The sequence below is a fragment of the Ovoidimarina sediminis genome, from assembly GCF_032586175.1.
Classification (GTDB): Bacteria; Pseudomonadota; Alphaproteobacteria; order Rhodobacterales; family Rhodobacteraceae; genus Ovoidimarina; species Ovoidimarina sediminis.
The window spans coordinates 222,162-277,159 of the sequence record NZ_JAWHTE010000003.1 but is presented as its reverse complement, the minus strand read 5'-3'; the positions used below and the strand labels follow the sequence as shown (position 1 = coordinate 277,159).

Genomic DNA, 54,998 nt, shown 5'->3' with positions numbered 1-54,998 from the left:
GGCAGCGCGGCAAGGGCTGCGTCCGCCGATCCGTGTTCGGCCATCAGGCGATGAAAGGTGGTTGGGCCGACCCGTCTGGATCGCAAGAGACGAAGCCAGGACCGCTTCTCTTCCACGGTGAGGGGTGGGGTGAGGGGGGGTGGTGAAGGGGAAAATTCCTTAGCCATCCTGCCTCCGTCTCTTGCAAGACCATAAATGGACCGAGTCGGTTAATGCGGAGTTAAGGATAACAAGTTCCCAACCCCACTAAATATGGGGGGGGTTCGCACCGGTCCGGCGCAGCCGGCAAAACGTCCAGTGGACGTTTTGAGGTGCGAACGGGCGCAGCCCCGGGTCCGGCGCAGCCGGCAAAACGTCCAGTGGACGTTTTGAGGTGCGAACGGGCGCAGCCCCTAGGTCCGGCGCAGCCGGCGCGCGGCGGGCCCTAGCCCCGCCCATCCCTTTCGAACGTAAGGTAATGCGGCACACGCCCCTCCCTCAGCGCCTTCTGTTCATAGCGGGTCGACAGCCAGTCGTCCCACGGCTCCCGCCAGTCTCGTGGGTTCCCCGCCGTCCAGCGGAACCCGGCTTTCGGCACTTCTTCGAGCGTCTGGCGCACATAGTCGGGAATGTCCGTCGCCACACGCAGCACGGCCCCGGGGGCCATCACCCGCGCCAGGGGCTCCAGGTGCTCCGGCGTCACGAAGCGCCGCCGGTGATGTCGCTTCTTGGGCCAGGGGTCGGGATAAAGAAGAAAAGCCCGCGCCACCGACGCCTCCGGCAGCACGTCGAAAAGATCACGCGCATCGCCGGGATGGATGCGCAGGTTTTCCACCCCCGCCTCGCGGATCTTGCCCAGAAGCATCGCGACGCCGTTGATGAAGGGCTCACATCCGATGAAACCAGCATCGGGGTTCCGTTCGGCCTGGTGCACAAGGTGCTCGCCCCCGCCGAACCCGATTTCAAGCCAGAGGGGCCGGTCCCCGAACAGTGCCTCGAGATCAAGCGGCCGCCGTTCCGGGTTCTCTTCCCATTCGACGGGGCCTGGCGACAGCGCCGCAAGGTCTTCCTCGAGATAGCGTTGCTGCGCCGGGCGAAGCGTCTTGCCGTGGCGGCGGCCATAGAAATTCCGCCAGGGCGCGCCTTTGGGATGGGTCTCTGTCATGGGCCCGGGCATGTGCCGGGGCGGTCGCCCGAGGTCAAGGGCCCCGCTCAGTCATAGCGCAGCGCCGTGGCCTTCCCCCGGAAGATGAAATAGGCGAGCACGGTGTACCCGATGATCACCGGGACCACCGCGCAGGCGCCCACCAGGATGATCAGAAGGCTCTCGGGCGCCGCCGCTGCTTCATAGATCGTCAGCCGTTCGGGCACCACGTAGGGATAGAAGCTATAGGCCATCCCCACATAAGCCAGTGCGAAAAGTCCCGTCGACACCGCGAAGGGCAGCCAGTTCAACCGGTCGCCATAGAACGGCATCCGCCGCAGCATCACGAAAAGCCACAGGACAAGGGCGCCAGAGATCAGCGGCAGAGGCAGGATATAGAAGATCTCCGGCACGCTGAACCACTTCCCGAAGATCCGGGGCGACACGAAGGGCGTCGCGAGTGATACCGCCCCGATCCCCAACATCACGCTCCAAAGGCCGCCCTTCGACCAGTCGATGGCCTTGCCCTGCAACACGCCCTCGGTCTTGTGGATCAGCCACACCGCTCCGATGAAGCTGTAGCCGATGGTCAGAAGAAGCGCCGTGAGCGCGGCGAAGCCATAGGTCGCGGGCGTCTGTTCAAGCCCCATGATGTAAAGGCCCAGCATGAAGCCCTGGGCCAGCGCGGTCACGATCGACCCGGTGAAGAACGCCGCGTTCCAAAGCTTCCGCTGCCCGCTGCGCGCCTTGGCGCGAAACTCGAACGCCACGCCCCTCAGGATCAGGCCCACGAGCATGATGAAGACGGGCAGGTAAAGCGAGGACAGGATCACCCCGTGCGCCGTCGGAAAGGCCACCAGAAGAAGGCCCACGGCCAGGACCAGCCATGTTTCGTTCGCGTCCCAGAACGGGCCGATGGAACCGATCATCTTCTCCTTCTCGCCGTCGTCGGCCAGCGGAAACAGGATGCCGACGCCAAGGTCGAACCCGTCGAGGATCACATAGATCAGGATAGACAGGCCCATGAGCGAGGCGAAGGCCCAGGGCAGCCATTCGGCGGGATTGGTGAAATCGGGCAGCATCGCGGTCACTCCGCCGGCACGGCGCCGGGCGCGGGGCGCGCGCCGCGCGGTTGCACGTCATCGCCCCGCGCCGCCTTCGTCGCCAGATAGGCGATCACGCTGACATAGGCGATCAGAAGGCCCGCATAGATAGCAAGATAGGCGATCAGCGTGCCCAGAACCATCGGGGCCGGCACCTCTGCCACCGCCATCTCGGTCGTCATCACGCCCTGTACGAGCCAGGGTTGCCGTCCGATTTCGGTCGTGTACCAGCCCGCCAGCGTCGCCACCCAGCCAGAGAAGGCCATCGGTACCAGCGCCCAAAGGATGGGTTTCGGCAGGCCTTCGACCGCCAGCCAGTGGCCCGCGATCCGCCCCACGTGCAGATAGCGCCGCCGCCACATGAACCAGACCGACGCCCAGCTGAGCAGAAGCATCGTCATGCCGGTGCCCACCATCACCCGGAACGACCAGAAGACAGGCGTGACGGGCGGGTGCAGGGCTGTCCCGTCTTCGGCCAAGAAGTCGTTCAGCCCCGGCACGACGCCATCCATCTTGTGTTTCAGGATCAGCGAGGCGCCGTTGGGAATGCCGATTTCGAACCGGTTCTCCCGCGCCGCCTCGACGGGCAGTGCGAACAGAAGCAGCGGCACGTTGCCCTGCGTCTCCCAGTTTCCTTCCATCGCGGCGACCTTCGCGGGCTGATGCTCCAGCGTGTTCAGCCCGTGCATGTCGCCCACCAGAATCTGCACCGGCATCAGAAGCCCGCCGATCACGACGCCTGTCTTCAGCATCGCCCGCACCTCGCGCGACCGGTCGCCCAGGATCCAGCGGAAGGCGGAAACACCGGCGACGAGGAACCCGACGGTCAGGAAGCTCGCGATCATCATGTGCGCGAAGCGGTAGGGCATCGACGGGTTGAAGATGATCGCCCACCAGTCGGTCGCGAAGGCCACGCCATCGACCATCTCGAAGCCTTGCGGAGTGTGCATCCAGCTGTTCAGCACGATGATCCAGAAGGCCGACATCGTGGTGCCGAAGGCAACAAGCCCCGTGGCCAGCATGTGCAGCCATCCGGGCACCCGCGCGATACCGAACAGCATGATGCCGATGAACACCGCCTCCAGGAAGAACGCCGTCAGCACCTCATAGGCCAGAAGCGGCCCGGCGATGTTGCCCACCGTCTCCATGAAGCCCGGCCAGTTGGTGCCGAACTGAAACGACATGGTGATGCCCGACACCACGCCCATGGCGAAGCTCAGCGCAAACACCTTCACCCAGAAGCGATAGGCCGCCATCCACTTCTCGTCACCGGTCTGCGTGAACCGGAGCCGGAAGAAGAACAGCACCCAGCCGAGCGCGATCGTGATCGTCGGAAACAGGATGTGGAAAGAGATGTTGGCCGCAAACTGGATGCGGCTCAGAAGCAGGGTATCGAGGGCGTCCATGGGGATTACGTCCTTAGTGTCCTTTGGCCAGGGCGGGCAGGGCGCCGCCGGCCTTTTCGATCAGGCCGGAAATCCGGCTGCCGAGGGTCAGAAGCTTGACGAGTCTGACGGTCTCCAGACGTTCCATGTCGTCATAGAAACCGGTCATCATTTCGATCAGCTCCCGCAGCTCCGAGATCCGGGCCTCGGCATAGGTGTCGCCGCCCGAGGCCGTCATCTCCAACTCGCGCAGCTTCGTCAGCGTGGGGTCGATCTCGCGCTTCTTCCGCTCCGCGATCAGTGTGCGCACGATCTCCCAAAGATCTTCAGGAGTGGTGAAGTAATCCCGCCGGTCATCGGGAATATGCTTCAGCCGCACGAGGTTCCAGGATTGAAGCTCCTTCAGCCCCATCGACGTATTCGACCGGCTGATGTTCAGGGCCTTTGTGATCGTCTCGGCATTGAGCGGTGCTTCGGACAGGAACAGAAGGGCATAGATCTGCCCGACCGTCCGGTTGATGCCCCAACGGCTTCCCATCTCTCCGAAGTGAAGGATGAATTCCTGCTGTAGCGGTGTTGGTCTCACGCGTCTGGTTCCGTCTTCCACAGATTTCAAAAGTTTCTGAAATCGACGTAACCCTGCGCCCTTAGGTGTCAAAGCACTGCGACATTTCGCGCCTGAACGGCGGGTCTGCCCTGCGATCGAGGCGCTGAACGCCCTTTTCCATTGCGGTTTGCGCCTGCCAACGCATAGCCTCGGATGAAACTCTGGCCGTGGAAAAGAAGGTGGCATCAGGTTGCACAACTGGGACGATCTGAGATTCTGCCTCGCCCTGTTCCGCTGCGGCACGATGACCGACGCGGCCCGGGTTCTCGACACCAATGTCGCCACGGTTTCCCGCCGGATCGCACGGATGACCGAGGGGCTGGGCCAGACACTCTTCGTGAAGGAGGGCCAGCACTGGGTGCCCACGGCCTTCGGTTCCCAGGTCGCGGCGCTTGCCGAGACGACCGAAAACGAAATCATCCGCAGCATCTCGGGGCGCGCGCCCGGTGCGCCGCCGGACACCCAGCTTCGGATCAGCTGCGCCCTCCAGGTCCTGCAATCGGGTGTTCTCGAGGGCCTGTCGGATTTCATGGCCGCAAACCCCTCGGCCCGGCTGCGCATCCTGATCATCAAGCAAAGCCTGGCGATGAACGAATGCGATTTGCGGATCGGGTTCGAGGTGCCGTCGGAAGGCCGCCTCGTCCGCCGCGCGCTGATGCAGATGGAAATCGTGACCGTGCGCCACGTCTCCCATCCCCTGCCGATCGAAGACTGGCTGCAGATCAACTATTCCGAACTCGACTATCTGCCGAGCGAGCGGCTCCGCGCGCTTCTCGGCCGGCCGCCAAAGGTGGAACTCGAGGGGCTGAACATCGCCATGGATGCGCTCAGGGCTGCGCCGCTTCTGGCGGCCGTGCCACGTGCCTATCTCAACCTCAATCCCGAGCTTGTGGAGGTTCCACTGAACCTCGATCCGATCAGCCTCGATGTCTGGCTCAGCTATCACGATGCACGGCGGCGGGATCCGATCGTGCGCCTCGCGATCGAATTCCTGCAAGAGGCATTCCGCAAGCCCGCGATCCAGGGTCCGGTCGCAGCCATCGGCGAATGATTGCATTTTTGCAATCACGCATTTGCAAAAATTTCGTCATAGCGTCCTTTGAATATGTGGCTGTTTTCCCGATAGTTCTGTTCGTGCGGGGATGACGTTTCCATCCTGTTATGATCTGCGACGCAGCCCTCCGCCGCCGGCTCGGCAACGGGTCGGATAGGGGGAGATGAAGGCAGCGGCAGCACCGGCAAAACGCGGCACCGTGCGCCACCTGCACGGACGCGGAACAGGTGCGAAAAGCGGGTCACGGGACGAGGGACCTTAGAGGAACGCTCCTCGCATGTGCGGCGCGCACCCCACACCGCGTCGTGTCCGGGTTTCCCGGATAGCGCGGGTCGCCTTCGAGGGCAGGCGGCCCGCGCAACTTTTCCGAGCGCCCGTTTTCCACACTGGTCATGGCCGCGCCTCGCCGCTAGAACGCACGGACGTTTCAATCCGGAGGTCCGATGCCGCTCAATCCGCAACCCGGTATCCTCGACATCGAGCTCTACGTCGGCGGGGCGAGCACCCTTCAGGGCCGCCGCGACGTGGTAAAGCTGTCGTCGAACGAAAACCCCTACGGCCCGCCGCCCGCCGCCATCGCGGCGATGAAGGATGCGGCCCGGTTGATGCATCTTTATCCGTCTAGCGATCATGCCGCCCTCCGGGCCGCCCTGGGCCGGGTCAACGGGATAGATCCCGACCGGATCATCTGTGGCGCGGGCTCGGACGAAATCATCTCCTTCCTCGCCTATGCCTATGCGGGACCAGGGACCGAGGTCGTGCACACGCGCCACGGTTTCGCGCTCTACCGCATCGCGGCGCTGGCCGCCGGGGCGACGCCGGTCGAGGTGCCCGAGGCCAACCGTCATGTCGATATCGACGCGGTGCTCGCCGCGATCACGCCCAGAACGCGGCTCGTCTTCATCACGAACCCCGGCAACCCGACGACCAACCGGATCGCCGAGGCCGATCTCGTCCGGCTTGCCGATGGCATGCCCGATCATGCGATCCTCGTTCTCGACGGGGCCTATGCGGAATTCGCCGACGGCTATGACGGCGGCGCGGCGCTTGCGGTCGAGCGGGTGAATGTGCTGATGATGCGCACCTTTTCAAAGCTTTACGGCCTGGGCGGCCTGCGCGTCGGCTGGGCCTATGCAGATCGCGGCATCATCGACGTACTGAACAGGATTCGCGGCCCCTTCAACCTCGGTGCGCCGCAACTCGCTGCTGCCGAGGCGGCACTGGGCGACACGGCGCACACCGAAAAGACGCTGAGGGAAAACGCCCGCCTCCGCACCTGGCTCAGGGATCAGCTTCTCTCGCTCGGGATCGCCTGTGACGAAAGCCATGCGAATTTCGTCCTGGCCCGGTTCGCCAGCGCCGAGGCCGCGCAGGCCGCCGATGCCGCGCTCAAGGCCGACGGGATCATCGTGCGCTACGTCGCCAGCTACAAGCTGCCCGAAGCGCTCCGCATCACCGTGGGCGACGAGGCGGCTTGCCGCCGTGTCATCGCTGCGCTGCGCGCCATGACAGGGGTCGCCGCGTGAGCCGGATCTACGACAGGGTCGCGCTGATCGGGCTCGGGCTCATCGCCTCCTCGATGGCCCATGCGATGCGCGCAGGCGGGCTCGCGGGCGAGATCGTGGGCACCGCGCGCTCGGCGGAAACCCGCGCTGTGGCCCGGGAACTGGGCTTCTGCGACCGGGTAACGGAAACGGCGGCAGAGGCGGTGCGCGACGCCGATCTCGTGGTGCTCGCCACACCCGTTGGCGTCATGGGCGCCGTCGCGGCCGAGATCGCGCCGCATCTCAAACCCGGCGCGGTCGTGACCGATGTCGGCTCCGTCAAGCGCGCCGTGATCGATGCGGTGGGGCCGGAGTTGCCCGATACCGTCACCTTCATCCCGGGCCACCCGCTCGCCGGCACCGAACATTCCGGCCCGCGCTCCGGCTTCGCCACTCTCTTCCGCAAGCGCTGGACAATCCTGCTGCCGCCCGACGATGCGGATGAAACCGACGTGGCCCGCCTTCGCGCCCTCTGGGAGGGCATGGGGGCCTACGTCGATTACATGGCGCCCGATCACCACGATCTCGTCCTCGCGGTGACAAGCCACGCGCCGCACCTCATCGCCTATACGATGGTGGGCGTGGCGGATGATCTCCGCCGTGTGACAGACAGCGAGGTGATCAAATATTCCGCCGCGGGCTTTCGCGACTTCACCCGCATCGCGGCCTCCGACCCGACGATGTGGCGCGATGTCTTCCTGTCGAACCGCGAGGCGACGCTCGAAATCCTCGGCCGCTTTACGGAGGAGCTCTTCGCCCTCCAGCGTGCGATCCGCACCGGGGACGGCGATCACCTCCACGCCTATTTCACGCGCACCCGGGCGATCCGGCGCGGGATCATCGAGGCGGGGCAGGATACCGAGGCCCCCGATTTCGGACGCGGCAGCGCGTCATGAAGTGGGCGGCGCTCCTCCTTATGGTCCTCGCGGCCTCCTGCGGGCGTGGCGGCGGCGATGATCTCACGACGCGGGATGCGACCTGCGGCATTCCGGGGCTCGTGGCCGTGCCGCGCGCGCCGATCGTGGAAGGCGCCTGCGGGATGGAAGGGCCGGTGGTGGTGACGAGGGTTGCCGGGGTCGATCTCTCCCGCCCATCGATCATGACCTGCCAGACCGCGTCGGCTCTCGATACCTGGGTCCGCGAGGGCGCACGCCCCGCCATCGGCCGCCGGGGCGGAGGGCTCGCAGAGCTGTCGGTCGCGGCCCACTACGCCTGCCGCACCCGCAACAGCCAGCCCGGCGCGCGGCTTTCGGAACACGCCAGGGGCAAGGCGATCGACATCTCCGGCCTCGTGATGGCCGATGGCAGCCGGGTCACCGTCACTGACGGCTGGTCGAAGGATCGGGACGGCGCGCTTCTCCGCCGCCTCCACCGCGCCGCCTGCGGCCCCTTCGGCACCGTCCTGGGGCCGGAGGCCGACCGCCACCACCAGACCCACCTGCATTTCGATGTGGCGTCCCATCGCGGCGGCCCCTACTGCCGCTGACCTCGGGCCAGTTGAGTATTTCCGCCAAAATGAAGGGGCCCGGCAAGTCCCTTCATGTGGCTGGAAACATCCCGGGGGGCCTCGCGGCACGCGAGGCGGGGGCAACGCCCCCTCAGCCGTAGCGGGCGAAGAACCGCCGCAGGATTTCGGGCGGTGTTCCGGCATCCGCCGCCATGGCCTGATCGGTCAGACGGCGGGCGTCCTCGGGGGGGAAATAGCCACGGTCGCGATAGATGCGTATCCGGTCCGCGAAGACCTGGCCATCGGCCTCGGGGTGGAACTGGGTGGCATAGACGTTCCGGCCGTACCGGATCATCTGGTAGGGGCAGGGGGCCGAACTGACGAGATGCACCGCCCCCTCGGGCAGCGCCTGGGTGGCCTCCTTGTGCCCGACCAGTGCCGTGAAGACCCGCGGCAATCCGCGCAGCAGAGGGTCGTCGGCGCCATCCCCAGTCAGCGTCACCTCGACAGACCCCACCGGTTCGCCGAAACGCGACTTGTCCACGGGCGCGCCGAGGTGATGGGCCAGGATCGAGATCCCGTAGCAGCAGCCCATGAACGGGATGTCGCGCGCGCAGATCTCGCCCATGAGCGACAGGATCGCGGCCTCGGCCCGTGCCTCGTCGGCAGGCTTCGTCACCGGATCGTCGCTGACGCAACCTGGCCCGCCGCCCACGACCACACCGGCATAATCCGACAGGTCGAGCCCATCGGGCAGGGGATCGCGCTCCACCCTGATCCTGTGGCTCTGCGCCTCCGGCAATCCGCCCTTCTCCAGCATGGCGCGATACTCGCCATCCGCGGCCTCGTCTTCCGGCCTCAGTTGCAGGATCAGGAAGGGCTTCGTCATACCGCGTCGAGCGCCTGCTTCAGATCCGCGATCAGATCGCCCGGATCCTCGATCCCGATCGACAGCCGCACAAGCCCCGGCCCGATCCCCAGCGCCGCGCGCTGGTCTTCCGTCAGCCGCTGATGCGTCGTCGTCGCCGGGTGGGTGACGATCGACTTCGCGTCGCCGAGGTTGTTCGAGATCGTCACGATCCTCAGCGCGTTGAGGAAGCGGAAGGCCGCCGCCTGCCCGCCCTTCAGATCGAGCGACAGAACCGTCCCGCCCGCCCCCATCTGCGCCATGGCAAGCCCGTGCTGGGGGTGGCCCGGAAGGCCCGGGAAGATCACCTGCGACAGGCGCGGATCGCCTTCAAGCGCTTCGGCCACCGCCTGCGCGCCCGCGGCCTGCGCACGGACCCGAAGGTCGAGCGTTTCAAGCCCCTTCAGCAGAACCCAGGCCGTGAACGGGCTCATCGCCCCGCCGGTATGCTTGAGGTAAGGCTCCGCCGTCTTTCGGATGAACTGCCGGCTGCCCAGAACGACGCCGCCCAGAACGCGGCCCTGCCCGTCGATATGCTTCGTCGCGGAATAGACGACGACATCGGCGCCTTGCTCGATCGCGCGGCTGAAGACGGGGGTTGCGAAGACATTGTCGACGATCACCGTCGCGCCCACGCCGTGGGCAAGATCCGACACCGCCTTCAGGTCGATCACCTCAAGCGTCGGATTCGACAGTGTTTCCAGGAACACCGCCTTCGTGTCCGGCCGCAGCGCGGCCTTCCAGGCGGCAAGATCGGTGCCGTCGACGAAGGTCACTTCGACGCCGAAACGCGTCAGCACCTCCTCGAGGATGTAGAGGCAGGATCCGAACAGCGCCCGTGCCGACACCACGTGATCGCCCGCCTTCAGCATCGAGAACAGCGCGGCGTTGACCGCGGCCATGCCCGAGGCGGTGGCGAAGGCGTCCTCCGCGCCTTCCAGCGCCGCGATCCGCTCCTCGAACATCCGCACCGTGGGGTTGCCGTAGCGGGCATAGATGAACTCGTCCTCGCCCGCCTCGATAAACCGCGCCTCCGCGGCCTCCGCACTGTCATAGACGAAGCCCTGGGTAAGATAGATCGCCTCGGCGACCTCTCCGTACTGGCTGCGCCGGATCCCCGAATGCACAAGCTTCGTGCGCGTGTTCCAATCTTCAGACATGGGGTGTCCCTTCCAACAAAAAGCCCCCACCGCGAGCGTCGGGGGCTTTTCGTCCCAGACCTCTTTAGCGGAATATTTTATGTGGCCCGCAATCCGGTGAACAAATCGCCACGGAAACGGGGGATACTCCGCCGCCCCGTTTCGGTCAAGCTTCGTGATCGCGCGCGTTTGCAATCCCGCTAGCGCGGGATAGGTACAGGGTATGACAAAGCCCATAGATCTTTTTTACTGGCCCACGCCCAACGGATGGAAGATCACCATCGCGCTGGAGGAGATGGGCCTGCCCTACACCGTGCATCTCATCGATATCGGGAAGGGCGATCAGTTTGAGCCTGACTTTCTGAAGATCGCGCCCAACAACCGGATGCCCGCGATCACCGATCCCGACGGGCCCGACGGCGCGCCGATCTCGATCTTCGAAAGCGGCGCGATCCTGCAATATCTCGCGCGGAAGACCGGCCAGTTCTGCGGCCGGACGGAACGCGAACGGATCGCCGTCGACCAGTGGCTGATGTGGCAGATGGGCGGGGTCGGGCCAATGGCCGGGCAGGCGCATCATTTCCTCAAATACGCCCCCAGGATGGAACCGCCCCAGGTGCTGCCCTATGCGCAGGACCGCTACCGCAACGAGGTGGCGCGGCTCTATGGCGTGCTCGACCGGCAACTTGCGGAAAACCGCTTCGTCGCGGGCGATTTCTATTCGATCGCCGACATGGCGATCTGGGGCTGGTGCATCGGCTGGGAAGGGCAGGAACAGACACTCGAGGACAAGCCGCATTTCGCCCGCTGGCTGGACGAGGTGGGCGCCCGGCCCGCCGTGATCGCCGGGCGTGCCGTGGCCGACGACCTGCGCAACCGGAAGAAGACGCGGGAAGAAGAGCTGAAATCCCAGGAGGTGATGTTCGGCTTCCGGCGCTGAGCTCGCGCTCAACCTGCGCTAGGGCTTTCTTAACCAGTTTCCCGCTAGTCGTGCCCCGGGGGGTTCCGCCCCGGGACGACGGCCATGTTCAAACATCGGGCGCCGCGGCGCGCCGTCAGACGGGATTTCAGGCTCGAGACGCCGGCAGGCGCGCTGCCGGCGGTGATGCGCAACGTCTCTGCGACCGGCATGCTGGTCGAGGCAGAAGGGTTCTTCAGCCCGGGCGACCGGGTGTCCTTCGGCCTTATGGGGCAGCGCATCGCCGCGCGTGTGGTCTCCGTCCACCGCGGCTGTGTGTCGATCGCGTTTCTGAAGCATCTGTCGGAACGGGAAATCCGGATGCTCGTTCAGGGCTGAGGCGCCGGCACGTCGGCCTGATAGATCCGGCGCTGCCGCTCCAGCACCTCGAGCATCCGGGGGATCTCCCCGGGGTCGAGCCGCCCGTGACCTTCAAGGAAACCCGCGATATCGCGGCCGGAATAACGCCCGATCAGCCTGCCGTCCCGCAGGAACAGATCGAAATGGGCAAGGTCGTTGGCGCTGCCGTGGCAGATGCTGCATTTGCGGTGAAACAGCCGGTCCGACAGGCCGATCTCGCGCAGGAATGGCACGATCACGGCAATCTCTTCCGGGTCCAGGCGGCCGTGGCCATCTTCGAGAAGGCTCTGAACCGCATCGCCCGTGGCGCGCCCTCTCTGCGTGCCGTCGACGAATTCGAGGTTCTCTTCCACGAAGGCTCCGGCATGGGGCGCGTGGCATCGGGCGCAGGCCGTCTCATAGATCGTATGGGGGTTGAGGTTCTGTGCGACCCCCGCGACGGGGATGAGGAAGAGAAAGACCATCAGGGACAGGACAGGCAACCGGGGCATGGCGCTTCGCTCCGAACCGGCAACTGGACGGGCAGATATCGATGCCAGTCTACATCCGTTCCCGCGGAGGCGCCTTGATGTCGCGCAATCGGGGGCGCTGCCCCCGCCGCCCTGCGGTCGGCCCCCCGGGATATTTGCGGCCACATGAAGCGGAGGTGCTGTCAATCGCAGTCCGCGTAATCCGATGCCCGGCAGCGTTCCGCCCGCGCCTTTGCCCGCGCGATATCCTCGGCGACCATGAAGCCTGAGAGGACGTCTGAAGAGGTCGCTCCCGCCGTACTCCCGTTCTCGCTTGCGATGGCGAGCCACATCAGCGCGGTTTCGAAATCCTTCGCCACACCGGTGCCATAGGCGTATTTCTCGCCCAGAAGGTATTGCGCATCCGGGTCACCCAGCCGCGCCACCGCACCATAGAGGCGCGCGGCTTCCGTCTGATCCACGGCCACGCCATCGCCGGTGTCGAACATGATCGCCATGTTGTAGAGCGCCGCGGTATTGCCCTGCGCCCCCGCCTTCCGGTACCAGCGCAGCGCCGCGTCGTTATCCTCGGGCACGCCATGCCCGATATCGAAGATCCAGCCCATCTGGTATTGCGCGGCATCGTCGCCCTGCAGGGCCGCCTCGCGATACCAGCGCCGCGCTTCCTCCGGGTCTGCGTCCGTGCCTTCCCCATGATCGTACATCAGCGCGAGGTTGAACTGCGCATCCGCATCCCCCTGTAGCGCAGCCTCGCGATACCAGCGCAGGGCTTCCGCATCGTCGACGGGCCCGCCTTCGCCCTCGTCATGCATGAGCGCCAGGTTATACTGCGCCCCCACATGCCCCGCTTCGGCAGCCACGCGGTAAATCCGGCGCGCTTCGGCATCATCGACAGGCCCGCCCTCGCCGGTGTCGTGCATGATCGCGAGGTTGTACTGCGCCCCCGCATCACCCTGTTCTGCGGCCGCGAGATACCAGCCCCGCGCCTCCGCGTCGTTCTCCGTCACACCAAGCCCGTGGGCGTAGTGATAGCCCATCGCGAACTGTGCCTCGGCAAGGCCCTGCTCGGCGGCGGCACGGTACCAGCGCACCGCGTTCGCGTCGCTTTGCGGAATGCCCTCACCCCTGGCATACATGTTTCCGGTTTCGTACTGCGCCGTGGCGTAGCCCTGATCCGCCGCGCTCCAGGTCAGTTCAAAGGCGCGCGAAAGATCGCGCTCCACGCCCTCGCCATGATAGTAAAGCGCCCCGAGATTGGATTGCGCGACCGGATCGCCCTGTTCCGCGGCCATGCGATACCAGCGCGCCGCCTCCGCATCGTCCTCCGCCACGCCTTCGCCCGTGGCGTAGAAGACGCCAAGGTTGTTCTGCGCCGCCGCATTGCCCTGCTCCGCGGCGCGCCGGTACCAGAGCGCGGCCTCTTCATCGGTTTCCGCCACGCCCTTGCCGGTATCAAGCATCCAGGCGAGTTCGAACTGCGCCTCGGCATCCCCGCTTTGCGCCAGAAGCAGCCAGCCTTCGAAATCCGCCTGCCCCTCCTCGCCCAGGGCGCGCCCGTGGCCGTCATGGGCATCGCGGGCCAGGGCGGGGACTGCGACAAGAACGGCTGCGATGCTCAGCGCCAGAACGGCAGGCCTTCGGATCATGCGGGTGCCCTGGAACGGTCGTCTCACCGTCAGCATAGCACGCCAGCGGCAGGGCCGCGCCAGAGGCCGGCTAGTCGTCCATCTCGATGTGTTTCTGCAGCGCCATGATCTGCCCCCAGAGGAACAGGAACAGGATCGCCGGAAAGGCGAAAGTCTCGATCTTCACCCAGGCATCGGTCGACATCGTGCGCCACACCACCTCGTTCCCGATCGCAAGCCCCGAAAACAGGGCCGTCAGCCGGCGGGTCAGGATCATCCAGCCTTCCTGCGCCATGGGCAGGAACTCCCCCATTACCCATTGAAGATAGCTTTTCCCCTGCAGAAGCCCGATCCCCAGAAGCCCCGCGAAGACGCCATAGACGATCGTCGTCTTCATCTTGAAGAAACGCTCGTCGTTGAACCACACCGTCAACCCGCCGAAGATCACCACGAGGACGGCGGTGAACACCTGCATGCGCGACAGCTTGCCGGTCAGTTTCCAGAGGATCGCGATGGACGCGAGCAGGACCGGCACGAACCCCGCGGCGGCGACGATGAACCCGTCATACTCGGTGCCGCCGATCGAATAGGTCTCGTCGCGCACGTAAAGATAGACGGCGAAGAAAAGAAGCGGCGGTCCGAGTTCGAGCACCTGCTTCAAGCCTGGATTGATCTCGCGTTCCGCCATATCCGCCGCCTTCCTATCCGCCCGCCTCAACTATCACCGCCCCGGCGGCAATCAAGCCCATCAGCGCAAGACGCCGCGGCCCCACCTTCTCGCCGAAAAAGAGATAGGCGATGCCCGCGGCGAACACCGTCGAGGTTTCGCGTAAGACAGCGGCCTCGCCCACCTTGTCGAGCCGCGTGGCCAGCATGATCGATCCGAAGGACAGAAACGCCACGATCCCCCCGGTGAAACCGCGCAGAAGAAGCGGCGGCAGGGTGGGGCGGTCGGCCATCCTCCGCCACCGCAGTGCCGCGACGACCGGGAACAGAAGCCCGTCGATGAAGAAGAACCACGCGAGGAAGGTGAAGGGATCGGCCGCCGCCCGGATGCCATAGGCGTCATAGGTCGTGTAAAGCGCGACGAACCCGCCCGTGGCGACGGCCAGCATCAGCGCCCGCGGCATCGTTTCCCGCGCCACGGTGGTATGGGCGAGGTTGTAGGCGGCCAGCCCGAAGATCCCCCCCATCAGCACCAGGACCCCCAGCCATTGCAGCGGCTGAAACCGCTCTCCGAAGACGATCCAGGCGCCGATCACCGCAAAGAACGGCCCCGTCCCGCGCACCACCGGGTAGACAACCGTGTAGGCCCCGTACACATAGGTGTAGCCCTGCAGTATCTTGTATCCGGTATGGATCACGAAGGCCCCAGCCAGGATCGGCCACAGATGCGGTGCGGGCCAAGGCACGACGAACAGGGCGAAGGGCATCGCCATCAGCCCATAGGCCCCGTCGATCGCCCCGCGGCTCAGCCAGGGATCGTGCCGCCCCTTCTGCAGCGCGCCGAAGACCGCGTGCAGGATCGCGGCGAGAATGGCGAGGGCCAGTGCGAGGCTCCGCCCCGCCTCTGTCCCTTCGAGCGAAACGATCCAGGCGCTCATCGCGCGCCCGCGCCCGCGTCAGCCATCGAGGCCCGTCAGGGCGGCGGCGAACTCCTCCGGATCGAAGGGCGCAAGGTCGTCGATCTGCTCGCCCACCCCGATCGCGTGGATCGGCAGGCCGAACTTGTCGGCCAGCGCCACCAGAACCCCGCCCTTCGCGGTGCCGTCAAGCTTCGTCATCACCAGGCCCGAGACATCGGCGATGCTCTGGAAGATCTCCACCTGGCTCACGGCGTTCTGCCCCGTGGTCGCGTCGAGCACCAGAAGCGTGTTGTGCGGCGCGTCCGGGTCCTTCTTGCGGATCACCCGTACGATCTTGGCCAGCTCCTCCATCAGGTCGGCCCGGTTCTGAAGCCGCCCGGCGGTGTCGATCATCAGAAGATCGGCGCCCTCGGCCTCGGCCCGCGTCATCGCGTCGAAGGCAAGGCTCGCCGGGTCCGAACCCTCGGGCGCGGTCATCACCGGCACGCCGGCGCGCTCGCCCCAGACCTGAAGCTGCTCGACGGCGGCGGCGCGGAACGTGTCGCCCGCCGCGATCACAACGCGCTTCCCGGCGGCGCGGAACTGGCTCGCCAGCTTGCCGATCGTCGTCGTCTTGCCCGATCCGTTCACGCCGACGACCAGCACGACCTGCGGGGTCTTGGGATAAAGCGGCAGGGGGCGCGCCACCGGCTCCATGATCCGGGCGATCTCGCCGGCCAGAAGCTCCTTCAACTCCCGCGTCGACAGTTTCCGCCCCATCCGCCCTTCGGCGATGTTCGCCGTCACCCGCAGCGCGGTGTCCACACCCATATCGGCGGTGATCAGAAGCTCCTCGATGCTTTCCAGCATCTCGTCATCCAGCGCCCGGCGCATGACCGGCTCGGCCTTGCCGCGCCCCAGCATGCGGCCGAGGAAACCCGGCCGGCGGCCCTCGGGCGCTTCGGGGATCTCGAACGGCACGGGTGCAGCCGGGGCGGGCGGCGGCGGCACCAGTTCGGGCGCGGGGCCCGAAGGGATCTCCGCGGGTGCAGGTTCGGGCCCCGGCATCGGTGTGGGCGGAACCTCCTCGGGCATCGGCTCCGGTGCGGGCGGCGCGGTCGGAATCTCGGGCTCCGGCGCCTCGGGCAGGGGCTCGGGCTCCGGCTCGGGCGGCTGCGGAACCGGTTCGGGTTCGGGCTCGGGCTGCGGCTCCGGCGCGGGCGCGGGCTCCGGCTCCGGCACGGGCACCTCGCGGGGCGGCTCCGCCTCCACCGCGCCCCCATCCTGCACGATCGCATCCAGCCCCTCGTCGATCTTCGACGAGGATTTGAACAACCGCTCCTTCAGCTTCGAGAAAAACGCCATGCGCGGGGCCTCCACCACTGGCCCCGGACTTAATCCCTTCCGGCGCGGGTGAAAACCCTCCGCCGCCCCTTCATTTTGGCGGAAATACTCCGGGGGGCCGACCGGAGGGAGGCGGGGGCGGCGCCCCCTCCGCCCTGTCAGATTTCGTCCGCGAAATGCTTCATCGTCAGCCGGATCGGGTTCGGCGCCGCCTGGCCCAGCCCGCAGATCGAAGCATCGGCCATCGCCTGGCACAGCTCTTCCAGAAGCCCCTGGTCCCAGCGATCCGCCTGCATCAGCTTCACCGCCTTCTCGCAGCCCACCCGGCAGGGCGTGCACTGGCCGCAGCTTTCGTCCTCGAAGAACCTCAGCATGTTGAGCGCGGCGGCCTTCGCGCTGTCCTTATCCGACAGAACGACGACGGCGGCCGACCCGATGAAGGAGCCAAGCGGCTGCAACGTGTTGAAATCGAGCGGCACATCATCGATCGAGGCCGGCAGCAGGCCGGACGAGGGGCCGCCCGGCTGATAGGCCTTGAACGCATGGCCGTCCGCCATGCCGCCCGCCGCCTCGATGACATCGCAGATCGTCGAACCGGCGGGCAGTAGGTAGACCCCCGGCTTCGCCACCCGCCCGGAAACGGAATAGCTGCGAAGGCCCTTGCGCCCGTTCTTCTCGGTCCCGCTCAGAACCTCGGGCCCTTCGCGGCACACCCGCGCGACCCAGTACAGGGTTTCGACATTGTGCACGAGCGTCGGGCGCCCGAAGACCCCGACTTCCGCCACGAATGGCGGCCGGTGGCGCGGCAGCCCCCGTTTGCCTTCGATCGATTCGATCATCGCGCTTTCTTCGCCGCAGATATAGGCCCCGGCCCCGCGCCTCAGGTCGATGAAGCCGGGGGGGACGATCCCCGCCGTCTCGAGTGCGGCGATCTCCCTGGCCAGGATCGACAGCACCGCGGGGTATTCGTCGCGCATGTACAGAAACACGCGCTCCGCCTCCACAGCCCAGGCCGCGATCAGCATGCCTTCGAGGAAAAGATGCGGCCTGCGTTCCAGGTAATAGCGGTCCTTGAACGTGCCCGGCTCGCCCTCGTCGCCATTGACGGCGAGATATCGGGGGCCGGCATGGGCGCGCACGAAGCCCCATTTCTTTCCCGACGGAAAGCCCGCGCCGCCAAGCCCGCGCAATCCGCTCTCCAGAATCTTGTCCTGCACCGCCTCCCAGTCGCCCGAGGCCCGCAAGTCGGCAAGCGTCCCATAGCCCCCTGCGCCCTCGTAGGCGGCAAGATCCTCGTAGCCGGGGATGACGGCATGCGTTTCGCCTGCGGCGATCGCCTCCCTCACGCGGTCGGGCGTCGCATGGTCGATATGGTGATGGCCCAGTTCGCAGACCGGCGCCGTGTCGCAGCGTCCCATGCAGGGTGCGCGCACGACCCGCACCTCCGCGGGATCGAGCCCGTCCTCCAGCGCCGCCTTCAATGCTTCCGCCCCGGCCAGTTCGCAGGACAGCGAATCGCAGACCCGGATCGTCAGCGCAGGCGGCGGCGCCTCGCCTTCCTTCACGAGGTCGAAATGGGCGTAGAAGCTCGCCACCTCCCAGATCTCGGCCTGCGCCATCCGCATTTCCTCGGCAAGGGCACGCATATGTGCCGCCGACAGGTGCCCATGGGCATCCTGGATCAGGTGCAGATGCTCAATCAGCAGGTCGCGCCGCCTTGGCCGGTCGCCCAGAAGCGCCCGCACCTCCTCCAGCGCGGCGTCGTCAAGCTGGCGGCCCTTCGGCGTCGCCCGCCCGCGCCCCTTCCCGGATTTCCAGACGCCCTGCCGGCCCTTGCTGTCCTCGTCGAGGGCCATACGCCCCTCCCGTTCCGTCGCGTGTTTCGCCGCAGACTTTACGCGGAAGCGACAGCCGGAACAGGCCAAAACCGACACCGGACAGGCAGGATGCGCAATCGCGACCACGCCTCTGGCCTGCCGCCCCGGCCTGTGACAGGATTTCCGCCATGGGACTCATGCGCATCATATCCCTCTCCGGCTTCTTCGCCGTCGCCCTCGCGGGCGGCGCATCGGCTGAAGGCCCGCTCTCGGCAGAGGAATTCGAGGCCTATACCACCGGCAAGACCCTCACCTACAGCGCCCTGGGAGAGGATTTCGGGATCGAGGAATACCTCGAAGACCGCCGCGTGCGCTGGTCCTTCCTCGACGGCGAATGCCAGGACGGCGCCTGGTATCCGGCGGGCGAGATGATCTGTTTCGTCTACGACGATCTTCCCGGCACACAATGCTGGACGTTCTATCGCGAAACCGGCGGGCTTCGGGCGCTGTTCATGAACGACCCCGAACAAACCGAACTGTACGAAACCCGCACCAGCGACGCGCCGATGCTCTGCCTCGGGCCGAAAATCGGGGTCTGAGCCTGAAACGCGCGACGGCCCGGGCGGCTACCCGGCATGAAAAGACCACCGTGCGACCATCGGCTCGTCACACTGGAACGGGATGACAGGTGCCGTGCCGGGCTGCAATCCAAGCCAGGCGCAGGCAATTCGGATGGCATATCCATGCGGCTAGAGGCAGCCCTCGACAGAAGGGCAAACCACCTGACGCTTATCCGCGTGCTCGCCGCAGTCGCGGTGCTCGTCAGCCATTCCTGGACGCTGACCCTTGGCCCGGGAACGCCGGAGCCGCTGTCGGGTCTATTCGGGATGTCGCTCGGCAGCGTTTCGGTCCTCGTGTTCTTCGGGATCTCGGGGGTCCTCATACCAATGAGCCTTGAGCGAGCCGAAACGCTTGCCATCTGGGCGCGGGCGAGAATTCTGCGCATCTTCCCGGCGCTTTTCTGTGTCGCGCTGCTGACCGCCCTTGTCCTTGGCCCTCTTTTCACCACTGAAGAGATCGGCGCCTATTTCGGGTCTACAGCCCCTGTGCGCTACGTCCTCAACGTGGCGACGCTTGCCAAGGTGAACACTGCGCTGCCCGGCGTCTTCGAGGCGGCGACCCCGGCGCCTCATGTGAACGGGTCGCTCTGGACGCTGCCATACGAGGTGGGGTGCTACCTTCTGGTGGCCTTGCTCGGCACGGCCGGTCTTTTCCGGCGGCAAACCGGGGTTTTAGCCGTTGCCGCTCTGCTCGCCGTCACGGCCTTCGCAGTTTGGCAGCGCAAGGCTCTTGGCCTCAGCTACACCTCTTTGGGCCATTTCCTGAACTTTGCGCTTCCGTTCCTGACCGGCACCCTGTTTTACCTGCTGCGCCGCCGCATATTGCTGAACTGGAAACCAGCCCTGGTGCTGCTGGGCCTCACCTGGGCCGCGCTGGGTACGGATTTCCTGCGCCCGATGCTCTCCGTCACACTGGTCTATTGGGTCTTATGGATCGGTCTTGTCCCACAGGGGTCACTTCTGGCCTACAACCGGCTCGGCGACTATTCCTACGGAACATACATCTACGCCTTCCCGATCCAGCAAACCGTGGCGCAGGTCATGCCTGGCATTTCGCCCGTTGCGGCCATTGCCGTGGCACTGCCGATCACGCTCTGTTTCGCGGTGCTGTCGTGGTTGCTTGTGGAACGCCCGGCGCTCAGGTTGAAGCGGCGACACGCTCCGGCTCCGGCCGCACCGGTGATGACTGCGGGTTGACGGCGTTCGAGGCGTAACGCGTTTCGGTGAAAGGGTCCGCGGCGGCTTCACGCCGGTTCCGAGTGCCGGCGGAGCGTGGCCCGCCGCCTGGGGGCCGCCGCACCTTGCCCTCCTCTATCTCGATTCCGGCCCACAGGGCGGCAAGCCTCGAAACCGAAGGGCGTGCCCCTACGGAGCGGCACCTACCCCCCGGGTCGCTCCCGCAGGCACATGTGCCTCGTCGGCGACAATCCCCGCTACGGCATATCCCACACCCACACCTGACGCCGCCACAAGGAGTTCCGGGCGGGTCGGCAGAGCGGCATCACCCGGCACCCGCGCCCAGGCGGCCGCCGCGCCGCGCCCGCCTATGCCCCGGTTCAGCCCCGCAAGGGGAAGGCCCCGAGACCCGCGTTCGGGACGCACAGGGGGGGATCACTCCGGCCAGAGAACTTCGGGCAACTCCGTCAGCCCGGGACGCGCGAACAGATACCCCTGCATCAGCGTGATCCCCATGTCCCGCAGTACCGCGAAATCCCCTGCCGTTTCGATCCCTTCGGCCACGATTGCAATTCCAAGATCCTGCAACATCCGCACCATGTGCCCGACGATCGTACGCTGCACCGCGTTCTCCGCGACCCCCTGCACCAGCGCCATGTCGAGCTTCACGATATCGGGCTGAAACCGCGCCAGAAGGCCGAGGCCCGAATGCCCCGCACCGAAATCGTCGGTCGCTGTCTTGAACCCGAGTTGGCGGTAGGTGGTCAGGATATTCAGAAGATGATCCGGGTCGAGCCGCTCGCTCTCCGTGAATTCGAACAGGATCCGTTCGGTCGGAAAGCCCGTTCGCCGTGCGGTGTCGAGCGTCAGGCGAATGCAGGCGCGCGGCTCGTAGATCGCGTTCGGCAGAAAGTTGATCGACAGATACGCACCGGTTTCCGACAGTCCCACCTCTGTTGCCCGCTCGATCGCGGTGACGCGGCAGCGCTGGTCGAAGGCATAGAGGTTGCGGTCGTCGACCCGCGACAGGATCGCGCCCGTGCCTTCGCCATCGACGCCGCGCACCATCGCCTCGTAGGCGAAAACCCTGTGTTTCGCCATGTCGACGATCGGCTGAAATGCCACCGTAATGTTGAAGTCGAGGGCCGCGCCGTCGCGGCAGCCCTGGCATTTCTTCACGGTCGTCATGCCATCCGCCCGGATCCAGATCACTTGGATGATGGGTCTAGGGCAAAGGCGTAAACGTGGCGTTGACGGTGCCCGTTCAGAACAGCGAGCCCTGGTCTCCCGGTTCCTCCGGCTCGTCCTTGGCTTTCCGCCGTGGTGGTGCGCCCGGGCCAGGCCGCATCCGCCCGTCCTGAAACTGGATTTCGAGGTTCTGCGCTGCCTCCGCCGCTGCCGCCGTCGTCACCAGCGCCGTGCCGTCCCACACCAGCGCATAGCCCCGCGCCAGCGTCTGCTCATAGCCAAGCGACAGGCGGATCCGGTCGAGGGCGACAAGCGTTTCGCGCTTCCGTTCCCGTCCGCGTGCCGCCGCCGCGCCGGCCCGCGCCCAGGCCTCCGACAGCCGCTGATCGGTCTCGGCAAGCCGTCGGCGCCGGTCCTGCAATGTCCGGCGCAGGCCCGCGTCAAGCTCTGCAAAGGCCCGCCGCCGGTCCGCCGTCGCCCGTCTCAGCGCCGGGGCCAGCCGGTCGCCCCGGGCCTGAAGCGTGGCCCGCCGCGCCTCTGTCCGCGCCGACAGAAGTGCTGGCGACAGGTTCGCCGCCGCCCGTGTCAGCGCCGCGCGGCGATCCTGCACAAGGCTGCGAAGCCCCGCCTTCAGCCCGCTTTCCGCCATGTCGAGCCGCTGTTTCGGCCCATCCAGCAACGTTTCCAGCCGCGGCAGGCCCCGCGCCAGGTCTCGCAGCCTCTGGCCCCGCGTCTCGATCCGCTCGGCCATCCGCGACGACAGCCGCGCGCCCTGCTGGTCGACCCATCCCAGAAGATCGAGCCGCACGGGCACGGCCATTTCCGCAGCCGCCGTGGGGGTGGGCGCCCGCTGGTCCGATACGTAATCGATCAGCGTCGTATCGGTCTCGTGCCCCACGGCGGAAATCAGCGGGATGTCCGAGGCCGCGGCGGCCCGCGCCACGATCTCCTCGTTGAAGGCCCACAGATCCTCGATCGATCCGCCGCCCCGCGCGACGATCAGCACATCGGGCCGGGGCAGCGCGCCCCCCGGGCTCAGACGGTTGAACCCTTCGATCGCCCGCGCCACCTCGCCGGCCGCAGCCTGGCCCTGCACGGCCACGGGCCAGACCAGCACCTTCCTCGGAAACCGGTCCCTCAGCCGGTGCAGGATATCGCGGATCACCGCGCCCGAGGGCGAGGTCACCACGCCGATGATCTCGGGCAGATAGGGCAGGGGCCGCTTCCGGCCCTCGTCGAACAACCCTTCTGCGGCCAGCTTCTTCTTGCGCTGTTCGAGCATCGCCATCAGCGCGCCCACGCCCGCCACCTGCACGTCGTCGACATTCAGCTGGTATTTCGACTGGCTGCCGAAGGTCGTGAGCCGCCCGGTGGCGACGACCTCCATCCCTTCCTCGGGCCGGACGGACAGAGCGGCCACCTGTCCCTTCCAGCTGACGGCCGCCAGAACGCTGCGATCGTCCTTCAGGTCGAAATAGAGGTGGCCCGAGCGCGCCACGAACACGCGCCCCACCTCGCCCTTCACGCGCACCCGGCCGAATTCGCCCTCGATCACCCGTTTGACGGCGCCCGAGATCTCGGAGACGGAATACTCATGGGCGTTCTGCCCGGGGCTCGGGTCGTCGATCAGGTCGGACAAGGGGCACTCCGCATCAGGTGTGCGGCGAGACTAGGTGAGGCGGCTCTCGGCGACAACGGGGGACCTGGGGCTCTGCCCCAGACCCCGGAGTATTTTGGCCAAAATGAAGCGGACTCAGGAGCGCTCGTAGCCGATCGAGAAGCCGACGCTTCCGGGCTTGGGCCGCCGCCGCGATTTCAGCCGCTTCTGGCCGCGCGTCACGAGCCAGGCCCAGACCGGGGAAAGAAAGGCCATAGCCCAGCAGATCATGAAGATCGCGGTAAAGACCTTTTCGAAGCGGGTTTCGACGGGGCCGCCGACATCGATCCCGAGGATCCAGCCCACGAGGAACATAAGGAAGAACGACAGGAGCCCCCCGCCGATCCCGAGGATCATGAGCGTACCGATTGTCCCGCCCATGGTTGGCGCGCGCGGATCAACCCAGATATCGGGCGGCGGCGGGGCGCCGAAGGCGGCCGCGTAGGCGGGGCGCGCGGCTTTCCAGAACCGTTTCTGCGCCGCGACATCGGTGGCTGTTTCGGGATCGCGGTGCAGCGGGCGGCCCAGCACATCGGGCACCAGCCTCTCCCAATAGTCCTCTGTGTAAAGAAGGTGGGTGCGCCACGCCTCGTCGATCGGGTCTGGCGGGGCGGGGGGCGCCTCCACCACCTGCGTGATATAGAGGAAGCGGCGATATTCCCCGGCCACCCGCGCCGCATCGGTCTGCGACCAGCCCGCATCGGCGGCGAGCTTCGCGGTATAGGGCCGCTCCACCGCCGGATCGTCGAGCGCATGTGCTTCGAGCCGTTCCCAGAGCGCGGGGTTCGTCATGCCGGACATCTCGCTAATCCCCGCAGCCTGCGCCGCCGTCACTGTCGCTCGAGCGATAGCGCGGCCCCGGCACCTTGGGCGCCACGATATGCGATGTGATCCCGCCCGCCGCAAAGCCCCAGAACACTGCCCCGATCCGCCAGCCGAACACCGTCCAGAGCGTCCAGGCGGTGCCCGCGCCGACGACCAGCCCGAGGATGAAGGCAAGGGTGCCGCGCGCCACGTCGCGCGCCTTCTGCGCAGGTTCGCGGTACTGCCAGATATCGGGGGGCGGCGGCGCCCCGAACTCTTCTTCGTAAAGCGCGCGGGTCGCGTCGTATTGCCGGGCGTGGCGCTCCCTGTCGCCCGACCCGGTGGACGGGCGATGGTGGAGGACGCGCCCCAGGACCGGCTCGCAGAACCCGTCGAGGTAATCCTGCGTGTCCCAGATATGCTCGTGCCAGACCCGGTCGATCACCTCCGACGGCGTGACCTCCCCGGGCGAAACGGCGGTGAGATAAAGAAACCGGCGGTATTCGCCGACTGCCTCGCTGGCATAATCCTCCGCCCAGTTCTCGCGTTCCTCGAGCCGGGCCTGAAGCGCGGGGCGGTCGGGCGTGCGGTTGAAGAACCGGCCCGCGGGTTCCAGCGGGAACGCATATGTGCTGATCCGAGACCAGAGCGCCGCGTCGCGCATCGGGCTGTGCCTTCTCCCTCTGCCCCCGCGGGTATCATAAGGGCTGAACCCCGCCCATGGAACCATCTCCGCGGCTGGTTGCGTGCCCCCGTGGCAGGCGTGTATCAGCCGGGGGTAGGGCAGGCGATACCGGAGGGCGGCCGTGAACATCCTTATCCTGGGCGGGGGCGGGCGCGAACACGCGCTGGCCTGGGCCGTGGCACAGAACCCGAAATGCGATCGTCTGATCGTCGCGCCGGGCAATGCCGGCATCGCCGAGATCGCCGATTGCGCCAGGCTCGACATCAACGACGGCGGCGCGGTGGCCGAATTCGCAGGCGAGAACGGCATCGATTTCGTCATCGTCGGGCCCGAGGCGCCCTTGGCCGCCGGGGTGTCGGACCGGCTGCGCGAGGCGGGATTCCTCGTCTTCGGGCCAAGCCGCGCGGCGGCGGCCCTCGAGGCCTCGAAGGCTTTCACGAAGGAGATCTGCGATGCCTGCGGCGCCCCCACCGCCGCCTGGGCCCGCTTCACCGATCCCGAGGCCGCCAGGGCCCACATCCGCGCCGAAGGGGCGCCGATCGTGGTGAAGGCCGACGGGCTGGCCGCCGGCAAGGGCGTGATCGTGGCCGAAACCACCGAAGAGGCGCTTGCCGCCATCGACGAGATGTTCGGCGGTGCCTTCGGTGATGCCGGGGCCGAAGTGGTGATCGAAGAGTTCATGGGGGGCGAGGAAGCCTCGTTCTTCGTTCTGTCCGACGGCGACACCGTGCTGCCCTTGGGCACCGCGCAGGATCACAAGCGGATCGGCGAGGGTGACACCGGCCCCAACACCGGCGGCATGGGGGCCTATTCACCCGCCCCTGTGATGACAGACGCGGTGACAGCGCGGGCGCTGGACGAGATCGTGCGCCCGACGATCGACGAGATGAAGCGCCGGGGCACCCCGTTCCAGGGCGTGCTTTTCGCGGGTCTCATGATCGAAAACGGCGCGCCGCGGCTTTTGGAATACAACGTCCGCTTCGGCGATCCCGAATGCCAGGCACTGATGATGCGGCTGGGCGCGCAGGCGCTCGACCTGATGCAGGCGGCCGCCGAAGGGCGCCTGTCCGAGATGCAGGTGAACTGGGCCGACGATCACGCGATGTGCGTCGTGATGGCCGCAAAGGGCTATCCGGGCGGCTATGCCAAGGGCACCGGGATCGGGGGGCTCGATGCGCTTCCCGAAGACAGCCACAGGATGATGTTCCATGCGGGTACTGCCGAAGAAGGCGGGCGCGTCGTTGCCGCGGGCGGCCGGGTGCTCGGCGCGACGGGGCGGGGGGCAAGCCTCAGGGCCGCGCGCGATGCGGCCTATGCGCTCGTTGATGCGGTGGACTGGCCGGACGGTGTGTGCCGCCGCGATATCGGATGGCGCGCTCTGGGCAAATGATCGCCGAATCTGTGCGCGCCGAGGTCTCTTGCCCCGCGCCTCTGCCCGGCACTACGCCGGCAGACCCAGAGCGCTCACCGGCAGCTCATCGCCGCCGCGAAACTCCTCCGCCCCTCATGCGCGCCGATCCGCCGTGCGCTGAGCGTCCCGCCCAAAAGCCGCACCGCCATAACATCGCGCCACGCGGCATCCGCCACGATCATCTCCGGCCCGTCGCCGCACTCCCGCACGCCGCCCGCGATATCGGTCTCTCCGATCCGGTGGTTGGTCACGCCCGAGGCCGCGGCGACTTCCCGAAGCCGCCCGTTCTTCCAGCGCCAGACCCGCAGGATCTTCGCCAGATGCGGCCGGTCCACATAGGCGATCTCCGTCGCCCCGTCGCCATCGAGATCGGCGATCCCGACCGGCGCGAGCCACCGGTTCGGGCTTCCGATATTGGGCGTGGCGTCAAGCTTCACGAGCGCGCCGTTCCGGATCCCGTAAACCGCAAGCGCCGCCCCGGTGTCGCGGTGGCTTTCCACCACGATCACCTCGTTCCGGCCATCGCCGTCAAGATCGGCGATCCGGGGGCCGGTATCCTCGAAGACCGACTGTTCGGGCAGGATCACGTAAAGATCGCAGGCGCCCTTGTCGCCGGCCTCCACCCGAAGCCCGCCGGCTTCCACGGCATCGCCGAGAATGCCATGGGCATAGCGACCCGTTGCATCGGAATAGGCCGCCCAGCGGATGTCACCCGTCGCGCTGCGCGCCTCGGGGCTGTTGGGCGGAGGGCCGGGATAGTCGCAGGCCAGTGCCGGCCCGGCCAGGCACGCGGCCAGAAGCGCGGCCGCCCGCCACATCAGATCTGCTTTTCCGGCATCTGCACGACAAGCCCGTCCAGCGCATCGGAAACCTTCAGCTGGCAGGTCAGGCGCGACCGCGCCGCATCGGGCTCGTAGGCGAAATCGAGCATGTCCTCTTCCATCGCGTCCTTCGCGGGCAGTTTCTCCACCCAGTCGGGGTGCACATAGACATGGCAGGTCGAACAGGCGCAGGCCCCGCCGCAATCGGCCTCGATCCCGGGGATATTGTTGTCGCGCGCGCCCTCCATGACGGTAAGCCCGTTGGCCACGTCGACGACATGTTCCGTCCCGTTGTGCTCGATATAGGTGATTTTCGCCATGATCGTCCGGTATCCTTCGCCGTTCAGCTTGCCCGGGGGGCTATCTAATACGGCTGGGCCCGTCCTGCCAGTCCGAACTTGCACGGGCCGGGAATGCTGCCAGACTGGCCGCAGCAGGATGCAGGGGACAGCCATGAAACTGATCGGAACGGGCTTCGGCCGCACCGGAACGGATTCGATGCGCCTGGCGCTCGAGCTTCTGGGGGTGGGCCCCTGCCACCACATGCGCGCGGTGATGTCGGACGCGGCGCAGAAGGCGGCCTGGCGCGCGGCGGTGGCCTTGGATGCTCCGATGGACTGGAACGGTCTGCTGGGCGGCTACAACGCCTGCGTCGACTGGCCGACGGCGCATTACTGGCCCGAACTGATCCGGCACTGGCCGGAGGCGAAGGTGCTTCTGACATGGCGCGATGCGGAAAGCTGGTGGGGCAGCTTCGAGAAAACCATCCTCCCGGTGATCCGCGAAAGCACGGAGGAGGAATCGCTCGGCGTCGCGCTCATCAGGAACAAGGTGTTCGGCGGCCGCCCCGATGACCGCGCGCACGCCATCGCGGTCTACGAGGCGAACGTGGCGCGCGTGAAGGCGGAGGTGCCGGCAGACCGGCTTCTCGTCTACCCCGTGGGCACGGGGTGGGGGCCGCTTTGCGCCTTTCTGGAGGTGCCGGTGCCGGATGCGCCCTTTCCCCACGCGAACACCACGACGGAGTTCAGGGCCGATCCGGAGATCAACGCGCCCCCCACGACGCAATAGGGGCACCGCGCCCCTTGGCCACACGGCATGGATGTTCTACATTCGTTCTCCATGCTGCCCGACCTGCACGATACCTGGCCCAGACCGCCCGCCTGCCTGCCGCACAACCGGATGGGCGAGGTGCCGAACGGCGCCCGCGTCGCCGTCGCCGGGCTCGTCCTCGTCCGCCAGCGCCCCGGCACCGCCAAGGGCGTGATCTTCATAACGCTCGAGGATGAAACCGGCGTCTCCAACGTGATCGTCTGGCGCAAGATGTACGAACGCTTCCGCCGCGCGGTGATCGCGGGCCGCTGTCTCAAGGTCACGGGGCGGCTGCAGCGCGAGGGCAACGTCACCCATATCGTCGCCGAAGAGATCGAGGATATCTCATGGATGCTCGACGATCTCCTGCGCGAAAATCACGAGCTTTGCCGCGCGGGCGATCAGCCCTGAGCCTATCCCTTGCGCGGCTTCGCCCTGAGCGTCGGGTCCGCCTCGCGCGGGTTCTCGGGCCAGGGATGTTTCGGATAGCGCCCGCGCATGTCCTTTCTGACATCGGCATAGGAGCTGTCCCAGAACCCCGGCAGATCGGTCGTCACCTGCACCGGCCGCCCGGCGGGCGACAGAAGCGTGACCTGCAGGGGCCGGCCCGCCACCTCCGGATGCCGCGTCACCCCGAACATCTCCTGCAGCCGCACGGCGATCGCGGGCGCCTCGCCCGCATAATCGATCGGCACGCTGCGTCCCAGCGGCGTCTCGAAACCCGCGGGCGCGGCCCGGTCGAGCGCCTGAAGCGCGGGCCAGTCAAACATCGCGCGCAGCGCGGGCAGAAGATCGAACGCGGCCCAGTCCTCGGCACTCCGCACCCCGCCGATATGGGGCAGAAGCCAGTCGTCGAGGCCCGCCATCAGGGCCGCGTCCGTCATCTCCGGCAGGTCCAGCCCGCCCGCCCGCGCCGCCGCCACCCGCGCGCGAAACCGCTCGGCGGCGGCGGACGGGCGCAAGCCCAGCGTCCGCACTCCGTCAAGCATCGCCCGTGCAACCGCCTCTCCGGGCGCCTCCCGCCAGACCCGGTCGTCCAGCACGATTGCCCCCAGCCGCTCCTGCCGCCGCGCCTCGACCCGGCCCGCCCGCTTCGACCAGGCGCAGTGATCGACCCATCCGATCCGCGCCCCCATCACCTCGCGCAGCTCCGCTTCGGTGAGATCGATCGCCTGCCGCACGCGCGCCTCGCGGGGGTTGCCATCGGTGTCGGTCACGACGATCAGCCGCGCGCCGGCCAGGCTTTCGCCGGGCTCCATCCTCACACCCTTGCCGCCCGAGAGCGTCCAGCGCGGTTCGTCCCCCGGGCGGCGCATCCCGATCCGGTCGGGATAGGCAAGCGCCGCCATCTGAGCGGGCGAAAGCCCGCTCTCGCTGCCCCCGAACCGCCTCAGCCGCTTCGCCTCGGCCCGGATCCGATCCAGCGTTCCGCGATCGGCCCCTGCCGGCGGGCCCCCCGCCACCGCCCTCAGCCTCAGCGACAGGTCCGGCCCGGCCCCCCGCAGCGGATCGCGCTCGGACAGAAGCGCGGCCAGGTCCGCCGCACGCGGCCCCGCCACCGCCAGCATATGCGCAAGCCGCGGATGCAGCGGCATCGCCGCCAGCGCCCGGCCATGGGCCGTGATCGCCCCTTCGGCATCAAGCGCGCCAAGATCGCCGAGCAGCGCGCGCGCCTCCGCGAACGCCCCCGGCGCCGGCGGCGTCAGGAAGGAAAGCGCGTCGGTGTCCCGCGCGCCCCAGGCCGCCAGCTCAAGGGCAAAGCCCGCCAGATCCGCCGTTTCCACCTCCGCCGGCGCCTGCGCCGGAAGCGCGCCTTCCTCGGCCTTCGTCCACATCCGGTAGGCCACGCCCGGCGCCACCCGTCCCGCGCGGCCCCGGCGCTGATCCGCCTCCGCCCGGCTCACCGGCTCGGTCACCAACCGGCTCATACCTGAGGCCGGGTCGAACCGCGCCCGCCGCGCCCGTCCGGCATCGACGACCACGCGGATATCCTCGATCGTCAGCGATGTTTCGGCGATCGCCGTCGCCAGCACGATCTTCCGCCCCTCGGTCTCCGGCCGGATCGCGCGCCGCTGTTCGGCAAAGGGCATCGCGCCGTAAAGCGGCCTCAGCACGCAGTCGCCGGGCAAATCGGTCAAAAGACCGGCCACCCGCCGGATCTCGCCCTCGCCGGGCAGGAAGACAAGGACGCCGCCCTCGGTCTCCGCCACCGCCTGGCGCACCAACGCCGCCGCCTCCGCCTCGCGTCGTGCGCCAGCGGGCAGGGGGCGGGGAAGCCAGCGGGTTTCCACAGGATAACTCCGCCCCTCCGAGCGGATCCGGGGCGCATCCCCCATCAGCGCGGCCACCCCTTCGCCGTCAAGCGTGGCCGACATCACCAGAAGCATCAGGTCGGGCCGCAGCGCGCCCCGTGCCTCCAGGGCCAGCGCCAGCCCCAGATCGGCATTGAGCGAACGTTCGTGGAATTCGTCGAAGATCACTGCGCCCACGCCCTCCAGCGCCGGGTCGGCCTGGATCATCCGCGTCAGGATGCCTTCGGTCACCACCTCGATCCGCGTGGCGCGGCCTACCCGCGCCTCGCCGCGGATCCGGTAGCCCACGGTCTCACCCACCGGCTCGCCCAGCGTCTCCGCCATCCGCTCCGCCGCTGCCCGCGCCGCCAGCCGCCGGGGCTCCAGCATCACGATCCGCCCGTCCACGATATCAAGAAGCGCAAGCGGCACCCGCGTCGTCTTCCCCGCCCCGGGCGGTGCCTCGAGCACGGCAAGCCCCCGCGCGCAAAGCGCGTTCTGCAACTCCGGCAGACAGGCGTCGATCGGCAGGGCGTCGGTCATCCCCGGCTTATCGCCGAACGAGCTGCGCCTTGCCATAGAGCGAGGTGACATCCAACCGCTCGACCTGCCAAAGGCCGTTGTCGCGCGGCCGGTAGGTCATCGTAAACGGGAAATACCGGCGCTCGCGAAGATCCTCCTCGCTGAACCCCCCCACGCGCACATAGACGCCCTTGCACTGAAGCGTGCCCGCCTCGGGCTCCTCCACCGGCGTCATCGTCACCATCGTTGCCCGGCGCCCGTCGAAGATCCGCGTGCGTTCGGGGCAACTTTCACCTTCCGGCACCGCGCGCAGAACGGCATAAAGCGCGCTCAGCGGGTCAAGCGATCCGCCCTGCGTGGCAGGGTCGACGTCAAGCGGGCCCGGCGGCTTCGGCGGCCGCGTCTCGCGCACCTGCGGCACCCCGCGCCGGAACTCCATCGTCGCCGCGCTTTCGCGCGATCCCGTGTTGGTCTCTTCCTCATAGCGCGTGGGCTGGATCCCGAACGCCCCCGTCCGGCCCTCCGATCGCGCATCGAACCGCACCTTGCGCACCACGTTCAGAAGCCCGGTGCTTTCCAGCCGTCCGGCCAGCGCATAGCGATCCGCCGTCGTCAGTGCCTCGATCTGCAACTCGCCCGCCTTGAAGCCCGAAAGTTTCACGTCGAAAAAGATGCTCTCGCGCTCCTCGGCCCCGGCCATGCCGGCCAGAAGAACGAAGACCGCAGCGAAAACTGCCCTGGAAAACTCTGTCACGCGCCATCTCATGCCGCGATATGTAGGGCAGGTGGCGGCGGGAACGAAGCCCGGGGTGGCGGATATCCGCCCCGACCCCGCGTCACATGGGCCGAAGACTGGCTCGACGCAGGCGCGTCACGGGCTTTATCCCCAAGGCCCCATCCACTACGCTCCCGGCAACGAAACGGGGGGAACGGACCGCGGATGATCATCGCCGAGATAAAAACCCATCTGCTCGAACATCACCTGGGCACTGCCTTCGAAAGCGCCTCCGCCCGGTTCACCACCCGCACCCATCTTCTGGTCGAGGTCACCTGCGAAGACGGCACCACGGGCTGGGGCGAATGCCTCGGCCCTGCAATGCTCAATCGCGCGATGGTCGAGGCCTATGCGCCCCTCTTCATCGGCCAAAGCGCGCTCGATACCGAACGGCTCTGGGCCGAGGCCTATAACCGCTTCCGCGATCAGGGCCAGCGGGGCATTGCGATTACGGGGCTGTCGGGCATCGACGTGGCGCTCTGGGACATCAAGGGCAAGCGTTTCGGCACGTCCGTCGCCACCCTGCTCGGGGGCCGGGTGCGCGAAACCGTGGAAGCCTACGCCACCGGGGGCTTCCGCACCGGCGGGTCCGACCGTCCAGCGGCGCTCGCCGCAGAATGCGCGGGCTACGCGGCGGCGGGTTTCCGGGCGATGAAGGTCAAGATCGGCTTCGACGTGGCCGAGGATCTCGCGGCCATCGCCGCGATCCGCGAGGCGATCGGGCCCGGCATCCGCCTGATGATCGACGCCAACCACGGATACGACGCGGGCGAGGCCGCAGCGCTGGGCAACGCCGCCGCGCGCTTCGATATCGGCTGGTTCGAGGAGCCGGTGATCCCCGAAGATCTCGCCTCCTACGCCCGTCTCCGCAGCGCACAGCCCATCCCCGTCGCGGGTGGCGAAACATGGCATGCGCGCTGGGCCATGAAACAGGCGCTCGACGCCGGCGCGGTCGATATCCTGCAACCCGATCTCTGCGGGGTGGGGGGCTATACCGAGATGCGCCGCGTCGCCGATCTCGCCACGCTCTACGGCGTGCGCCTCGTGCCGCATGTCTGGGGCACCGGCGTTCAGATCGCCGCCTCGCTTCAGTGGCTCGCCGCCCAGCTTCCCGATCCGGTCCGCCCCGAACCCCGCGCCCCGCTTCTGGAATTCGATCAGACCGACATGCCCTTCCGCACCGCCATCCTCTCCACGCCGATCGGCCACGAAGGCGGGATCGTCGCCATTCCCGACGCTCCGGGCCTCGGGATCGAGGTCGATCGCGACGCCCTCGCCCGCTTCGCCCCGGCGGGGTAGGGGGCGTTTTCCTTCATTGATCCCTAACCCCTCCTCTGGCATGATTCCGTCAGTCAACGAGGGCGAAACGCCCCGCTAATGGCGGAGAGCAGTATGAGAACGATTATCCTCGCAGGCGCGCTTGCCTGCGTCGCACTTCCCCTTCAGGCCGACACCATCCGCAACGCATGTCTGACCGCGCCCAAGGCGGGCGACGTGAACATCTGCACCTGTATCCAGGCGGCGGCGGACAGGACGCTGTCGAAGCAGGATCAGAAGCTCGCGGCCAGCTTCTTCCGCGACCCGGACCGAAGCGAGGAAATTCGCCGCTCCGACACGCGCCGCCACGACACGTTCTGGGAACGCTATCAGGCCTTCGGCCGCATGGCAGAGGCGTTCTGCAGCTGAGCGATCAGGCCGTCAGCCGCGGCCTCGATCAGATCCAGCGCGCCGTCGAAATCCCGGGTGTAATAGGGGTCGGGCACTTCCGCGACCCCAACCTCGGGTGCGTATTCCATGAAAAGCCGCACGGGCGTCCGGTTGCCGGGGGGCCGCATGCGTTCCAGCGTCTGGTGGTTCGACCGGTCCATCGCAAGGATCAGGTCGAACGCCTCGAAATCGCCCCGCCTGACCTGCCGCGCCCGCAGGGCCGACAGGTCATAGCCCCGCCCGGCCCCCGCCGCGACGGCCGGGCCATAGGGCGGATCGCCCACATGCCAGTCTCCGGTGCCTGCGCTGTCGATCTCTGCGGCAAGCCCCGCCGCCTCGGCCCGCGCGCGCAGCACGGCCTCGGCGCTGGGCGACCGGCAGATATTGCCGAGGCAGACGGCGAGGATCCGCGTCACACCAGGTACCCGGCTTTCGCCATGGCCCGCGCGTAAAGCCACTGAAGCAGCGCGATCACCGCGACCGCCACCCAGAGGATCATCACGGCATTGCCGGCAACCACGTTCAGCGGCGGATCGGTCAGGATGTAGTTGTAGGCCCCCGCAACCAGGGCCGCGATCAGCCCCAGCCCGAAGGTCACCGCCGCCGATTTCCGCTGGCTCAGAAGCTGGATCGCCGCCAGAAGCGGCAGCCACACCGCCAGCGCCCAGACAACATCCATCCACACCGGATAGGCCGCCAGCGTCGCTTTCATTTCCGGCGACATCATCGAGGTATAGGCTTCGACGTCATACCGCGTCAGCACGTAATCCGTCGCGCCGAACCCGTTCCAGATCAGCGCCGCGATGCCCACGAGCCAGAGATGCCAGGGTGCCTTCATCTTTCACCGCCTCTCGCCTTAGACTGAATGAAACCGACCCTAACACGCGGATGCGCCCCATGAAGCCCGAAAAAATCGTCATCCTGACAGGCGCCGGCGTCTCGGCGGAAAGCGGGCTGGGAACGTTCCGCGACGCTGGCGGGCTCTGGTCCGAATACGATCTTCAGGATGTGGCGACACCCGAAGGTTTCGCGCGCGATCCCGTGCTCGTCCACCGCTTCTACAACGCCCGCCGCGCCAACTGCATCGCCGCTGCCCCGAACCTGGCCCATGCCGCGCTCGCCCGGCTCGAACAGGAATTCCCGGGCGAGGTGACGCTCGTCACCCAGAACATCGACGACCTGCACGAACGGGCCGGAAGCCGGAACGTGATCCACATGCATGGGGAACTGATGCGCGCGCTCTGTGCGGCCTGCGATCACCGCTGGGACGCACCGCCGGAAATGGCGGCCGGGGCCCCGTGCCCCGCCTGCCAGGCCCCCGCCACCCGGCCCGACGTCGTGTGGTTCGGCGAATTTCCCTATCAGATGGAGCGGATCGGCACGCTGCTCGCCCAGTGCGATCTCTTCGCGGCGATCGGCACAAGCGGCACGGTCTACCCGGCGGCGGGCTTCGTGGCCGAGGCCCGCATGGCCGGCGCGGCCACCGTCGAACTCACGCTCGAGCCGTCCGAGGTCTCCGGCCAGTTCGACACCCGCCAACACGGCCCGGCCACGGAAACCGTGCCGGCGTGGGTGGAGGGTCTGCTCGCCTGACGCCGGACAGGCCATGTTCCGCGCAGTAGAGTGCTTGGCTCCCCCCGCCGCGGCGCCTGCTCAAGGTCCGCTCCGTGCACTTTGCGACTGTACCGAAAAATACCTCAGGCCGAATTCGCTGCATTCGCGTGCCGGGAAAGCCGCCAGGAAAAAGAGGAATTCCAACGCCCATCCTGGTTCGCCATCTCCAAGGCACCGGACAGGCACCCCGAAAACGCAACCAGACCGGCCGTTTCCTTCTGGTCATACCTGGAAAACTGTAGAAGACTTTTCCCCATGAACCTAACGAGGTGGGCAACCCCATTGATTGTTTCGGCGGCACTTGCCGTCTCGAATGGCAACGCTTTGGCGAGTGGTGGCCAGGACGGTGAATGGGTCATGTACGCCGAGAAAGCGAATGGTGATCTCTACTTTTACGATCCGTCACGCGTGGAAAGGATCGATGCCTTGCGCCGCGTCTGGAGCGGGGTTCGGTACAAAACCTCCGTCATGGGGGCCGCCAGTTTCCTAACTCTCCTGGAGATCGATTGTCTGGAGCAGACGCAGAGAATACTGCAAAGCACCTTTTTCACCGACGAGAATTGGCAAAACCCCGCCATGAAGACCGATACAAAAGAAAAACCGAAGAACGGGATTGCGGTTGGATCCACAACGGAACGTCTGGCTCAGGTGGTTTGCGACTGACGAACGGATCGGTCGCCGGGAACAGTGAACCTGCCGCTTTGTCCCTTTGAACGGAAAAGTGCCCGGGGCATCTCGATACCCCGGGCACTTCGTTCCAGAGGGTTACCTCCGGCTTTCAGACTTACCTCATGCTTTCAGCCGTCACCCGGTAAATCTCACCGTCATCCGTCGCGACATAAAGCGCGTTGTCGGGGCCCATGACCAGGCCACGGAACCGCGTCGAAAACCCAAGCGGCATGCGCGTGATTCCGTTGATGCCCAAACCGTCGGGCGTGAGGCTGATCATGTCGATCCGCGAGCCCGGAGGCGTATCACCAAAGCCGATCCCCATGATACCGACGGCCAGGCGACCCTCGTAGATGCCCCAGTTGCTGCCTTTCAGGAAAGCAGCAGACCCGGTGCCTTGCGAGAACCCGTTGTTGTTCCAGCTTGGCGGCATCAAATCGGGAAAGCGCGTGTCGCTCATCGGGGTGTAGGCAGCACGCACCGCGGGGTCCATACCGTCCATTTGGTTCGGCTCGTAGCCACAATACTCATCCGGGCATTCGCCGCGTCCGCCTGTGTTCTGCGCAGGATCCCAGCCAGCATTGCCACCGTTCACCAGAGCGGTGATTTCGTCGTTGTGCCAGGGGCCATGTTCTGCCGTGAACGCTTTGCCGTCGCTGGGGCGGAAATCGATGCCTTGGACGTTCCTGTGCCCATAGGTGTAGATGCGCTTGTCAAAGCCTTCGGGCGGATTGTTGTCGGGATGTGCATCCCCGTTCATATCGATCCGCAGGACTTTCCCGCACAGCAGATTGCCATCCTGCGGGCAGATCCCGCGATGGCGGTCACCGCCAGTGACCCACAGGTAACCCCCGGGCCCCATCCGGATGCGACCGCCGTTATGTGCACCGGGGCCCCCGAAGGGCTGATTTGACTCGAACGGTTTGTACTGAATGTCCGTCACGATGTCCGTTCGATCGGAAACGCTCGTCAGGTCATCGCTGACCTCGAACCTCATGACGATGTTGCCATCGCATTTGTCGAAATTGGTCTGGCAGCCATCGCCGTGATACTTGTCCGACGTCGAATAGACGAAAAGCATCCGGTTATCTGCGAAATGCCGGTCTGCGACCACGCCGAGCATACCGGCCTGACCCTCACAGAACAGATCGCTGCCGCTGTCGGCATAGCCTGTGCTGTCCCGCATTCCGTACAGAGCGTGCACTGTGCCATCAGGAGTTCTGACCGACAGGCCCTTGCACTTTTCGGTGTAGAACATCGTGCCGTCCGGCAGGAACGCCATATCCCAGGGATTCTCGAGCCCCTCTAGGACAATGGTTGGCGTGATTTTGGGGACGTCCATGCCTTCGTGACTATCTGCGCTGGCAGAAAGCGGCAGCCCGATGATTAAAGAAGCAGCCGCTAGTCCTGAAAAAACCTACCATTTAAAGTTTTCATGTCTTCCTCCCTGGTGACAAGCTATTTGGCCTCTTATTCCGCGCCCTCCAAATACGCGGCTAAATTCTCGATTTCATCGTCGGATAATGGCTTTGCCATCATGATCATCAGAGCTGAGTTTGGGCCTTGCTTGATGCCTTCTCTGTAAGCTCGTAATTTTTCCGTCGTATATGAAACCGGATTTCCGGATATCTTTGGGTAGCTGGCAGCACCTTTTCCGGCCTTTCCATGGCACGAAATACAAGATTCCTTGTATCTCGCTTCTCCGGCCTCGATGTCGCCGCCGAACCCATGCTCGGGGAACGTCAATGCCAGAAGAAAAACTAAGGTACTGGGAAGCTTATGCACTATGCGCCCCTCTCGTCTTTAGAGGTCGCAACGCCTGCGGCAGTGCGATCTTTTCATTCTGCTCAAGTGAGCGCCAAGACTTCGGCGATAATGCCTTTTTTGGTTCTGTCAAACAGATTCAACATCGCCTTCGGCAGGCCAGAGAAGCCGTTCAATAGTTTGCGGCGAGCGCGGGCCACCCGGCCGCAACGGGCACAAAACACACGCCCACAGATATCGAAATCCTAATACGAAAACTCCGAACCATGGGTCGGGCAAACGGGGAAAACAGGCGCGAAGTTCGCTTCGTCGGCGATCAATCGGTTCGAGCGAATTGAGGCATTGCTGGTGCAGCGAATGAACAGCACTGCGGGCTGCAGTTGCAGCATTTCAACCGTTCCTTCAATTGCGGCCGGGGCCATCCCTTCGAAGATGACGGTCCGCCTGGTGCCGTTCCCCGCCATTCCTTCGCGGCGCAGCATTGGTCACTCCGGGCCAAAAGCCTCAACCGGTATCGGGCTCGCCAGGCACCCGCCCACGAAAAAGGCCCCCGAAGCAACCTCCGGGGGCCTTTCGCCACGGGATATCCCCGCGCCTTACTTGTCGTCGTCCTGCTTCAGCGCCGCGCCAAGGATATCCCCCAGCGACGCGCCCGAGTCGGACGACCCGTACTGTTCCACGGCTTCCTTCTCTTCGGCGATCTCGCGCGCCTTGATCGAGAGGCCCAGCTTGCGGGTCTTCTGGTCGACATTGGTGACGCGCACGTCCACCTTGTCGCCCACGCCGAAGCGCTCGGGGCGCTGCTCGGCACGGTCGCGCGACAGGTCCGACCGGCGGATGAAGGATTTCGCGCCTTCGTATTCCACCTCGATCCCGCCATCCTCGATCGCCGTCACCTCGACGGTGATGATCGAGCCGCGCTTCACGCCCTCGGTCACTTCCGAGAAGCTGTCGTCCAGTGCCTTGATCGAAAGCGAGATCCGCTCCTTCTCGACGTCGACTTCCGTGACGACCGCCTTCACGACATCGCCCTTGCGGTAATCCTGGATCGCCTCTTCGCCGCGCTGATCCCAGCTCAGGTCAGAGAGGTGCACCATGCCGTCGATATCGTTCTCGAGGCCGACGAACAGACCGAACTCGGTGATGTTCTTGACTTCGCCCTCGACCTGCGTGCCTTCGGGATGGGTTTCGGCGAACACTTCCCACGGGTTGCGCATGGTCTGCTTCAGGCCAAGCGACACGCGGCGCTTCGCGGTGTCGATCTCCAGCACCATGACGTCGACTTCCTGCGAGGTCGACACGATCTTGCCGGGGTGCACGTTCTTCTTCGTCCAGCTCATTTCCGAGACGTGGACAAGGCCTTCGACACCGGCTTCCAGCTCAACGAACGCACCGTAATCGGTGATGTTCGTCACGCGGCCCTTGTGAACCGAACCGAGCGGGAACTTGGCTTCCACCGAATCCCACGGATCGTCCAGAAGCTGCTTCATGCCCAGGCTGATGCGGTGGGTGTCCTTGTTGATCTTTATGACCTGAACCTTGACGGTCTCGCCGATCGACAGGATCTCGGAGGGGTGGTTGACCCGGCGCCAGGCCATGTCGGTGACGTGCAGAAGCCCGTCGACACCGCCCAGATCCACGAACGCCCCGTATTCGGTGATGTTCTTGACGACACCGTCGACCGCCTGGCCCTCGGTGAGGTTCGAAATCACCTCGGCGCGCTGCTCGGCGCGGCTCTCTTCCAGGATCGCACGGCGCGACACCACGATATTGCCCCGGCGGCGATCCATCTTGAGGATCTGGAAGGGCTGCTTGAGGCCCATCAGCGGGCCGGCGTCGCGCACCGGGCGCACGTCCACCTGGCTGCCGGGCAGGAACGCCACGGCACCGCCCAGATCGACGGTGAAGCCACCCTTCACGCGGCCGAAGATCGCGCCTTCGACGCGGTTTTCGTCGGCATAGGCCTTTTCGAGACGATCCCAGGCTTCCTCGCGGCGGGCCTTGTCACGGCTGATGACGGCTTCGCCACGCGCGTTCTCGACGCGGTCGAGGAACACTTCCACCTCGTCGCCGACGGCGATTTCGGGGGCTTCTCCGGGATTTGCGAATTCTTTCAGATCGACCCGGCCTTCCATCTTGTAGCCGACGTCGATGATGGCCTGACCTGCCTCGATGGCGATCACACGGCCTTTGACGACAGAGCCCTCGTCGGGGGTGTCGATTTCGAAGCTTTCGTTCAGGAGGGCTTCGAACTCCTCCATGGTTGCTTTAGCGCACATGCGTGTTTCGTTTCCTTACGTTTCGCTTTCACTGGCCGGGCGGTTGGGTCCGCCGGTCTTCGGGGTTGGTCTCTTGGTGGCCGCGCGCCTGGCGAGGGCAAAAAAGGAAAGGGCCGGTCAAGACCGACCCTGCCTCAGGTTTTGCCATCGTGGCTTGTAACCGCCGCTTCGACGGGCGGGTCTATAGCGGCCCCGCGCGCGCGTGGCAAGGGCGTTAGGGCAGGGGTGCCCAGGGCGCGGCGCCGCGCCGCCTAGCCCACCACTTCGGGCAGGCGCTGCGCGGGCGGGGTGTTCCGGCTTCTCATCGACGTCACCTTGCCGTCGATGATCGTCATCCCCACACCGGGCAGGTTTCCAAGCTGGATCGACTCGAGGATATCCTTGCCGGGCGCGTGCTGCGCCTGATCCATCAGCACGAAATCCGCCGCGCGCCCCACCTCGATCAGCCCGGTGTCAAGCTCCCGCCGCCGCCCGGTATTCCCCGTGGCGAAGCAGATCGCCGTCTCTGCGGCCACGTTGCCGAGCGCCGAAAGCATCGCGACCATCCTGAGGATGCCCAGCGGCTGCACCCCCGATCCCGCAGGTCCGTCCGTTCCCAGAATGATCTGGTCGAGCTTGCCAAGCTCACGCGCGGTGTTCAGCGTCAGAAGCGCGGCACGCTCGTTCCCGTTATGCACGATTTCCAGCGCGGCGGTGCAGTTCTCGCACAGGCAGGTGATCTGATCGTCCGGCAGCGCCGAATGCCCGCCGTTGATATGCCCCACCACGTCCGTCCCGGTTTCCAGCACCATGTCCGCATCGATCAGCCCCGATCCGGGGATCGACGGGCCCCCGGTGTGGATCGTCGACTGCATCCCGTATTTGCGCGCCCAGCCGATCATCGTGTTGGCGGTCTTGCCGTCCTTCACCGTGCCAAGCCCGACCTCGCCGATCAGCCGCACGCCGGCCGCGGCCATTTCCTTGAAGTCTTCTTCCTCCAGGCCCTTCTGCAGAAGCGGCGCGCCCGCATGCACCTTCATCCCCGACGGGCGAAGGTTCTCGTACCAGCGCTGCGCCGCGATCGCCATCGCCTTGGTGCCCACGGGGTCGTTCGGACGGCCCGGCATATGCACCTCGCCGGCGGAAATCATCGTCGTCACCCCGCCATGCAGCGTCGAATCGATCCAGTGCAACTGCTGCTGGCGCGGCGTGTAATCGCCGACCACCGGGTGCACATGGCTGTCGATCAGGCCCGGCGCCAGGGTCACGCCCTTGGCATCCACCTCCACGGTGGCGCCCTCGGTGTCGAGATCGGCCGCCTTTCCCCAGGCCGCGATCCGCCCGTCCACCGCGATCAGGCAATCCCCGTCGAGGATCGGCTCTTCCATCCGCCCCGACAGAAGAAGGCCGATGTTCCGGATGACGAGTTTCTCTTGCGTGTCGGCCATCATTCCCTCCCCGTGGTCTATTCTCGCGCACACCCTACCCCGGAAGCCGGGGCGGGCAACGGGGTTTTCCATCCCCCGCTTGCCTTTCGGCCCCGGCCCGCGTCATCTGTCGCCATGATCACGATCTATTCCGAAGACCACCGCCTGCGCGCCGCGAAAACGGAGCTTTCGGACGGCCAGCTTGTCACGCCCTTCGAATGTCCCGAGCGGATGGACATGATCCTCGACAGTCTGAAATCGCGCGGTTTTGGGGATATCCGTCCGCCGAAGGCTCACGGGCTCGGCCCCGCGGCCCGGGTGCATGACGCCGGGTACCTCCGCTTCCTCGAAACCGTCTGGACGGAATGGGAAGCGGGCGGCCGCGCGGGCGAGGCCATGGCCTACACCTGGCCCATGCGCCGGATGACCGACCGGCCGCCCGAGGCGATCGAAGGCCGGATCGGCTATTACAGCCTCTCGGCCGATACCGCGATCTCGGCGGGCACGTGGGAGGCGGCTCAGGCCTCGGCCGATGTGGCGCTGACCGCGGGCGCCCTCGTCGCCGATGGTGCACCGGCCGCCTTCGCCCTCTGCCGCCCGCCGGGCCACCACGCCGCGCGCGATCTCTTCGGCGGCTACTGCTTTCTCAACAATGCGGCCATCGCGGCTCAGGCCGCGCGCGACGCGGGCGCGGAATGCGTCGCGATCCTCGACGTCGATTTCCACCACGGCAACGGCACGCAGGATATCTTCTATGACCGGGGCGACGTCTTCTTCGCCTCCCTCCACGGCAACCCGCGCGACACATTCCCCTATTTCCTGGGCTATGCCGACGAAACCGGCGCGGGCGCGGGCGAGGGAACAAACCTCAACCTGCCGATGTCCCCGGGCACACCCTGGGTGGAATGGTCCGCCGCCCTCGAAACCGCCCTCGCCGCGATCGACACCTTCGGGCCCGATCTTCTCGTCGTCTCCTTCGGGGCCGACACGTTCGAGGACGATCCGATTTCCTTCTTCAAACTCACCAGTGACGATTACACCCGCCTCGGCGCCCGCCTCGCCGCCGCCCGCCGCCCCACGCTCATCGTGATGGAAGGCGGCTATGCGGTCGGCGATCTCGGCACCAACACGGTGAACCTTCTGGAAGGCTTCGACGCGGGCTCATGACCGATTACGCATCCTACGACGCCACCGGCCTCGCCGCCGTCGTGGCCCGGGGCGAGGCAACGCCCGACGAACTCCTCGACGCCGCGCTCGAGGCCGCCGAAGCCTGGCAACCCCACATCAACGCGCTGGCCTTTCGCGACGAGGGCCGCGCGCGAGAGATGATCGACGCGGGCCTCCCCGACGGCCCGCTCACGGGCGTGCCCTTCCTTCTGAAGGACAGCGGCTGCGAAACGCCGGATTTCCCGATCTCGACGGGCTCCCGCATCGCGCCGCCCGTCCGCTATGCGCGCCATTCAAGCGTTTACGAACGCCTGCGCGCCGCCGGGCTCGTGCCGTTCGGGCGCACCACGGCGCCGGAAGGCGCGGTTGGCCCGGTGACAGAGGCGGCGGCCTATGGCGGGCCCACCCGCAACCCCTGGGATCTCTCCCGCACCCCCGGCGGCTCCTCGGGCGGGTCGGGCGCGGCGGTCGCGGCGCGGGTCGTGCCTGCGGCCCATGCCTCCGACGGTGGCGGCTCGATCCGCATGCCGGCGGCCTGCTGCGGGCTCGTCGGGATGAAAGCCACCCGCGCCCGCATCCCCGACGGGCCCTACGCGGGCGAGGGCTGGGGCGGCATGGCGATCGAAGGGGTGCTGACACGCTCGGTCCGCGACACCGCCCTTTTGCTCGACATCATGTCGGGCCCCGACGCGGGCGCCCCCTATGTCGCGCCGCCCCTGAGGGCAAGCTTCCGCGCGGCGCTCGACGCCCCCGACGCGCCGCTTCGCATCGGCCTCTGCCCGACCCGCTTCGACGGCGGGCCGGTCGATCCCGTCTGCGCCGAGGCCGTCACCCGGACAGGCCGCCTTCTCGAAGAGATGGGCCACCATGTCGAAGAAATCCGCCCCGATCTGCCCATGGACGCCATGATGCTCGCCTGGACGCGCATCGTCGCCTGCGGCACCGAATCCTGGGTCCGCGCGGTGGAACGCAAGCACGGGGCCGGGGTGCGCGACAAACTCGAAACCGTCGCGCGGGGCGCCTGCGCACTCGCGCGGTCAATCGATGGGCCGATGTATCTCGACGCCGTCAACACAGTCCACGATTTCGGGCGGAAGGCCGATGCGATCTTCGCCGATGGGCTCGACATCCTCGTCACCCCCACCATGGCCGAACCGCCCGCGAAAATCGGCCGCTTCGCCCATTCCCGTCCGGAATTCGGCGATTTCGTCCATTACCGCACCGGCGAGGGCGGGGTGTTCGACTATTCGCCCTTCGTCGTGGCCTTCAACGCCTCGGGCCAGCCCGCGCTGTCGCTCCCGCTCCACCGGATGGAGGACGGTCTTCCCATCGGCGTCCACCTCGCCGCCCGCTTCGGCGAGGACGAACGCCTGATCACGCTCGCCGCCCGGCTCGAAGAGGCCGCGCCATGGGCCGATCACCGCCCGCCGGTCCCCGCATGACGGGCGCAGTTTCCATTGCAGCGGGCGATCCCCTAGTCTCGGCGCACGGGGCGGCGACGGGCGGAGAGACGCGATGACGGATGTGACGGGGCTTGCCGAAGCCGTGCGGGGCGGCGACCGCCGCGCACTCGCCCGCGCCATCACGCTGATCGAAAGCCGCCGCGCCGATCACCGCGCAGATGCCGTCCGCCTGATCGAGCAACTCACCCCCGCCGGGCATAACGCGCTTCGCATCGGGCTGTCGGGCACGCCCGGCGTCGGCAAGTCGACCTTTATCGAAGCCTTCGGCATGATGCTGACCGGGCAGGGGCTGCGCGTCGCGGTGCTTGCCGTCGATCCCTCCTCGGCGCGTTCGGGCGGGTCGATCCTGGGCGACAAGACGCGGATGGAACGGCTTGCCCGTGATCCCAACGCCTTCATCCGCCCGTCGCCTTCCGGCGCGGCGCTGGGTGGCGTGGCGCGGCGCACGCGCGAGGCGGCCGCCGTCGTCGCGGCGGCGGGCTTCGACGTGGTGCTGATCGAAACCGTGGGCGTGGGCCAGTCGGAAACCATGGTCGCGGATATGGTCGATCTCTTCGTCCTGCTGATCGCACCCGCGGGGGGCGACGAACTTCAGGGCGTGAAGCGCGGGATCATGGAAATCGCCGACATCATTCTGGTGAACAAGGCCGATGGCGAGCTGCGGGATCAGGCGATCCGCACCTGCGCCGACTATGCCGGTGCGTTGCGGCTCCTGCGCCACCGGCCCGAGGATCCGCCCGGGTATCCGAAGGCGGCCGTGGTCTCGGCCCTCGATGAAACCGGGCTCGAGGCGGCCTGGGCCGATATCACGGCGCTGGCGGAGTGGCGGAAGAGCGAAGGCTATTTTGCCCAGCGCCGCGCAGATCAGAACCGGCACTGGTTCGAGGAAGAGGTGCGCCACGGTCTGATCCGGCGGCTTGAGGAGGATCCGGCGACGCGCGCCGCCCTCGAAACCCTGGGCGCCGAGGTGGTCGACGGCACGCGCGCCCCGGGCGCGGCGGCGGAAGAGCTGCTGCAACGGCTTGAAACAGGCGCTTGACCGGGCGGCTCAGGCCCCGAAAAGCGCCACCGCAAGCGGCACGGGCGACACGGCGAGGATGACGGCCAGCGCGGTCGGCACCGGCGCGAAAAGCCCGCTCATCCCGGCCAGCAGCATGATGCCGCCACCGCCCCCGATGATCGAATTCCCGGGCACGTTCACCGCCAGCGCCAGCGCCAGATAGCGCCGGCGCAGCGCGAGGGTCAGAAGCCCGGGCGGCGCGCGGTCGAGCAGAAGCGCGATCCGCGCCTCCTGACCGAGCGGCGCGGCGCGGGCCACCAGATCCGCCGCCCGGTGCAGTCTGAGAAGGGACAGAAGCCGCCCGAGCGCCGTGATCGGCACGCATCGCCCGACCGTATAGGCCAGAAGCATCGCCACCACCGTCGCGCCGTAGACAAGCGGCCCGATCGCGGCGCCGAAGGCGGTCAGAAGCGCGATGCCGATCTCGGCACCCGGCACGAAAGGCAGCGCCAGAAGCCCGACATAGGCCACGATCGCCAGCATGACCGCGCGGTGCACCTGCTGTTCGTTCGACGGCATGATGTGAAGGTTCATCGCGTCGCGGATCTCGTGCGCGGCCCATGTGCCCAGAAGGACGACCGCGATCAGAACGGCGATGCGAAACGCGATGGCCGCCGCGCCGGGCGGCCCGGATGCGGGCGTCACCCCTCTGCGGCCGGGGTGGCGATGGGCACCGGATCGCCCGTGCCGGTCACGTTGATCTGGCGCGTCCAGTACCAGCGCCGGGTGGTCCAGGTCCCCAGAACCTCCATCCTGTCCCCCCGGACCGTGCCGTACCAGACGACCGTGTGCGGCGCGTCCGGGCAGCGCGTCGTCGCGGTGAAATGAACCACCTTGCCTTCCGTCGCGGTGCGATATTCCGACCAGCCGAAATCACAGTATCTCTGGCACATCTCCGACTGGAACCGCCCGTCCGCGAAGTGCAGCGTGTTCTCCAGCGTCTCGCCGCTTTCGCGCACGGTGCTCAGGGTCAGAAAGCTCTGGCCGTCCAGTGCGTCGCCCGGGGCCCAGCCCATGGCGGGAACGGCAAGGTCGGGCACATCCCTGTTCATCACCGACATCGCCGCGGCACCGGAACCGAGGGCCAGAACGGCGGCGGCCGCAGCTTGCAGAATGGGCGTCATGGCAAATCCGAAATCCGGTTGGTTCTTGCAAATATTGGACGCCCGACTGTGCCGGTCAATCCGCGTCGGCGCAAGACGGGGCTCTGCCCCGCCTCCCTGCGGTCGGCCCCCCGGGATATTTCAGGCCACATGAAGCGGGGCTTGACGCCTTGGGGTGCGGTGACTAAACACCGCGAACGGATTCTCGGGCAGGGCCTTCCGGCGCTGCCCTTATGCATTGGGGCCGGGGAAGTGGCTTACGTTCCCCGCCTTGAACCAGACCGAACGAACCGAGGACGTAAGACGATGGCGCGCCGCTGCGAACTGACCGGAAAAGGGCCGATGACTGGCAACAATGTCAGCCATGCCAACAACAAAACCAAGCGCCGGTTCCTGCCGAACCTGACCGAGACCGCGCTGATGTCGGAAGCGCTGGGGCGCACGTTCCGCCTGAAGGTGTCCTCCGCGGCGCTGCGCACGGTGGATCACCGCGGCGGGCTCGACGGGTACCTCGCGAAAGCGAAGGATGCCGAGCTGTCGCCGAAGGCGCTGAAGATCAAGCGCGACATCGAGAAGGCGGTTGCCTCGGCCTGATCCGGCCCGGCACCGACCACCTGATTCCCCGAAAAAGCCCCGCGTCCTCCGCGGGGCTTTTTTGCCGCGTTGCCCTTCCGCGGCCGGGGGCGGATACCCTTTCCCCATGACACGTTTCCTCTGCCTTCTGGCCACCGCCCTTACCCTCTGGTCCGTCAACCCCGCCTCTGCCGAAGAGGCCGCGATCCGCGTCGAGGACGCCTATGTGCGCGCCGCGCGCCCCAACGCCCCCGTCGGCGCGGCCTTCATGATCCTCGTGAACACCGGCGATGCCCCCGACACCCTGATCGGCGCCGCCTCCGACGCCGCAGAGCGTGTGGAGCTTCACACTCATATCGCCGATGCCGACGGCATCATGCGGATGCGCCCGGTCGAAGGCGGCATCTCCGTGCCCGCCAATGGCAGCCACGCGCTGAAGCGCGGCGGCGATCACGTGATGTTCATGGGGCTCCGCGAGGCGATGGAACCGGGCGGCTCGGTCACCGTCACGCTGATCTTCGAAACCGCGGGCGAGATCGAGGTCGAGATCCCCGTCGATCTGGAGCGGCAGGAGTAACCGCCCCGCCCATGGCCGCGCGCACGCCCGACAGAACCATCGGCCTCTTGCTCGCCGCCGGGGCCTCGCGCCGCTTCGGCGCGGAGGACAAGCTCCTTGCGGATCTCGGGGGCAAACCCCTCGTCCTCCATGCCGCCGACGCGATGCGCGCCGCCGCGTTCGACGCGCGCCTTGCGGTCACCTCGTCGGCCGAGGTCGCGGTTCTCCTGCCCGATTTCGAAATCGCCCCGGTGAATCCGGGCGCGCCCCAGTCGGCCAGCCTTCGTGCCGGGATCCGCTGCGCGATCGCCATGGGCGCGACACGGGTCGTGGTGGCGCTGGGCGACATGCCCCGGGTGCCTCCCGGCCTTCTGGCCGAGATCGCGCACCATCCCGGCCCCGCCTGCGCCGGCGACGGCGCACGCCGCACCCCGCCTGCCGCCTTTCCCGCCGAGCTTTTCGAAAGTCTGCTCGCGGCCACCGGCGACCGCGGCGCAGGCGCGCTCCTCGCGGATCTTCCCGAAAGCGCGGTGATCGCCACCGCGCCCGAAACCCTCATCGATATCGACCGGCCCGAAGACCTGGCGAGGCTTCAGAAAAACGCCTGAAGCCCGGTCTGCGCACGGCCCAGGATCAGCGCATGAATGTCATGCGTCCCCTCGTAGGTATTCACCGTCTCGAGGTTCATCATGTGCCGGATCACGTGGAAATCCTGCTGAATCCCGTTGCCGCCATGCATGTCCCGCGCGACCCGCGCGATATCCAGCGCCTTGCCGCAGTTGTTGCGCTTGATCAGGCTGATCATCTCGGGCGCGGCGCGGCCCTCGTCCATCAACTGGCCCACCCGCAGCGCGGCCTGAAGGCCAAGGGTGATCTCGGTCTGCATATCGGCAAGCTTCTTCTGGAACAGCTGGGTCCCGGCGAGGGGCTTGCCGAACTGCTTCCGGTCCAGCCCATAGGCCCGCGCCCGGTGCCAGCAATCTTCCGCCGCCCCCATCACGCCCCAGGCAATGCCATAGCGCGCGCGGTTGAGGCAGCCGAACGGGCCCTTCAGCCCCTGCACCCCGGGCAGAAGCGCGTCTTCGCCCACTTCGACCCCGTCCATCACGATTTCGCCGGTGGTCGAGGCGCGCAGGCTCTGCTTGCCCTCGATCTTCGGCGCCGAAAGGCCCTTCATGCCCTTTTCCAGAACGAAGCCCCGGATCTTGCCGTCATGGGCCTCCGATTTCGCCCAGACGACGAAGACATCGGCGAAGGGCGCGTTCGAGATCCACATCTTCGATCCGGCCAGGCGATAGCCCCCGTCGATCTTCGCGGCCCGCGTCTTCATCCCCGCCGGGTCCGATCCCGCATCGGGTTCGGTCAGCCCGAAGCACCCGATCAGTTCCCCCGCGGCCAGGCCGGGCAGGTACCTTTCGCGATGCGCCTCGCTGCCATAGGCATGGATCGGGTACATCACGAGCGAGGATTGCACGCTCATCATCGAACGATAGCCGGAATCGACCCGCTCGATCTCCCGCGCCACGAGGCCATAGGTCGTGTACCCCGCGCCAAGCCCGCCGTATTCCTCGGGGATCGTGATCCCCAGAAGCCCTGCTTCGCCCATCTCGGCAAAGATCTCCGGCGCCGGCGTTTCGTTGGCATAGGCCTCGGTCACGCGCGGGGCCAGCCTGTCTTCGGCAAAGGCGCGCGCCGCGTCGCGCAGCATGCGCTCATCCTCGCTCAGCTGGTCCTCGAGGAAGAACGGATCCTCCCACGAAAACGGCCCCAGATCGGGGCCCGTCCCCGGCTTCAGCTCTGTCATGCGGTTCATCGCACGTGCCTCCTGTGAATTCCGCCGGACAATGCCAGAAGCCCGGGGCGGCGGCAATCGCACTGGACGCCGCGGCACGATCGCCCATGATGCCCCGCAGGAAAGGAGCCCCGCCTATGCCACCCCTCTCAGGGATTCGCGTCCTCGATCTGACGAACGTGCTTGCCGGGCCGTTCTGTTGCCACCAGCTTGCCCATATGGGGGCAGAGGTCATCAAGGTGGAGGCGCCGGGGCGCGGCGATCTCGCCCGCCAGCTTGGGGCGGATGCCGATCTCAACGCCCGCGGCATGGGCGTGTCGTTCCTTGCCCAGAACGCGGGCAAGAAATCCGTGACCGTGAACCTGAAACACGCCAAGGGCCACGCGCTCTTCCTGCGCCTCGTCGAAACCGCGGATGTGGTGGTGGAGAATTTCCGCCCCGGCGTGATGAAGCGCCTGCGCCTCGACTATCCCGCCCTGAGGATTGCGCGCCCCGATCTGATCTATTGCGCCATTTCGGGCTTCGGGCAGGAAGGGCCCTGGGTCGACCGCCCGGCCTATGACCAGATCATTCAGGGCGTCTCGGGCGTCATGTCGATCACCGGCGATGCCGACAGCGCGCCCCTCCGTGTGGGGTATCCGCTGGCCGATACCGTGGGCGGGATGACGGCGGCCTTTGCCATCGCCGCGGCGCTCAACGCGCCCGACCGTGGCAGTTTCATCGATGTTTCGATGCTCGATTCGGTGCTGGCGACCATGGGCTGGGTCGTCTCCAACCACCTGATCGCGGGTGTCGATCCCGCGCCCAACGGCAACGAAAACGTCACCTCCGCCCCTTCCGGCACCTTCAGGGCTGGGGGCGGGCCGCTCAACATCGCCGCCAACAAGGACGAACAATGGCAGGCGCTCGCCCGCCATCTTGGCCGCGAGGATCTGCTCACGCATCCCGATTACGCCACGCGGGAGGATCGGAAGCGGAACCGCCTTGCGCTTCGCGCCGAACTCGAAACCGTGCTCGTCACCCGCCCCGCCGGCGTGTGGGCGGAGGAACTGAACCGGTTCGGCGTGCCCGCAGGCGCGGTCCTGACGGTGCCCGAAGTGCTCGCCTCCCCCCAGATCGCCGAACGCGGCCTCCTCGCCCGGTTCGAGGATGCCCCGGGCGTCGGCCGCGGGATCGAGGTGGTCTCCACCGGCCTCCACCTCGATGGTGCACCGCTGCGCGTGGATGCCCCGCCGCCTGAACTCGGCGAACACGCGGTGGAAATCTGGGGCGCGCTGGGCCTCACGGAAGACGATCTCGCGGCCCTCCGCGATGCCGGCGCGATCTGACCGGCCCGCTTCGATCCGGCCCCGGATACGCCCGGCCTATCCCCGCGCCGGCCCTTGGGTGCCCCCGCGCCACGACAGGTTCGGCGCCAGCTCGCGCGTCAGCTTCCTCAGCATCGCGCGGGGAAAATCCTCGTACCCATCCGCGATCTCGACGAACGCCCCCTCGCCCCGCGCAAGCCGCGTGCGGTAGTAATGCAGGGGGTCGGGCTCCGCCCCGCGGATCACCAGCCCGTTGATCGTCACGCCCAATGCGGCGATCCGGTCCGCCACCGGCCCCGCATCTATCCCGTTGTTTCCCAGCCCGTCGCCCGCGATGTCGATCACCCGGCGGCGGCAGGGGATCGGGTTCGTCCGGCCCAGGAACTCGGCATGCAGAAGCGCGTTCCCCGGCGCCGTCACCCCCCGCTCGAATTCCTTCGCCATGCCCGACAGCGCGCCTGCGAAGCCCGCGAGGCTCGCCGCATCGGTCAGGTGCCGCCAGGGGATCGTCTGTTCCTGGCTCTGGGCATCGCTCCACTGGGTGACGGTGACCATCACGCCCCCGGGGGTCGCGGCAATCAGCGCCGTGATCTCGGGCGACAGAAACGCCGCCGCCGTCCCGTCCCGCATCAGCCGGAACTCCGCGGCATCGACCGAGCGCGACACGTCGAAGGCCAGCACAAGCTCCACCCCGCACTCGGCCCGCGCCGCGCTGCCGCCCGCCAGGATCAGGGCGGCAACCCCAAGCGCTCTCAGCGCCCGGAACACACCCCGCCCCTTCATTTTGGCGAAAATACTCCGGGGGGGCCGCCCGGCACGGGCGGCGGGGGCAGCGCCCCCCATCGCCCTAGCCTCCGAACCGGAAGCGCGTCACCTGCCGGAAGGTCTCGCCCGGCCGAAGCACGATCGGGGGAAAGCCCGGGTTGTGCGGCGCATCGGGCCAAAGCTGAGGTTCGATCGCAATCCCTTGCGGCCGGCCCGCGAACACCTGGCAGCCGGGCGCATCCGAATGCACCTCCATCCACCGCCCCGACGGCGCGTCGAGCCGGGCGCGCAACCCGAACCCGCCCTCGAAGCAGAAGTTGTGGTCGAGCGTCCTGTCGGGCCCCCGCGCCGCACGGTGGTCATAGACGGTGCCTTCAACCGGCGCGATCTCGCCCGTGGGCAACGTATCGCCGTCGACCGGCAGGTAGCGTTCCGCCGGAACCATCAGCAGGTGGCCCGCGTAATCCGCCACCCCGTCGAGGTTCCAGACCCCGTGATGGGCCGGGTTGAAGAACGTCACCTGATCGGTGGCCCCTTCGATCTCAAGAAGAATATCCGGCCCCTCGACCCGGTAAATGGCCGTAATCACGCTGTTTCCCGGAAACCCGCCCTCGCCATCGGGCATCTCCGCCCGAAGCGTCACGGCCTCCGTCGTGGCCTCCACGATGTCCCAGATCTTCGCATGTGTCCCCGCGCCGCCCGAATGCAGGGAATGCCGCCCCGCCTGGTTCGCCTCGAAGCCGAGGGTTTGGCCCTCAAGCTCCGCCGCCGCCCCCGTGATCCGGTTCACCACCGGCGCCACGATCGGCCCGGCGTATTTCAGCGCGCCTTCATAATCGGCCAGGTCCCGGCTTCCCACCGTCATGTTCGGCCCATCATCGAGCCGCACCGAGACAAGCCGCGCCCCGTGGTCCAGCACCTCCGCCACCAGCCGGTCCGACCGCAGCGTCACCCGCCGCACCACGCGGCCGTCGGAAAGGTGCCCGGCCTCCTCTATCTCTCCCACCATGCCACTCCTGCTGCCGGAATATGGGTTTCGCGGTAGATTACCGATCTGCCGCCAAAGTTGAACGCAAAGCGATGCGCGGCGGTATCGCGGATCCGAAGGCCTTCGGGAAGGGCCTCCGTCTCCAGCCCCGTGGCCTCCGCCGCCTCCGCCACGATCCGATCCCAGAGCGTGCCGTCGGGCCAGCCGCCGAGATATCGCAGCGCGCCGTCGCCGATCAGAACGGGCCGGTCGTCCTCGGTGGCAAGCGCGACGGGCGCTTCGGTCTCCAGATGCTCGAGCCAGTGCCTGACGTTGCCGCCCCCCGCCACCGGCACCGCCACCTCGGGCGGCAGGCTTTCGACCGCGGCCACGGTGGCAGGCAGCCCGGGCAGGTCAGGGGGCAGGGGAAGGGGGATCGTCATGTCGGGCGTCTTCGCATTGGCCCGCGGCCCCAGGATCGCCAGCCCGCCGACGGTGGCAAGCGCGCCCCGCAAGGGCTCTTCCAACGCCATCAGCCCGGGCGCGAGCACCAGGGCGTAGGCCGACAGATCACCGGTATCGGGGGGCAGGATATCGACCGAAAGCCCCGCGCGCCGAAGCGCGCGATAGGCCGAGAACACAATCCGGAAATAGCTGAAATCCTGCCCCTGCGGCTGTGTCTCCCAGGCCCAGGCGGACACGTAATCGAAAACGATCGCCACCGGCGCGGCGCCTGCGCCCGCCTCCGGCAGGGCCGCGATCTCGCGCGCCACCTGGCGCGCTTCCTCAAGCCCCGGCGCCTCGGCGCTGTCGGGCCGCAAAAGGCCCGCGTGATGCTGCTCCTGCCCGAAGGGCGCCTGCCGCCAGCGGAAATAGCACACCGCTTCGGCCCCGTGCGCGAAGGCCTCCCACGACCAGAGCCGCACCATGCCGGGAAGGGGGGCCGGGTTCCACGGCGCCCAGTTCACCGGCCCCGGCTGCTGTTCCATCACCCACCAGCGCCCGCGCCCCACGGCGCGGTAAAGATCGTGGTGGAAAGCCTGAAAATCCGGATCGCCCTGCCGCATGAAGGCCGCGCGATGGGCATCGCTCGCGTCCAGCCGGTCGAACAGGAACCCCATGGGATAGCTGTCCCAGCTTGCGATATCGAGGTCGGCGCCCACGTCGAAGTGATCGAAATCGAGGACCCGGCCCATGTAATTGTGCAGGATCGGAGCGTCCGATCCCTTGCGGATGATCTCCACCTGCGCGCGATTGAACCGTGCCACCTGGGCCGAGGCGAAGCGGCGGAACGCCATGACGTGGCTGGGGTTCGGTTCCGTGACGGTGAGGTTCGGCAGGTCGATCTCGTCGAAGCTTCGGTATTCCATCGACCAGAACACGTTGCCCCAGGCCCGGTTCAGCGCCTCTGGCGACTGGTAGCGCTGGGAAAGCCAGTCGCGGAAGGCCGATCGCGCGGCGTCGGAATAGCTCAAGGTCGTGTCGTGGCAGCCGTATTCGTTATCCGTCTGCCAGGCGTGGATATGGCGGTTGCGGCCGTAACGGTCGACAAGCGCGGCCGTGATCCGGCGGCAGTCTTCCAGATATCCCGCATGGGAAAAGCAGTAATGCCGGCGCGAACCGAAGCCGCGCGGGCGGCCCTCCGCATCGACGGCCAGCATCGTCGGGTCGCGGTCGACAAGCCATTTGGGCGGCGTCGCGGTGGGCGTGCCGAGCACGACTTTCAGCCCCGCCGCGCCCAGCGTGTCGATCGCCCGGTCAAGCCAGCCCCAGTCATAGCGGCCGGGTTCGGGCTCGATCCGGCTCCAGGCGAATTCGCCGATCCTGACCCAGGTCAGCCCCGCCTCGGCCATCCGCGCGGCATCTTCCGCCCAGATCTCCTCCGGCCAGTGTTCGGGGTAATAGCAGGTGCCGATCGTGCGCATCAAAGGATCACCCGGGGTTCGGGCAGGCCCTGGCCTGCGCCTTTTATCACGAAGGTCATGCCGTTTTCCGGGTTGGCCTCGCGCGCTTCGCGGCTAAGGCCCTGGTGGGCGGTGGTGCAGTAAAGATCGGTCAGATCCGGGCCTCCGAAAGCGGGGCAGGAACTGTTTTCGCCGCCCACCGCGTAGGCTTTCAGAAACCGGCCCTCGGGATCGTAGGCCGCGACCCGCCCGCTGCCCCATTGGGCGTTCCAGAACGTGCCGTCCGAAGCCACAACCGCGCCGTCGGGTAGAAGGCCTTCCGCCTTGAAATCAAGGAAGATTTCCGCGTCCCCCACGGGCCAGCCGGTGCCGTCGTCAAGCCGCTGACGCCAGACCGTCTTGAGCGATGTGTCCGCGAAATAGGCACAGCCCCGGTTACGGTCGAACGAGATCGCGTTGGGGATGAAAAGCCCCGTGAAAAGCGGCCGCACCTCGCCCCGGTAATAGCGATAGATCGCGCCGATCCCCTCGTCGCCCGTCTTCGCCATGGTGCCGATCCAGAACCCGCCCCAGGGATCGGCCCGGCCGTCGTTGGAACGCGTGGCGGGTATGTCGGCCTCCAGCGGGGCGATGGTGTCGGAGGCGCCGGTGGCGAGATTGAAGGTGAAAAGCTTCGTTTCGCTGGCGATCAGAAGCGTGTCGCGGTCGATCCATCCGGCGGCGGAGACATGTTCGCCGAATTGCCAAAGCTCGGGGCCGTCACCGGTGCGGCTGTGAAGGCGCATCCCTCTGATATCGAACCAGAAAAGCTGTTCCCGCCCCGGATGCCAAAGCGGCCCTTCGCCCAGTTTGCAGGCGGTGTCGTCGAAAATCTCGGCCATCACGCTGTGGCCTCGTCCCAGGCGGCGACGGTGGTTCTGGCGCGCTCGGCGATTTCTTCCACCGTTGTTCCGGGGGTGTAAAGCGAGGTGCCGAGGCCGAAGCCGTTCGCGCCTGCCTTCAGCCAGTCGCCGAAATTCGCAGGCCCCACGCCACCCACCATGTAGACGGGGCAATCGGCTGGCAGGACAGCGCGGATCGCCTTAAGCCCTTCAGTTCCCATGAGAAATGCCGGAAAGATCTTCAACCCCGAGGCCCCGGCGGCCAGCGCGGCGAAGCATTCGCTGGGTGTCAGCGCGCCGGGCCAGCTTTTCATGCCGAGGGCCACCGTGGCGGCGATCACGGCGGGATCGGTGTTGGGCGAGACGATCAGGCGGCCGCCCGCGTCATGGACGGATTTGGCCTCGTCCGGCGTCAGAACCGTGCCCGCGCCGATCAGCGCGTCGTTCCCGTGGGCGCGGGCCATCGCCGCGATGCTTTTCAGCGGTTCGGGAGAGTTCAGCGGCACCTCGATCCGGGTGATCCCGGCTTCG

At 67.0% G+C, this 54,998-nt stretch carries 59 protein-coding genes and 1 riboswitch (2 of these 60 cut by a window edge); of the genes, 22 read left to right on the top strand and 37 right to left on the bottom strand.

Going from position 1 to position 54,998, the window contains the following annotated elements:
* The 5 genes from dprA to RXV90_RS05885 form a co-directional block, all read right to left on the bottom strand.
* Positions 1-167, bottom strand: the 5' portion of a protein-coding gene (gene dprA / locus RXV90_RS05905; protein ID WP_410482347.1) for a DNA-processing protein DprA. It extends 976 nt beyond the left edge of the window; the window shows 167 of its 1,143 coding nt (coding positions 1-167); it begins with the start codon at positions 165-167; the stop codon falls past the left edge of the window.
* 257 nt (positions 168-424) lie between these two features.
* Positions 425-1,144 (bottom strand): tRNA (guanosine(46)-N7)-methyltransferase TrmB, encoded by a 720-nt coding sequence (gene trmB, locus RXV90_RS05900; protein ID WP_316647522.1) that lies wholly within the window; start codon positions 1,142-1,144, stop codon positions 425-427.
* A gap of 47 nt (positions 1,145-1,191) precedes the next feature.
* Positions 1,192-2,205 (bottom strand): cytochrome d ubiquinol oxidase subunit II, encoded by a 1,014-nt coding sequence (locus tag RXV90_RS05895; RefSeq protein WP_316647520.1) that lies wholly within the window; start codon positions 2,203-2,205, stop codon positions 1,192-1,194.
* Between the two features lie 5 nt (positions 2,206-2,210).
* Positions 2,211-3,632 carry a cytochrome ubiquinol oxidase subunit I gene (locus RXV90_RS05890; RefSeq protein WP_316647519.1) on the bottom strand — a complete coding sequence of 474 codons (1,422 nt, stop codon included), beginning with the start codon at positions 3,630-3,632 and terminating at the stop codon, positions 2,211-2,213.
* Positions 3,633-3,645: 13 nt separating this feature from the next.
* Positions 3,646-4,197: a GbsR/MarR family transcriptional regulator gene (locus RXV90_RS05885; RefSeq protein ID WP_316647518.1), complete on the bottom strand. Its 552-nt coding sequence runs from the start codon at positions 4,195-4,197 to the stop codon at positions 3,646-3,648.
* A 211-nt stretch (positions 4,198-4,408) separates the two neighbouring features.
* On the opposite strand from RXV90_RS05885, the gene RXV90_RS05880 reads away from it, so the two are divergent.
* From RXV90_RS05880 to RXV90_RS05865, 4 genes are all read left to right on the top strand, one after another.
* Positions 4,409-5,269, top strand: coding sequence for a LysR family transcriptional regulator (locus tag RXV90_RS05880; RefSeq protein ID WP_316647517.1), 861 nt, complete (start codon positions 4,409-4,411; stop codon positions 5,267-5,269).
* A 446-nt stretch (positions 5,270-5,715) separates the two neighbouring features.
* Entirely contained in the window at positions 5,716-6,798 is a 1,083-nt protein-coding gene (gene hisC / locus RXV90_RS05875; RefSeq protein ID WP_316647515.1) for a histidinol-phosphate transaminase, read from the top strand.
* Complete coding sequence (locus RXV90_RS05870; RefSeq protein ID WP_316647513.1) at positions 6,795-7,712, top strand: prephenate/arogenate dehydrogenase family protein; 918 nt, start codon at positions 6,795-6,797, stop codon at positions 7,710-7,712. Before hisC ends, RXV90_RS05870 begins: the two co-directional genes overlap by 4 nt.
* A complete protein-coding gene (locus RXV90_RS05865; protein WP_316647511.1) occupies positions 7,709-8,302 on the top strand; it encodes an extensin-like domain-containing protein in 594 nt (197 codons plus the stop codon). Before RXV90_RS05870 ends, RXV90_RS05865 begins: the two co-directional genes overlap by 4 nt.
* 112 nt (positions 8,303-8,414) lie before the next feature.
* Here RXV90_RS05865 and RXV90_RS05860 read toward each other — a convergent pair whose 3' ends face one another.
* Both RXV90_RS05860 and metZ read right to left on the bottom strand, forming a co-directional pair.
* Complete coding sequence (locus RXV90_RS05860) at positions 8,415-9,152, bottom strand: glutamine amidotransferase (RefSeq protein ID WP_316647509.1); 738 nt, start codon at positions 9,150-9,152, stop codon at positions 8,415-8,417.
* A complete protein-coding gene (gene metZ / locus RXV90_RS05855; RefSeq protein WP_316647507.1) occupies positions 9,149-10,330 on the bottom strand; it encodes an O-succinylhomoserine sulfhydrylase in 1,182 nt (393 codons plus the stop codon). The genes RXV90_RS05860 and metZ overlap by 4 nt, the downstream gene beginning before the upstream one ends.
* A gap of 43 nt (positions 10,331-10,373) precedes the next feature.
* Positions 10,374-10,452, bottom strand: a riboswitch (SAM riboswitch).
* Between the two features lie 80 nt (positions 10,453-10,532).
* Between metZ and RXV90_RS05850 the strand changes: the two genes are divergently transcribed.
* Both RXV90_RS05850 and RXV90_RS05845 read left to right on the top strand, forming a co-directional pair.
* A complete protein-coding gene (locus tag RXV90_RS05850; protein ID WP_316647505.1) occupies positions 10,533-11,249 on the top strand; it encodes a glutathione S-transferase N-terminal domain-containing protein in 717 nt (238 codons plus the stop codon).
* Positions 11,250-11,333: 84 nt separating this feature from the next.
* Entirely contained in the window at positions 11,334-11,606 is a 273-nt protein-coding gene (locus RXV90_RS05845; RefSeq protein WP_316647503.1) for a PilZ domain-containing protein, read from the top strand.
* Here RXV90_RS05845 and RXV90_RS05840 read toward each other — a convergent pair.
* From RXV90_RS05840 to RXV90_RS05815, 6 genes are all read right to left on the bottom strand, one after another.
* Positions 11,597-12,118: a hypothetical protein gene (locus RXV90_RS05840; protein ID WP_316647501.1), complete on the bottom strand. Its 522-nt coding sequence runs from the start codon at positions 12,116-12,118 to the stop codon at positions 11,597-11,599. The genes RXV90_RS05845 and RXV90_RS05840 overlap by 10 nt on opposite strands.
* A 161-nt stretch (positions 12,119-12,279) precedes the next feature.
* Positions 12,280-13,743, bottom strand: coding sequence for an SEL1-like repeat protein (locus RXV90_RS05835; protein WP_316647499.1), 1,464 nt, complete (start codon positions 13,741-13,743; stop codon positions 12,280-12,282).
* A 70-nt stretch (positions 13,744-13,813) separates the two neighbouring features.
* Positions 13,814-14,410, bottom strand: a complete 597-nt coding sequence (locus RXV90_RS05830; RefSeq protein WP_316647497.1) for an inner membrane-spanning protein YciB — start codon at positions 14,408-14,410, stop codon at positions 13,814-13,816.
* 13 nt (positions 14,411-14,423) lie between these two features.
* Positions 14,424-15,326 carry a DMT family transporter gene (locus tag RXV90_RS05825; RefSeq protein ID WP_316647495.1) on the bottom strand — a complete coding sequence of 301 codons (903 nt, stop codon included), beginning with the start codon at positions 15,324-15,326 and terminating at the stop codon, positions 14,424-14,426.
* A gap of 18 nt (positions 15,327-15,344) precedes the next feature.
* Positions 15,345-16,652, bottom strand: coding sequence for a signal recognition particle-docking protein FtsY (gene ftsY / locus RXV90_RS05820; protein ID WP_316647493.1), 1,308 nt, complete (start codon positions 16,650-16,652; stop codon positions 15,345-15,347).
* Positions 16,653-16,789: 137 nt separating this feature from the next.
* Positions 16,790-18,487 (bottom strand): NAD(P)H-dependent oxidoreductase subunit E, encoded by a 1,698-nt coding sequence (locus tag RXV90_RS05815; protein WP_316647492.1) that lies wholly within the window; start codon positions 18,485-18,487, stop codon positions 16,790-16,792.
* A 149-nt stretch (positions 18,488-18,636) separates the two neighbouring features.
* Here RXV90_RS05815 and RXV90_RS05810 point away from each other — a divergent pair, with 149 nt between their 5' ends.
* Entirely contained in the window at positions 18,637-19,047 is a 411-nt protein-coding gene (locus RXV90_RS05810; RefSeq protein ID WP_316647490.1) for a hypothetical protein, read from the top strand.
* A 36-nt stretch (positions 19,048-19,083) separates the two neighbouring features.
* A complete protein-coding gene (locus RXV90_RS05805) occupies positions 19,084-20,265 on the top strand; it encodes an acyltransferase family protein (RefSeq protein ID WP_316647488.1) in 1,182 nt (393 codons plus the stop codon).
* Positions 20,266-20,433: 168 nt separating this feature from the next.
* Here the strand turns inward: RXV90_RS05805 and RXV90_RS05800 are convergent, their stop codons facing one another.
* The 5 genes from RXV90_RS05800 to RXV90_RS05780 all read right to left on the bottom strand — a co-directional run bounded on the left by RXV90_RS05800 (position 20,434) and on the right by RXV90_RS05780 (position 24,557).
* Entirely contained in the window at positions 20,434-20,670 is a 237-nt protein-coding gene (locus RXV90_RS05800) for a hypothetical protein (protein ID WP_316647486.1), read from the bottom strand.
* A gap of 9 nt (positions 20,671-20,679) precedes the next feature.
* Positions 20,680-21,432, bottom strand: coding sequence for an EAL domain-containing protein (locus tag RXV90_RS05795; RefSeq protein WP_316647485.1), 753 nt, complete (start codon positions 21,430-21,432; stop codon positions 20,680-20,682).
* A gap of 76 nt (positions 21,433-21,508) precedes the next feature.
* On the bottom strand, positions 21,509-23,071 hold the full coding sequence (gene xseA / locus RXV90_RS05790) for an exodeoxyribonuclease VII large subunit (RefSeq protein ID WP_316647483.1): 1,563 nt from the start codon (positions 23,069-23,071) through the stop codon (positions 21,509-21,511).
* A gap of 114 nt (positions 23,072-23,185) precedes the next feature.
* Positions 23,186-23,890: a glycine-rich domain-containing protein gene (locus tag RXV90_RS05785; RefSeq protein WP_316647481.1), complete on the bottom strand. Its 705-nt coding sequence runs from the start codon at positions 23,888-23,890 to the stop codon at positions 23,186-23,188.
* 4 nt (positions 23,891-23,894) lie between these two features.
* Positions 23,895-24,557 (bottom strand): glycine-rich domain-containing protein, encoded by a 663-nt coding sequence (locus tag RXV90_RS05780; protein ID WP_316647479.1) that lies wholly within the window; start codon positions 24,555-24,557, stop codon positions 23,895-23,897.
* A gap of 142 nt (positions 24,558-24,699) precedes the next feature.
* Between RXV90_RS05780 and purD the strand changes: the two genes are divergently transcribed.
* Positions 24,700-25,968, top strand: a complete 1,269-nt coding sequence (gene purD, locus RXV90_RS05775) for a phosphoribosylamine--glycine ligase (RefSeq protein ID WP_316647476.1) — start codon at positions 24,700-24,702, stop codon at positions 25,966-25,968.
* 74 nt (positions 25,969-26,042) lie between these two features.
* On the opposite strand, the gene RXV90_RS05770 is transcribed toward purD, so the two are convergent.
* Positions 26,043-26,807 (bottom strand): FG-GAP repeat domain-containing protein, encoded by a 765-nt coding sequence (locus RXV90_RS05770; RefSeq protein WP_316647475.1) that lies wholly within the window; start codon positions 26,805-26,807, stop codon positions 26,043-26,045.
* Positions 26,807-27,130: a 2Fe-2S iron-sulfur cluster-binding protein gene (locus RXV90_RS05765; protein WP_316647474.1), complete on the bottom strand. Its 324-nt coding sequence runs from the start codon at positions 27,128-27,130 to the stop codon at positions 26,807-26,809. Before RXV90_RS05765 ends, RXV90_RS05770 begins: the two co-directional genes overlap by 1 nt.
* Before the next feature lie 133 nt (positions 27,131-27,263).
* Here RXV90_RS05765 and RXV90_RS05760 point away from each other — a divergent pair, with 133 nt between their 5' ends.
* Both RXV90_RS05760 and RXV90_RS05755 read left to right on the top strand, forming a co-directional pair.
* Positions 27,264-27,881 carry a sulfotransferase family protein gene (locus RXV90_RS05760; RefSeq protein WP_316647472.1) on the top strand — a complete coding sequence of 206 codons (618 nt, stop codon included), beginning with the start codon at positions 27,264-27,266 and terminating at the stop codon, positions 27,879-27,881.
* A gap of 27 nt (positions 27,882-27,908) precedes the next feature.
* The gene (locus RXV90_RS05755; RefSeq protein ID WP_316647470.1) at positions 27,909-28,313 is read left to right on the top strand and encodes an OB-fold nucleic acid binding domain-containing protein; all 405 of its coding nucleotides are present in this window, start codon (positions 27,909-27,911) and stop codon (positions 28,311-28,313) included.
* Between the two features lie 2 nt (positions 28,314-28,315).
* On the opposite strand, the gene hrpB is transcribed toward RXV90_RS05755, so the two are convergent.
* Complete coding sequence (gene hrpB, locus RXV90_RS05750) at positions 28,316-30,736, bottom strand: ATP-dependent helicase HrpB (RefSeq protein WP_316647469.1); 2,421 nt, start codon at positions 30,734-30,736, stop codon at positions 28,316-28,318.
* A 7-nt stretch (positions 30,737-30,743) separates the two neighbouring features.
* A complete protein-coding gene (locus tag RXV90_RS05745; RefSeq protein ID WP_316647468.1) occupies positions 30,744-31,469 on the bottom strand; it encodes a DUF3108 domain-containing protein in 726 nt (241 codons plus the stop codon).
* Positions 31,470-31,655: 186 nt separating this feature from the next.
* Between RXV90_RS05745 and RXV90_RS05740 the strand changes: the two genes are divergently transcribed.
* Together RXV90_RS05740 and RXV90_RS05735 are read left to right on the top strand one after the other, a co-directional pair.
* Positions 31,656-32,789 (top strand): mandelate racemase/muconate lactonizing enzyme family protein, encoded by a 1,134-nt coding sequence (locus RXV90_RS05740; RefSeq protein ID WP_316647467.1) that lies wholly within the window; start codon positions 31,656-31,658, stop codon positions 32,787-32,789.
* Between the two features lie 93 nt (positions 32,790-32,882).
* On the top strand, positions 32,883-33,176 hold the full coding sequence (locus RXV90_RS05735; protein ID WP_316647466.1) for a hypothetical protein: 294 nt from the start codon (positions 32,883-32,885) through the stop codon (positions 33,174-33,176).
* Here RXV90_RS05735 and RXV90_RS05730 read toward each other — a convergent pair.
* Both RXV90_RS05730 and RXV90_RS05725 read right to left on the bottom strand, forming a co-directional pair.
* Positions 33,137-33,655, bottom strand: a complete 519-nt coding sequence (locus RXV90_RS05730) for a low molecular weight protein-tyrosine-phosphatase (protein ID WP_316647465.1) — start codon at positions 33,653-33,655, stop codon at positions 33,137-33,139. The two genes, RXV90_RS05735 and RXV90_RS05730, sit on opposite strands and share 40 nt — an antisense overlap.
* Entirely contained in the window at positions 33,610-34,035 is a 426-nt protein-coding gene (locus RXV90_RS05725) for a hypothetical protein (RefSeq protein WP_316647464.1), read from the bottom strand. Before RXV90_RS05725 ends, RXV90_RS05730 begins: the two co-directional genes overlap by 46 nt.
* A 59-nt stretch (positions 34,036-34,094) precedes the next feature.
* Between RXV90_RS05725 and RXV90_RS05720 the strand changes: the two genes are divergently transcribed.
* A complete protein-coding gene (locus RXV90_RS05720) occupies positions 34,095-34,790 on the top strand; it encodes an NAD-dependent deacylase (protein ID WP_316647463.1) in 696 nt (231 codons plus the stop codon).
* 276 nt (positions 34,791-35,066) lie between these two features.
* Positions 35,067-35,474, top strand: coding sequence for a surface-adhesin E family protein (locus RXV90_RS05715; RefSeq protein ID WP_316647462.1), 408 nt, complete (start codon positions 35,067-35,069; stop codon positions 35,472-35,474).
* A 121-nt stretch (positions 35,475-35,595) separates the two neighbouring features.
* Here the strand turns inward: RXV90_RS05715 and RXV90_RS05710 are convergent, their stop codons facing one another.
* From RXV90_RS05710 to RXV90_RS05690, 5 genes are all read right to left on the bottom strand, one after another.
* The gene (locus tag RXV90_RS05710) at positions 35,596-36,822 is read right to left on the bottom strand and encodes a PQQ-dependent sugar dehydrogenase (protein ID WP_316647461.1); all 1,227 of its coding nucleotides are present in this window, start codon (positions 36,820-36,822) and stop codon (positions 35,596-35,598) included.
* A gap of 128 nt (positions 36,823-36,950) precedes the next feature.
* Positions 36,951-37,265: a c-type cytochrome gene (locus RXV90_RS05705; protein ID WP_316647460.1), complete on the bottom strand. Its 315-nt coding sequence runs from the start codon at positions 37,263-37,265 to the stop codon at positions 36,951-36,953.
* Between the two features lie 224 nt (positions 37,266-37,489).
* Complete coding sequence (locus RXV90_RS05700) at positions 37,490-37,726, bottom strand: hypothetical protein (RefSeq protein ID WP_316647459.1); 237 nt, start codon at positions 37,724-37,726, stop codon at positions 37,490-37,492.
* 114 nt (positions 37,727-37,840) lie between these two features.
* Positions 37,841-39,523 (bottom strand): 30S ribosomal protein S1, encoded by a 1,683-nt coding sequence (rpsA, locus tag RXV90_RS05695; RefSeq protein WP_316647458.1) that lies wholly within the window; start codon positions 39,521-39,523, stop codon positions 37,841-37,843.
* 251 nt (positions 39,524-39,774) lie between these two features.
* Positions 39,775-40,950, bottom strand: a complete 1,176-nt coding sequence (locus RXV90_RS05690; RefSeq protein WP_316647457.1) for an amidohydrolase family protein — start codon at positions 40,948-40,950, stop codon at positions 39,775-39,777.
* A 114-nt stretch (positions 40,951-41,064) separates the two neighbouring features.
* Between RXV90_RS05690 and RXV90_RS05685 the strand changes: the two genes are divergently transcribed.
* The 3 genes from RXV90_RS05685 (at position 41,065) to meaB (ending at position 44,598) form a co-directional block, all read left to right on the top strand.
* Positions 41,065-42,096: a histone deacetylase family protein gene (locus RXV90_RS05685; protein ID WP_316647456.1), complete on the top strand. Its 1,032-nt coding sequence runs from the start codon at positions 41,065-41,067 to the stop codon at positions 42,094-42,096.
* Positions 42,093-43,538, top strand: coding sequence for an amidase (locus RXV90_RS05680; RefSeq protein WP_316647455.1), 1,446 nt, complete (start codon positions 42,093-42,095; stop codon positions 43,536-43,538). The genes RXV90_RS05685 and RXV90_RS05680 overlap by 4 nt, the downstream gene beginning before the upstream one ends.
* A gap of 73 nt (positions 43,539-43,611) precedes the next feature.
* Positions 43,612-44,598 carry a methylmalonyl Co-A mutase-associated GTPase MeaB gene (meaB, locus tag RXV90_RS05675; RefSeq protein ID WP_316647454.1) on the top strand — a complete coding sequence of 329 codons (987 nt, stop codon included), beginning with the start codon at positions 43,612-43,614 and terminating at the stop codon, positions 44,596-44,598.
* 9 nt (positions 44,599-44,607) lie between these two features.
* Here meaB and RXV90_RS05670 read toward each other — a convergent pair whose 3' ends face one another.
* Positions 44,608-45,264, bottom strand: a complete 657-nt coding sequence (locus tag RXV90_RS05670; protein ID WP_316647453.1) for a hypothetical protein — start codon at positions 45,262-45,264, stop codon at positions 44,608-44,610.
* Entirely contained in the window at positions 45,261-45,743 is a 483-nt protein-coding gene (locus RXV90_RS05665) for a hypothetical protein (RefSeq protein ID WP_316647452.1), read from the bottom strand. The genes RXV90_RS05670 and RXV90_RS05665 overlap by 4 nt, the downstream gene beginning before the upstream one ends.
* 285 nt (positions 45,744-46,028) lie before the next feature.
* Here RXV90_RS05665 and rpmB point away from each other — a divergent pair, with 285 nt between their 5' ends.
* From rpmB to RXV90_RS05650, 3 genes are all read left to right on the top strand, one after another.
* Positions 46,029-46,316 (top strand): 50S ribosomal protein L28, encoded by a 288-nt coding sequence (rpmB, locus tag RXV90_RS05660; protein ID WP_316647451.1) that lies wholly within the window; start codon positions 46,029-46,031, stop codon positions 46,314-46,316.
* A gap of 106 nt (positions 46,317-46,422) precedes the next feature.
* The gene (locus tag RXV90_RS05655) at positions 46,423-46,872 is read left to right on the top strand and encodes a copper chaperone PCu(A)C (RefSeq protein ID WP_316647450.1); all 450 of its coding nucleotides are present in this window, start codon (positions 46,423-46,425) and stop codon (positions 46,870-46,872) included.
* Positions 46,873-46,883: 11 nt separating this feature from the next.
* Complete coding sequence (locus RXV90_RS05650) at positions 46,884-47,459, top strand: nucleotidyltransferase family protein (protein WP_316647449.1); 576 nt, start codon at positions 46,884-46,886, stop codon at positions 47,457-47,459.
* On the opposite strand, the gene RXV90_RS05645 is transcribed toward RXV90_RS05650, so the two are convergent.
* Positions 47,444-48,664, bottom strand: a complete 1,221-nt coding sequence (locus RXV90_RS05645) for an acyl-CoA dehydrogenase (protein WP_316647448.1) — start codon at positions 48,662-48,664, stop codon at positions 47,444-47,446. The genes RXV90_RS05650 and RXV90_RS05645 overlap by 16 nt on opposite strands.
* Before the next feature lie 116 nt (positions 48,665-48,780).
* On the opposite strand from RXV90_RS05645, the gene RXV90_RS05640 reads away from it, so the two are divergent.
* Positions 48,781-49,971 (top strand): CaiB/BaiF CoA transferase family protein, encoded by a 1,191-nt coding sequence (locus RXV90_RS05640; protein ID WP_316647447.1) that lies wholly within the window; start codon positions 48,781-48,783, stop codon positions 49,969-49,971.
* 36 nt (positions 49,972-50,007) lie between these two features.
* On the opposite strand, the gene RXV90_RS05635 is transcribed toward RXV90_RS05640, so the two are convergent.
* The 5 genes from RXV90_RS05635 to RXV90_RS05615 all read right to left on the bottom strand — a co-directional run.
* Positions 50,008-50,733, bottom strand: coding sequence for a DUF1194 domain-containing protein (locus RXV90_RS05635; RefSeq protein ID WP_316647446.1), 726 nt, complete (start codon positions 50,731-50,733; stop codon positions 50,008-50,010).
* A 64-nt stretch (positions 50,734-50,797) separates the two neighbouring features.
* The gene (locus RXV90_RS05630) at positions 50,798-51,721 is read right to left on the bottom strand and encodes an aldose epimerase family protein (protein ID WP_316647445.1); all 924 of its coding nucleotides are present in this window, start codon (positions 51,719-51,721) and stop codon (positions 50,798-50,800) included.
* Positions 51,709-53,607 (bottom strand): beta-galactosidase, encoded by a 1,899-nt coding sequence (locus RXV90_RS05625; protein WP_316647444.1) that lies wholly within the window; start codon positions 53,605-53,607, stop codon positions 51,709-51,711. The genes RXV90_RS05630 and RXV90_RS05625 overlap by 13 nt, the downstream gene beginning before the upstream one ends.
* Positions 53,607-54,467: an SMP-30/gluconolactonase/LRE family protein gene (locus RXV90_RS05620; RefSeq protein WP_316647442.1), complete on the bottom strand. Its 861-nt coding sequence runs from the start codon at positions 54,465-54,467 to the stop codon at positions 53,607-53,609. Before RXV90_RS05620 ends, RXV90_RS05625 begins: the two co-directional genes overlap by 1 nt.
* On the bottom strand, positions 54,467-54,998 hold the 3' portion of the coding sequence (locus RXV90_RS05615; protein WP_316647441.1) for a 2-dehydro-3-deoxy-6-phosphogalactonate aldolase. Its footprint extends 74 nt past the window's final position; 532 of the gene's 606 nt are visible here — the last part of the coding sequence; its start codon lies off the right edge, out of view — the gene reads right to left on this strand; it ends in the stop codon at positions 54,467-54,469. The genes RXV90_RS05620 and RXV90_RS05615 overlap by 1 nt, the downstream gene beginning before the upstream one ends.

Coding starts and splice junctions, on each gene's coding strand:
- RXV90_RS05700 (WP_316647459.1), bottom strand. CDS start 37,726: ATGCTGCGCCGCGAAGGAATGGCGGGGAACGGCACCAGGCGGACCGTC.
- RXV90_RS05770 (WP_316647475.1), bottom strand. CDS start 26,807: ATGTGGCGGGCGGCCGCGCTTCTGGCCGCGTGCCTGGCCGGGCCGGCA.
- ftsY (WP_316647493.1), bottom strand. CDS start 16,652: ATGGCGTTTTTCTCGAAGCTGAAGGAGCGGTTGTTCAAATCCTCGTCG.
- RXV90_RS05645 (WP_316647448.1), bottom strand. CDS start 48,664: ATGAACCGCATGACAGAGCTGAAGCCGGGGACGGGCCCCGATCTGGGG.
- RXV90_RS05805 (WP_316647488.1), top strand. CDS start 19,084: ATGAAAAGACCACCGTGCGACCATCGGCTCGTCACACTGGAACGGGAT.
- RXV90_RS05635 (WP_316647446.1), bottom strand. CDS start 50,733: ATGAAGGGGCGGGGTGTGTTCCGGGCGCTGAGAGCGCTTGGGGTTGCC.
- RXV90_RS05640 (WP_316647447.1), top strand. CDS start 48,781: ATGCCACCCCTCTCAGGGATTCGCGTCCTCGATCTGACGAACGTGCTT.
- metZ (WP_316647507.1), bottom strand. CDS start 10,330: ATGTCTGAAGATTGGAACACGCGCACGAAGCTTGTGCATTCGGGGATC.
- RXV90_RS05735 (WP_316647466.1), top strand. CDS start 32,883: ATGAGAACGATTATCCTCGCAGGCGCGCTTGCCTGCGTCGCACTTCCC.
- RXV90_RS05720 (WP_316647463.1), top strand. CDS start 34,095: ATGAAGCCCGAAAAAATCGTCATCCTGACAGGCGCCGGCGTCTCGGCG.
- RXV90_RS05810 (WP_316647490.1), top strand. CDS start 18,637: ATGGGACTCATGCGCATCATATCCCTCTCCGGCTTCTTCGCCGTCGCC.
- RXV90_RS05785 (WP_316647481.1), bottom strand. CDS start 23,890: ATGTCCGGCATGACGAACCCCGCGCTCTGGGAACGGCTCGAAGCACAT.
- RXV90_RS05725 (WP_316647464.1), bottom strand. CDS start 34,035: ATGAAGGCACCCTGGCATCTCTGGCTCGTGGGCATCGCGGCGCTGATC.
- RXV90_RS05685 (WP_316647456.1), top strand. CDS start 41,065: ATGATCACGATCTATTCCGAAGACCACCGCCTGCGCGCCGCGAAAACG.
- RXV90_RS05835 (WP_316647499.1), bottom strand. CDS start 13,743: ATGATCCGAAGGCCTGCCGTTCTGGCGCTGAGCATCGCAGCCGTTCTT.
- RXV90_RS05830 (WP_316647497.1), bottom strand. CDS start 14,410: ATGGCGGAACGCGAGATCAATCCAGGCTTGAAGCAGGTGCTCGAACTC.
- RXV90_RS05860 (WP_316647509.1), bottom strand. CDS start 9,152: ATGACGAAGCCCTTCCTGATCCTGCAACTGAGGCCGGAAGACGAGGCC.
- RXV90_RS05815 (WP_316647492.1), bottom strand. CDS start 18,487: ATGGCCCTCGACGAGGACAGCAAGGGCCGGCAGGGCGTCTGGAAATCC.
- RXV90_RS05625 (WP_316647444.1), bottom strand. CDS start 53,607: ATGCGCACGATCGGCACCTGCTATTACCCCGAACACTGGCCGGAGGAG.
- RXV90_RS05850 (WP_316647505.1), top strand. CDS start 10,533: ATGACAAAGCCCATAGATCTTTTTTACTGGCCCACGCCCAACGGATGG.
- RXV90_RS05680 (WP_316647455.1), top strand. CDS start 42,093: ATGACCGATTACGCATCCTACGACGCCACCGGCCTCGCCGCCGTCGTG.
- trmB (WP_316647522.1), bottom strand. CDS start 1,144: ATGACAGAGACCCATCCCAAAGGCGCGCCCTGGCGGAATTTCTATGGC.
- meaB (WP_316647454.1), top strand. CDS start 43,612: ATGACGGATGTGACGGGGCTTGCCGAAGCCGTGCGGGGCGGCGACCGC.
- RXV90_RS05760 (WP_316647472.1), top strand. CDS start 27,264: ATGAAACTGATCGGAACGGGCTTCGGCCGCACCGGAACGGATTCGATG.
- RXV90_RS05710 (WP_316647461.1), bottom strand. CDS start 36,822: ATGGACGTCCCCAAAATCACGCCAACCATTGTCCTAGAGGGGCTCGAG.
- hisC (WP_316647515.1), top strand. CDS start 5,716: ATGCCGCTCAATCCGCAACCCGGTATCCTCGACATCGAGCTCTACGTC.
- rpsA (WP_316647458.1), bottom strand. CDS start 39,523: ATGTGCGCTAAAGCAACCATGGAGGAGTTCGAAGCCCTCCTGAACGAA.
- RXV90_RS05755 (WP_316647470.1), top strand. CDS start 27,909: ATGGATGTTCTACATTCGTTCTCCATGCTGCCCGACCTGCACGATACC.
- RXV90_RS05715 (WP_316647462.1), top strand. CDS start 35,067: ATGAACCTAACGAGGTGGGCAACCCCATTGATTGTTTCGGCGGCACTT.
- RXV90_RS05845 (WP_316647503.1), top strand. CDS start 11,334: ATGTTCAAACATCGGGCGCCGCGGCGCGCCGTCAGACGGGATTTCAGG.
- RXV90_RS05780 (WP_316647479.1), bottom strand. CDS start 24,557: ATGCGCGACGCGGCGCTCTGGTCTCGGATCAGCACATATGCGTTCCCG.
- RXV90_RS05665 (WP_316647452.1), bottom strand. CDS start 45,743: ATGACGCCCATTCTGCAAGCTGCGGCCGCCGCCGTTCTGGCCCTCGGT.
- RXV90_RS05795 (WP_316647485.1), bottom strand. CDS start 21,432: ATGACGACCGTGAAGAAATGCCAGGGCTGCCGCGACGGCGCGGCCCTC.
- RXV90_RS05650 (WP_316647449.1), top strand. CDS start 46,884: ATGGCCGCGCGCACGCCCGACAGAACCATCGGCCTCTTGCTCGCCGCC.
- rpmB (WP_316647451.1), top strand. CDS start 46,029: ATGGCGCGCCGCTGCGAACTGACCGGAAAAGGGCCGATGACTGGCAAC.
- RXV90_RS05890 (WP_316647519.1), bottom strand. CDS start 3,632: ATGGACGCCCTCGATACCCTGCTTCTGAGCCGCATCCAGTTTGCGGCC.
- RXV90_RS05840 (WP_316647501.1), bottom strand. CDS start 12,118: ATGCCCCGGTTGCCTGTCCTGTCCCTGATGGTCTTTCTCTTCCTCATC.
- RXV90_RS05825 (WP_316647495.1), bottom strand. CDS start 15,326: ATGAGCGCCTGGATCGTTTCGCTCGAAGGGACAGAGGCGGGGCGGAGC.
- RXV90_RS05895 (WP_316647520.1), bottom strand. CDS start 2,205: ATGCTGCCCGATTTCACCAATCCCGCCGAATGGCTGCCCTGGGCCTTC.
- RXV90_RS05765 (WP_316647474.1), bottom strand. CDS start 27,130: ATGGCGAAAATCACCTATATCGAGCACAACGGGACGGAACATGTCGTC.
- RXV90_RS05690 (WP_316647457.1), bottom strand. CDS start 40,950: ATGGCCGACACGCAAGAGAAACTCGTCATCCGGAACATCGGCCTTCTT.
- RXV90_RS05655 (WP_316647450.1), top strand. CDS start 46,423: ATGACACGTTTCCTCTGCCTTCTGGCCACCGCCCTTACCCTCTGGTCC.
- hrpB (WP_316647469.1), bottom strand. CDS start 30,736: ATGACCGACGCCCTGCCGATCGACGCCTGTCTGCCGGAGTTGCAGAAC.
- RXV90_RS05865 (WP_316647511.1), top strand. CDS start 7,709: ATGAAGTGGGCGGCGCTCCTCCTTATGGTCCTCGCGGCCTCCTGCGGG.
- RXV90_RS05620 (WP_316647442.1), bottom strand. CDS start 54,467: ATGGCCGAGATTTTCGACGACACCGCCTGCAAACTGGGCGAAGGGCCG.
- RXV90_RS05740 (WP_316647467.1), top strand. CDS start 31,656: ATGATCATCGCCGAGATAAAAACCCATCTGCTCGAACATCACCTGGGC.